The sequence below is a fragment of the Myroides sp. C1519 genome (assembly GCF_038039755.1).
GTDB classification, from domain to species: domain Bacteria; phylum Bacteroidota; class Bacteroidia; order Flavobacteriales; family Flavobacteriaceae; genus Flavobacterium; species Flavobacterium phaeum_A.
The window spans coordinates 1-57671 of record NZ_JBBPHM010000015.1; the positions used below are offsets into that span (position 1 = coordinate 1).

The following is a 57671-nucleotide window of genomic DNA, read 5'->3' on the forward strand; positions in this document are numbered from 1 at the left end:
TCAGATGCTCTAACCAACTGAGCTAAGGAGGAAGGTTATTTTCTACCTTTATTGCGATGCAAAGATATAATGTTTTTCTAATCTTGCAAACACAAATACCTTTTTTTTTATTTTTTTATTACTTCACAAATATTGCCTTATAAATATCATTCCCATTAGCAAACAGAAGTAACCCTATAAGTATAAAGAAACCAACCATTTGCGCATTTTCCAAAAACTTATCACTTGGCTTTCTACCTGATATCATTTCGTACAATAAAAATATTACGTGTCCACCATCAAGTGCAGGAATAGGTAATAAGTTCATCACTCCAAGCATAATTGACAACATAGCAGTAATGCTCCAGAAAACTTGCCAGCTCCATACTTGAGGGAAAATATCATAAATAGCCATAAAACCACCTAATCCTTTATAAGCACCTGTTTCAGGTTGAACAATTTTTTTCAATTGAGCAAAATAACTAACAACGCGATCCTTTCCATTTTGCAATCCGACAGGAATCGACTCAATCAACGAATACTTCTCTTGACTGATAGTATAAAGTCCTAATTTCTCCAAGTTATCCAAAGGCAATCCTCCAGCAAACATCACATTCAATTTACCCTCAGTATCAATATCTAAGTTAACTGCAACCTCTTTTCCATCTCTTTCAACAACAGCAGGAACAGTTTTTCCTTTATTCTCATCAAGAACCCCCATCACCATATCAACAAAAGGAGTATCAACACCATTAATACTTTTCACGACATCCTTAGCGACTAACACCTTTTCATTAGCAGAATCTTCAGCAAGTCCCGTTACCACAAAAGGAATACGAAGAGCAACAAAGCCCATTCCTTTACTTTGTGTAACCTGACCTAAAAAATCAGTAGGCAATGTAACAGTCTTATTCACACCTTCTCTCTCAATCTCGATAGAATGTCCTAATAAAACAGCCTCTGGCAAATCATTAAACTTAACAATCTCCTTACCATCCACAGCAAGTATTTTATCACCACTTTGTAATCCAGCATCCTTTAAAATAGGAGACTGTACCCATACCCCATTTTTAATATCTTTATTAGAAATAAAAAGTTCTCCATACGTATAAGCCATACCTATATATATAATGAAAGCAAGCACAAAGTTTACAAAAACACCACCTAACATTATTATTAATCTTTGCCAAGCCGGTTTAGATCGAAACTCCCAAGGCTGTGGTTCACTTTTCAGCTGTTCAGTATCCATACTTTCGTCCACCATACCAGCAATTTTTACATAACCTCCAAGAGGCAGCCATCCAATACCATAAACTGTGTCCCCAATTTTCTTTTTAAACAAGGAGAACTTTACATCGAAAAACAAGTAAAACTTCTCAACACGAGTTTTAAAAAGTTTAGCAGGAATAAAGTGACCTAACTCATGCAAAATAATTAATAGCGACAAGCTCAATAAGAATTGAGATAATTTAATAAGTATATCCATTTCGTTTTATTACAATCTTATAAATAAGGAACAAAAATAACTGATTACTTTCAGTATTTCACTTTTTTTTTGAACAAGGAGTCTATTTCCCCTATTCTTCACATGAAAAAACAAATTTCAATCTATAAAAACAACAACATATAGTCATTAAAAAGTAAATAACAGCTAATATCACATTCAAAAAAGAGAAAAATACAACCAACGAACAGAAAATAAGCTATAATAGAAAACTATTTTCTAACTTTGCTCTATCAATTAATATTTATAATATGTTACAGATAGCTTTTATTAGAGAAAATCAAGAGAAAGTGGTTAAAGGCTTAGCCAAAAGAAATCTTGATGTTGCAGATTTGCTAAACGAAGTGTTGGAATTAGATGAAAAAAGAAGAAGCACACAAGTTGAATTAGACAATGTATTAGCAGAATCTAACAAGCTATCCAAAAGCATCGGTGAGTTGATGAAAAGTGGTGAGAAAGCGAAAGCAGAAATCATTAAAGAGAAAACATCAAACTTACGTGAGCAAAGCAAACAATTAACTGAAGAATTAAACAATATTTCTGCAGACTTAACAGAGAAGTTATACACTTTACCTAACGTACCAGCAGACATTGTTCCTCCAGGAAAAGATGCAGACGATAACTTGAATGTATTCCAAGCAGGAGAAGTACCAACATTACATGAAGGCGCATTACCACACTGGGAATTAGCAAAAAAATACGATATTATCGATTTCGAATTAGGTAATAAAATTACTGGAGCAGGATTCCCTGTATATAAAGGTAAAGGAGCACGTTTACAAAGAGCGTTAATCTCTTACTTTTTAGACAAGAATACAGCAGCAGGATACAAAGAATACCAAGTACCTCATTTAATCAATGAGGCATCAGGATATGGAACAGGGCAATTGCCAGACAAAGAAGGGCAAATGTATCACTCTACAGTAGATGATTTATACTTAATCCCAACTGCAGAAGTTCCTGTAACAAACATCTTCCGTGATGTAATCTTACAAGAAAGCGAATTACCAATTCAATGTACAGCATACACACCATGTTTCCGTAGAGAAGCAGGTTCATATGGAGCACACGTTAGAGGTTTAAACCGTTTACACCAATTTGACAAAGTAGAGATTGTAAGAATTGAACGTCCAGAGAATTCATATATCGCATTAGACGGAATGGTTGAGCACGTTAAAGGAATTTTAGACGAATTAAAATTACCATACAGAATCTTAAGATTATGTGGTGGAGATATGGGATTCACTTCTTCATTAACATATGACTTTGAAGTATTCTCTACAGCACAAGACAGATGGTTAGAGATTAGTTCAGTTTCAAACTTTGAGACATTCCAAGCTAACAGATTAAAATTACGTTTTAAAGACAAAGAAGGTAAAAATCAATTAGCACATACATTAAACGGAAGCTCATTAGCTTTACCACGTGTATTAGCAGGAATACTTGAAAACTATCAAACACCAGAAGGAATTGTAATACCAGAAGCATTACGTCCTTATACAGGATTTGATATTATCGACTAAATAAAACAAATACAATAACTAAAAAAGCACCAAATCCGAAAAAAGACATTTGGTGCTTTTTTTATCTTTGCACAGCAAATCTTTACTTAATTCAAAACGAAGAGCGATGATTATATACAATGTTACGGTTAACATACACGAGAGTGCCCATGATACATGGATGAAATGGATTAACAACACTTATATACCAGGAATACTTGCAACAGGCAAATTTGACAAAGCAAGAATGGTAAAAGTCTTGATTGAAGAAGAAATGGGAGGACAAACATACTCTCTTCAATTTGAAACCCAAAGTAAAGAACTATTAGAACAGTTTTACAAAGAAGACTTTGATCGCTTTGAAAATGAGTCAAGAAAGTTATTTGGTGAGTTAATGCTTACCTTTAAAACAGAATTAGAATTAATCCGTGAATATTAACAACAAGTAGATGGATAAAGTAAGAGCAAAAAAACACTTAGGTCAACATTTTTTAACAGACGAAAGTGTAGCTAAACGCATAGCAGATACGTTAACCTTAGAAGGATATAAGAAAGTATTAGAAATCGGTCCAGGAATGGGAGTATTAACAAAATACATCTTAGACAAGCCTACAGAAACCTTTGTTGTTGAAATTGACACAGAATCAGTAGACTATTTACACCAACATTATCCGAAATTAAGAGACCACATTTTCGCACAAGACTTTTTAAAGTTCGATATAACAACTGCATTCAAACAAGAGCCTTTTGCAGTAATTGGAAACTTCCCTTACAATATATCAACTCAAATTGTATTTAGAGCCTTAGAGTTACGCGATTACGTTCCAGAATTTTCAGGTATGTTCCAAAAAGAAGTAGCTGAAAGAATCTGTGAGAAAAAAGGAAGCAAAGCCTACGGAATTTTATCTGTGTTAACCCAAGCATTCTATGAAGTAGAGTATTTATTTACTGTTTCAGAACACGTATTCAATCCACCACCAAAAGTTAAGTCAGGTGTGATGCGTATGAGACGTAAAGAAAACTACAGCTTACCATGTAACGAAAAGCTATTTTTCAACGTAGTAAAAACAGCCTTCAATCAAAGAAGAAAAACATTAAGAAACAGTCTAAAGAGTTTCAATTTACCTGAAGAGATCAGAGAACAAGAGATATTCAACCTAAGACCAGAGCAATTAGGTTACGAACAATTTATAGAAATTACACAAAAAATAGAAGCCAATGGAGTTTAAAATCAGTAAAGAATCTATCCAACAATTTGAAGATTTAATTGCTGATAATAATGAAAAGGAGCTTCTTCATATCCTAAAAGATATTCACTATGCAGATATAGCAGAAATAATGAATGAGCTTTCTACTGAGGAAGCCATTTATATTTTTGACATTTTAGACAGTGAAGTAACTGCAGAGATATTATTAGAATTAGATGAAGACGTACGTGAAAAAATATTAAAATCCCTTTCACCAAAAGAAATTGCAGAAGAATTAGACGAATTAGACACAGATGACGCTGCAGATATTATTTCAGAATTATCAGAAGATAGAAAAGAAGAAGTTCTTTCCGAGTTAGAAGATTTAGAACACGCAAAAGACATTGTAGAGTTATTACGCTACGATGAAGATACAGCAGGAGGATTAATGGCCAAAGAGTTTGTATCTGTAAATGAAAACTGGTCAGTTCTAACTTGTGTAAAAGAAATGCGTAAACAAGCAGAACATGTTTCACGCGTACACTCAATTTATGTATTAGATAATGAAGGGCGTTTAAAAGGACGTTTATCATTAAAAGATTTACTTACTACATCAACAACCACACATATTAGTGATGTCTATATTAGAAATGTAGATTCTGTAAAAGTAGACACAAAAGATGTTGAAGTAGCACGTATTATGCAAAAATATGACTTAGAAGCCATACCCGTAGTAGATGAAATGGGTCGTTTAGTAGGTCGTATTACCATAGATGATATTGTTGACGTAATCAAAGAAGAGGCAGATAAAGATTACCAATTAGCTGCAGGTATCTCACAAGACGTAGAAGCAAACGATAGTATTCTAACCCTTACACGAGCACGATTACCTTGGTTAATCTTAGCTATGATCGGAGGATTTGTAGCTGTAAATGTATCCCGAAGCTTTGAAGGAGCGATGGAGAAATTTGGTGTACTATTCTTTTTCACTCCATTAATTGCAGCAATGGCAGGAAACGTAGGAGTTCAATCCTCTGCAATTATAGTACAAGGATTAGCAAATAACAGTATTACAGGTTCAATTTGGAAACGTCTTGGAAAAGAAGTTACTTTAAGTTTACTAAATGGGTTTTTACTTGCTATACTTATGATGATTGGTAGTCACTTCTTATTAGGAGTAGATTATATAATAGGTATTACAGTTTCAATAGCCCTAATTAGTGTTATTATAATCGCAAGTTTAATCGGAACGTTTGTTCCCATTTTCTTAAACAAATACGGTATTGACCCCGCTTTAGCGACAGGTCCATTTATCACAACCAGCAATGATATCTTTGGAATTTTAATTTACTTTTCAATAGCAAAAGCTATATTAGGTTTCTAAAATCTCTAAACAATATCCACAAAATCTAATCAAATGAATACAAGAAAAGTTTTACATATTGACAGTAACCACCCGTTAATGATAGAGCAATTAGCTCAAATGGGATATGAAAATGTAGAAAACTATACTTCTACAAAAGAAGAAATAGAACAAACTATTTCCGAATATGAAGGTGTAATCATTAGAAGTAGGTTTAAAATAGACAAAACCTTTTTAGACTCTGCCACTAATTTAAAATTTATTGGTCGTGTTGGTGCAGGATTAGAAAACATTGAGTGCGACTATGCTACTACAAAAGGAATAGCACTAATTGCTGCTCCGGAAGGAAATAGAACAGCCGTTGGAGAACACGCTTTAGGTATGTTGCTAACCTTAATGAACAAACTAAACTTGGTAGACCAAGAAGTTAGAGAAGGAATTTGGATAAGAGAAGGCAATCGTGGGTATGAAATTGAAGGAAAAACAGTAGGAATTATAGGTTATGGAAATATGGGAAATGCTTTTGCAAAACGCCTACAAGGCTTTGACTGTAAAGTTATTTTCTATGACATCAAAGAAGGCTTAGAAAATCAATTTGCAAAACAAGTAACTTTAGAAGAACTACAAGAACAAGTAGATATTCTAAGTTTACACACCCCACAAACACCAGAGACAATGAATATGATTGATGAACAATTCATCAACCGTTTAAAAAAACCAATCTGGTTTGTCAATACTGCACGAGGTAAGTCTGTAAATACAGCAGCATTAGTCAATGCCCTTAAACAAGGAAAAGTATTAGGAGCCGCATTAGATGTTTTAGAATATGAAAAATCATCTTTCGAAAATATGTTTAGTGACAATACACTTCCTGAACCAATGCAGTACTTAGTACAAGCTAAAAATGTATTACTATCACCTCATATTGCAGGTTGGACTATTGAAAGCAAAGAAAAATTAGCACAAGTAATCATTGACAAAATAAAATTACTAAACAACTAATGTCACCCCTATAAAACAATATCGCTTTACGCACTATAAAATTAGGTAACACATTAAAATACAAAAAGAGGGATTATCAAATTGATAATCCCTCTTTTTGTATTTATAGTTCCGTCAGATTACTCTTCCGTTTTATTATTCTCTTCCTGAATTTTCTTTTCCAATTCAGCAGCAAACTCCTCCATTACAGGTTTAACAGTGCTCTCTGGTAAATCAGCAATTTTAATATACATTAATCCATCAATTGCATTATTAAACAAAGGGTCCACATTAAACGCAACTACCTTAGCATTTTGTTTAATATATTTTTTAATCAAAACAGGTAATCTCAATTTTCCAGGCTCAACATCTTCAATGATTTTATCAAATTTATTCAAATCCGAATCCGTTTCACTAAAGATTAAATCCTTTTCACTATCCTTTAAGTTCACTTTATACTCCATTTTAGGAGTAATATATTGTGCAATATAAGGATCAAAATAATGAGAACGCATAAACTCAATCATCAATGACTTAGAGAAATCAGAAAACTGATTACTAATACTCACCCCACCAATCAAGTACTTATGCTCAGGAAAACGTAAAGTTGTATGTACAATTCCTTTCCACAATAAAAACAGAGGCATTGGCTTTTGCTGATACTCTTTTATAATAAAAGCCCTACCCATTTCAATAGACTGAGAAAGCATTGGATACAACTCAGACTCAAAACGGAATAACTCATTCAAATAAAAACCATTAATACCATGTTTTTTATAAATCTCAGACCCCAATCCCATACGATAAGCTCCACAAATTTCATTTGCATCATTATCCCATAAGAACATATGGTGATAATAGTTATCATATTGATCTAAATCTGATTCATTATTTGTTCCTTCACCTACTTGGCGGAAAGTTATTTCTCTTAAACGACCTATTTCCTGTAGAATACACGGGATTTTCTCAGATTTACACAAGAAAACCTCATAGTTTTTACTTTGGAGAAGACGAGAATCATTTTCTCTCAGTGCTTCAATTTCTTCTAAGATCTTTTCCTTTGGTTGTGGTTCAATAATATCCTTAACCACTTTCGGAAATTTAAAATTAAAAGAAGGCACTTTAATTCTCTTTCTACTATCCTCATCCTTATAAGCATTCGATAATAAATACGTTTTAAAACGCAAGAAATTACCATAATCATTTAGATCATAATGCTCATTCTGTTCCTCAACAGAGATAGGACGTCCAATTCTAATCTTAATTACTCTATTCTTCTGAGTCAATAATTCAGAAGGCAACTTTGCAGTACGCAATGTTGGATTAATTTTCGATAAGAAATAGAATAATTTACTATTCGTTGCATGAAAGTAAATAGGCACAACAGGAACATTTGCCTTTTTAATTAATTTAATTGCCCCTTCTTCCCAAGGTTTATCAACAACAAGTCTATCATCTTGGTAAGTAGAAACCTCCCCAGCAGGGAAAATTCCTAAAGGCTTGCCATCACTAAGGTGGCGTAAAGTATCTTTTAACCCTACTACACTTGACTTTATATCCTTATTATTTTCAAAAGGATTGACAGGCATAATATAAGGTTTCAATGGTTCAATTCTATGCAATAAAAAGTTAGCAACAATCTTAAAATTAGGATCGTGCTCTTGCATTAATTTCAACAATAAAATACCATCAATACCACCCAATGGGTGATTTGATATCGTAATATAAGGCCCTTTTTTAGGCAATCTTTTTAGTTCATCTGGATCAATTTCAAATTCGATTTGAAACTCTTCTAAAATAGCATTTAAAAAATCAAGGTTTTCTAAGTGCTTATTGCGGTCGTAAATTTTATTTAACGTTGTGATTTTCAGAGCCTTCATCAAAAGCCATCCTGAAAATGTGCCTAAAACACCATATTTATCTACGTTAATTGCCTTTGCTACTTCTTTCGCCGTTACTAACCCCATTAATATTCAAAATTAAGTAATACAAATATACTAAAAACTTCAGCTAATCTGTTTTATTTTAATAAAGACAACTTATAAAAAACAATAATGACTTTATAAAACATTTAAATCTCTGATTAAAACAAAGATAACTTATTAAACAACAAGATATATTTTTTCTATTTTTGACGATTCAAACAATCAATGGAACATGAAGATTATCTCATACAATGTAAATGGAATACGAGCAGCAATAAAAAAAGGATTTATTGACTGGATTCAAGAAGAAAATGCAGATGTAATTTGTTTACAAGAAATCAAAGCTAACGAAAGTCAAATACCAACAGAAGAATTAGCGGCGGCAGGTTACCCATACCAATATTATTTTTCAGCTCAAAAAGCAGGATATAGTGGAGTTGCGGTTTTGTGTAAAGAAAAACCGAACAATGTAGCCTACGGAACAGGTATTGAGTATATGGACTCAGAAGGTCGCAATCTACGCGTAGATTTTGATACCGTATCTGTTATGTCGTTATACTTACCTTCTGCCTCAAATATTGAACGTTTAGACTTTAAATATCAATATATGGATGACTTCTTTACTTATATAAATGAATTAAGAAAAGAACTTCCAAATCTTGTCATTTGTGGTGATTACAATATATGTCACGAAGCAATTGACATTCACGATCCTGTAAGAAATGCAAAAGTATCAGGATTCTTACCTGAAGAAAGAGCTTGGATAGGTAAATTTATAGAAAACGGATTCATTGATAGTTTCCGTATGTTTAACAAAGAACCACACAACTATAGTTGGTGGACATACAGAGCAAACGCAAGAAACAACAATAAAGGTTGGCGTATTGATTATAATATGGTATCTGCCCCCCTTGAAGACCGTATTACAGCTGCTCGCATCTTACCAGATGTAAAACACTCTGACCACTGCCCTATTGTTGTAGAGCTAAAGTCATAAACAACAAATAAAAACAAACTACAATATGATATTACGTAAAATCGCCCTAAGCATATTAGCTGTAACAATGCTTTCATCTTGTGTAACAAGAAGATTATACAATGAACTTGATGCTCAATATCAAGATGCATTAAAAGATAACGAGCGTTTAAGTTCAGACCTTGACTTGTTAAACACATCAAATACAGACTTAGAACAAATCAAGAAACAATTAGCAGACCAGTTGCGTGAATTGCAACAAGAACGCAATAATCTAAATGCTGAAATTTCTGCAGCACAAAACAAGCTAAAAGATTTAGAAAACTCTTATTCTAATTTAGAAAAACACAGTGCTGAAACATTAAAAGCAGAAGCAGCAAGATTAGCAAGTGCTAAATCAGAATTAGAAGAAAAAGCAAAACGCGTTGCTGAATTAGAAAGTATCTTAGCAAATAATGACAAGCAGATGAGAGCTTTAAAAGATAATTTATCTAAAGCTTTAAATGCCTTTGAAGGACGTGGACTTACAATCGAACAAAAAAATGGTAAAGTTTACGTTTCTATGGAAAACAAGTTATTGTTTAAATCAGGTAGTTGGACAGTAAACAACGAAGGAAACGAAGCAGTAGTAGAATTAGGAAAAGTATTAGCTGACAATCCAGACATTACAGTTTTAATTGAAGGACATACCGATAACGATAAAATCTTAGGTAACTTAGGAGATGGTGTAACAACCAACTGGGATCTATCAACTAAAAGATCATTAGCTATTGTATCAATTCTTGAAAAAACAGCAGGAATAGACAAAAAGAACCTTACTGCAGCAGGAAGAAGTGAATTTGCACCTATTGCAGACAATAAAACAGCTGAAGGAAAAGCGAAAAACAGACGAATTGAAGTTATCTTAACTCCAAACTTAGATAAAATCAATGCAATGCTTAACCAAATATAAGCCTCAGCTATAAAATATCAGTAACAAAAAGGGATTAAGGAAACTTAGTCCCTTTTTTTTGTCTAATCTCAAAACATTTGCATTTTATTAGAAATAAAAACAGATAAAAACCATTAAACTTGCAATAGCGGTTTATAATGCTATATTATAATACCTTAATTACAAAAACTATTAACACGAATGAGTATACTTCACTTAGTACCCCATATAAATAACATTGTAGACCCTTCTGATTTTAATGGTCTATACAATTGGTTTTTTAATCTTTTAGACTTTCTGCAGCTATCTGAGTATGAAACTCACGTTGCTACAGCAGTGTTACTATTAGTAACCTTTACAATATGTATGCTTATTTTAGATTACATTCTAAAAAACATATTCATTGTACTCGTAAAAAGTTTCGCTATAAAAAGTAAAACGAACTTTGACGATATATTAGTAGAGAACAAAGTATTTCACAATATCACCCATTTAATTCCGATTGCACTTGCAAAGATTCTATTCCCTATCTTTTTTAAGGGCTTTCCTAATTTAACGAGTTTTACCATCTCTCTGACTAATATATTAGTGGTGGTTGCTATAACATTCTTATTCCGATCTATTATACGTAGTATTAGAGATTACTCTAAAACAAAACCTAAATTAGCAGACAAGCCTGTCGATAGTTATTCTCAAGTAGCTACCATTGTAGTATATACCTTTGCATTCATCTTTATATTTTCGACAATAACCGGAGTTAAATTAGGTACTTTCTTTGCCTCTTTAGGAGCCGCATCAGCCATTTTAATGTTGATTTTTAAAGATACTATTATGGGGTTTGTTGCCAGCATACAAGTATCTACCAATGATATGGTACGCGTGGGAGACTGGATTGAGATGGCGAAATTTGGAGCAGACGGAACAGTTTTAGAGATAAACTTAAGTACCGTAAAAGTTCAAAATTTTGATAAAACCATTACTACAATTCCAACCTATCTTTTAATCAGTGATTCATTTAAGAATTACCGAGGTATGCAAAACTCAGGAGGAAGAAGAATAAAACGTAGTATTAATATCAAAATGTCTTCAATTCGTTTTTTAGAAAAACACGAGATTGAGAATTTAAAAAAGATACAACTATTAGCACCTTATATTGAAGAACGTCAAAAAGAAATAGACGAATATAATGAGAAAACACAAGCAGACCAGTCGATGCCAGTCAATGGAAGAAAAATGACTAATATTGGACTTTTCAGAGCCTATGTATTGCGTTATGCTCAACAAAACCCAAACATTCACAAAGAGTTTTACTTAATGGTAAGGCATCTACAACCAACAGAACACGGATTACCATTAGAGTTGTATATGTTTACCAATAGTACATTATGGGTATTCTATGAAAATGTAATGGCAGACTTATTTGACCACGTATTAGCATCCGTTGATTACTTCCATTTAGAAATATTTGAACTCCCTTCATCCGATGATGTAAGGCAGTTTATCAGTAATAGTACTACTGAACAACATAAATAAACAAAAAAGAGGACTTTGTATTGTACAAAGTCCTCTTCATTTATAAACCTAATCGTTCTATAATACCTTCCACTTGTTTTTCCGTTGAATTCAATTTTTCTTTACAGAAAACAATTAATTTAGAAGCTCTTTCAACCTTTTGAGCAAGCTCATCAACAGTAACTTCATCATTCTTTAAATCTTCTAAAATCTCTTCAAGCTCTAAAGCTGCGCTTTCATAAGTAAGTTGTTCCATAATACTACCTCTTTAATACTTCCTAAAGTAATTATATATATTTTATTAAAAACCATAACCTCTAACTCATCACCTTCTTTCATTTCAGTATTATAGTTTATTGTTTTTCCGTTCAATCTAACAATCGAAAATCCCTTTTTCAAGATTGTCTCTAAATCATAAAGCTGAGGAATTTCTTCCAACGCATTAATTCTAATTTTTTCACGTCTTAAAAAACCATTCACGTGATAGCCCAATTTTTCTTGTAAAACAGCCAATGTATGCTTTTGAGTATCTAACATTTGTTCACCTAAAAAAGAAATAATCCTCCCCTTCTCTTTCAAAACCTGGTTCTGTTTTGTAAGAATTGTTTTAGGTCGAAACACAATTGCTTGCTTACTTATTTCCAAGAAAGACTCTTCTTTAGCCATTCTCTTTTTTACTTCACTAATCAACCGATTAGAAACCAAGTGAAGTTCTCCCCTTTTCAAACGAGTAATCGCAAGTGATTTAGATTTAATTTCCTTATCTGTCACATCAACAAAATGCCTATTCATAGTAACTTGTTGTCTGTACAGCTGCATAATACCATCATAGGTACGAGAAATATTCACATCAAAATGGTATGCTTTTTCTACAATAAACGCAGCCACTGCACTCGGTGCTTTAAAAAACCTATTTGCTACGAAATCTGCCACAGTACTATCTGTTTCATGACCAATTCCCGTTAAAACAGGCATATTCATCTTAGCAATCGTTTCAGCTAAAGCGTAATTATTAAACACATCTAAATCCAAAGCAGCCCCTCCGCCTCTTATAACAACAACTGCATCACACTCTAAATCATTTGCTGTTTTCAGTGCTTTAATAATCGACACATAAGCAAACTCACCTTGTACCTGACAATCTATCGCTGTAACGTGAAAGACATAGCCATACTCATTTTTAGTCAATTGATTCACAAAATCAGCATGTCCTGCTGTTCGTTCAGAGCTAATCAATGCTATTTTCTGAATAACCTTTGGTAAGTGGAATCGTGCATTTAGATCCAACAAACCATTTTCCTTCAGTTTCTTTAAATTCTCCTGCTTAATACGTTCAACCTCTCCTAAAGAAAAAGACAAATCAACATCCAATATATTAATAGAAAGTCCGTAAACCGTACTAAAAACAATCTCACAATAACACAATATTTCAGAGCCATCTTTCAGTATTTCCTTGGCATTTTCGGCTAATCTACTTTTGATATCAACAGCATTCTTTTGCCAAATAGTAGCCCTACATTTAGCCAAAACAACACCATCTTTGTTCTCTACCAAATCTAAATAGATATGTCCTCGTCTATCCTCTTTGATTTGAGATATCTCAACACGAACCCAAAAAGCATTTCCAGCAATAACGTCATCCACAATAGTCTTTACTCTATTTAAGATTGTACTAAGGCTAAAAAACTTTTTTTCTTGATTCATTTGTGCTTTTTCTTATGACTTGAAAACAAAAGTACAATCTTAAATACAATAGCCCTACGATCTATTGTTATAAAAATTAGCAAAATAACAATGATAGCACAGCAACATTTATTCTCCTATTAATCCTAATGCTTCTATATTCATTGTGTATTTTATGTATAGTCAATGTACACTTTTACATAGAAAGTATACATTGACTATACAAGGAGTATACATACACTATACAAACACTCAATTTAAAACCTCTCTAAAATCTGATAACAAAACGACTAAAAAATGTTAATACGTACATCAACAAGCGATAAATTATTTATATACTCATATCTTTTTTATATTTGTTATCTATAAAAAAGACAAGTATGACTACAGTAAAAATCATAAATAAATCTCAACACTCATTGCCAAACTATGAAACTTCACAGTCGGCAGGTATGGATTTAAGAGCAAATTTAACGGAGCCTATTACATTAAATTCTCTTGAAAGAGCAATTGTTCCGACAGGATTATTCATTGAATTACCAGAAGGATATGAAGCTCAAATCAGACCAAGAAGTGGATTAGCAGCTAAAAAAGGTATTACATTATTAAATAGCCCAGGTACGATAGATGCTGATTATAGAGGAGAAATAGGAGTTATTGTAGTAAACCTATCAAAAGAGCCATTTGTAATTGAAAACGGAGAACGTATTGCACAAATGGTTATTTCCAAATTTGAACAAATTCAATGGCAAACAGCAGAAGTTTTAAATGAAACAGAAAGAGGAGCTGGTGGTTTTGGTAGTACAGGAGTAAAATAAGTGAAGTAAATACAAAGAAATTAGAAAATGAAAATAATCGTGCCAATGGCTGGACGTGGTTCACGCTTACGTCCACACACATTAACGGTTCCTAAACCGTTAATTCCAATCGCAGGAAAACCAATTGTACATAGATTAGTAGAAGACATCGCTAAGGTATTAAATGACCAAATTGATGAAATCGCTTTTATCATCCACGAAAGTTTCGGTAAAAAAGTAGAAGAAGATTTAATTGCTATTGCAGAGAAATTAGGTGCAAAAGGAACAATCTGTTACCAAAACGAAGCTTTAGGAACAGCACACGCTATTCTTTGTGCAAAAGAAAGTATGCAAGGACCAATCGTAGTAGCTTATGCTGATACATTATTCAGAGCAGACTTTAACTTAAACAAAGAAGCAGACAGTGTAATTTGGGTAAAACAAGTAGAAGACCCAAGTGCTTTTGGAGTAGTTCAACTGAACGAAAAAAACGAAATTGTTGACTTCGTTGAAAAACCAAAAGAATTTGTTTCTGATTTAGCAATTATCGGTATTTACTACTTCAAAAGCGGAGAAGTTCTACGTAAAGAATTAGAATACTTAATTGACAACAATATCATCAAAGGTGGAGAATACCAACTAACTGATGCTTTAGAAAATATGAAGCAAAAAGGAATGTTATTCGTTCCTGGTAAAGTTGATGAGTGGATGGACTGTGGAAACAAAGATGTAACTGTAGAAACAAATACAAGAATGTTGAATTTCTTAGAAAAAGACAACGAAAACTTTGTAGCAGAAAACATTACAATTGAAAACAGTACAATCATCAGACCTTGTTATATTGGAAATAACGTTGTATTAAAAAATGCAACAGTTGGACCAAACGTTTCTTTAGGAGACAATTCAGTCGTAGAAGATTCAACTATTGAAAATAGTCTTATCCAAACAAACGCAACTATTCGCAATGCGAAATTAGACAATGCTATGATTGGTAACTATGCAAAATATGATGGTAAGCATACCAACATTAGTATAGGAGATTATTCTGTATTAGACTAAAAATATTAAATCCGTTTTAAAGTAATTTAAAACGGATTTTTTTTATCTATCTTGCTTGTCTATAAACAGATTATTCCAAGTGTAGTTATGAAAAAGATAGTATTCACATTTTTGTGCATTTCCCTACTTATTAGTTGTAAAAAAGGCAATTCTGGCTCTTTATTAGATGAAAAAGATGCAACAAACTCAAAAACTGTATTAACGATACTAAACAACCACAACAAAAATAATAACGACTTTACCACATCAGCAATTCGTTCTTCAGCGTCATTCGAATCTGACAAAGAATCACGCAAATTTGGGATGGATATACTAATCGAAAAAGACAAACAAATACTTATTAATGTGCGCTTTTTAGGTTTTCCTGTAGCAAAAGCACTTGTAACACCAGAACAAGTTCAATATTACGAGAAAATCAATGGCGTTTACTTTGAAGGAGATTTTAGTGTTTTAAGCAAATGGGTTGGTACAGAATTAGACTTCAACCGGTTTCAAAACCTTTTATTAGGTCAAGCTATTGATAGCAAAAGTTTCAATAAAAAACTCAATAGTACAATAGAAGATGGTCTTCACAAGTTAGAAGCAGCCGTAGAAGAAGATATTCAATCTGCTTTTTACTTCGAAGATAAAAGTGGTCTATTGAAAAAAGAAGAGATATCAGAAACAGCAAAAAATCGAAGCGTAACTATAAGTTATCCAAGTTATAAAAAGGTAGATAAGTTTACTACACCAACTGAAATTAATATTCTCGCAAGACAAGAAAAAACCATACATTTGAACATCCGTTATGACAATGTTACTTTTAATGAAGATTTAAACTTCAAATACAAAGTACCATCTGGTTATAAGCGAGTTGGACTAAATTAAAAAGATCAAATCACAGAAGTATTCTACAAATGACAAGAGCATATTACATCCTATTTTTCTTATTTACTGTGTTTGCTTGGGGACAAACAAAAGAGACGCAAGAACAATTAGAACGTAAAAAACAGCAAATTTTAGTTGAGATAAAAGTAGTACAAGACCTACTTCAAAAAGAAAAAACTAAGGAACGTAATATTCTTGCTGAAATAGAAGAGCAAAATAGAAAGATAAACCTGAACAGACAATTGATTCAAAATGTTCAGATGCAAATTGCTACAACTAATACTACAATTAGTAAGACACAGAGAGAAGTAGATGCTCTTCAAGCTGAATTAAAAGCATTGAAAGACGATTATGCTAAGATGGTTTTAAAGTCATATAAAACTAAATCGAGCCAAAGTCGTATTATGTTTATTTTATCATCTGACAACTTTGTACAGGCATATAAACGCGTACAATATATGAAGCAATATGCTGACTATAGAAAAGCACAGGGAGAAGAAGTAAAAGAGAAAGCAGAAGAACTAAAAGAGGCTTTAGTAAAACTTGAAGTTCAAAAAGAAAGACAACGAAAACTTTTGGCTGAACAACAAAAAAATGAAAAGAATTTACAACAAGACCTTTTAGAGCAAAAAGACTTGGTAGCAATTGTTCAAAAAGATCAAAAGAAATACAATCAAGACATTAAAAATAAACAAGAGCAAACAAAAGCAATTGACCGCAAAATTAAGCAATTAATTAAAGAGGCAATTGAAGAAGCTAACCGTATTGCTCGTGAAAAAGCTGCAAAAGCAGGTAAAACAACTACTAAATCTACTACAACAAGTAAATCTGCAACAGCATTTGAACTTACACCAGAAGAGAAAATAGTAGCAGATAACTTTAAATCAAATAAAGGTAAATTACCTTGGCCAGTAAGCAAAGGATATATTTCGTTGCCTTATGGAGACCAGCCACACCCAGTACAAACACACCTTACAATTCACAATAGTGGATTAGAGATTACGACAGAGGCTGGTTCAAAAGCAAGAGCTGTATTCCAAGGAGACGTATTACAAGTACAAGTATTACCTGGAGGAAATAAAGCTGTACTTATTCAACACGGGGATTACATTACTGTTTATCAAAACTTAAGTGATGTATCTGTGAAAAAAGGAGATAAAGTAAGCATCAAACAAAACATTGGAACAGTTAACACTAATAGTACTGGAAAAACAGTACTGAAGTTTTTACTTTCACACAATACAGACATCAACAATCCGCAAAGTTGGTTAAGTAGAAGTAATTAATAACGCTATGAGTACAACATCGTCATTTAATATTTTTAAGTGGGTAAAGGAGAATAAATCCTTATTACAACCCCCTGTTGGCAATAAAAATTTATATCCAGAGTCTTCTGACTATATTATTATGGTCGTTGGTGGACCAAATGCACGTAAAGACTTTCATTACAACGAAGCAGAGGAATTCTTCTTTCAATTAGAAGGAACAATCTATATCGATATACAAGAAAATAACGAAAAAAAACGCATTACTTTAAACGAGGGAGATATTTACTTACTCCCTCCTAAAGTACCGCATTCCCCTATCCGAACAGAGAACTCAGTAGGCTTAGTTGTAGAGAAAAAGCGAAAAGCAAAAGGTTCTAAAGATGGACTGATGTGGTATTGTGAGAACTGTAATCACAAGCTATATGAAGTTTACTTTGAGTTAACCAATATAGAAACTGATTTCTTACCACACTTTAAACACTTCTATTCTTCAGAAGAATTGCGTACTTGTGAATGTTGTCATACCGTTATGCCAACTAACCCTAAGTTTACAAAATAGAACTATTTAGGTGTTTACATTAAATACTGTGTTTTTTTTTTATATTAGCATTATATCAACCATATAAAAACTATAAACTAAAAAAATGAGTACAGTAACTAACCAAATCGACATTTCAGAAGTTCTGAAAATGTTAGGTTTAAAAGAAGTAAACGAAGGGTCTTCTACAGGTTCAACATCCTTTTCAAATGGAAAAGTTCTTGAATCTTATTCACCTGTAGACGGCAAACTAATTGGAAAAGTAAAAGCGTCAACAGCAGAGGACTACGAAAAAGTTATGCAAACTGCTCAAGCGGCGTATAAAGATTGGAAACTTGTTCCAGCTCCTAAAAGAGGAGATATTGTACGTCAAATCGGACAAGAACTACGCAATAAAAAAGAATACTTAGGAAAGCTTGTTTCCTATGAAATGGGTAAAAGCTTACAAGAAGGACTTGGAGAAGTTCAAGAAATGATTGACATCTGTGACTTTGCAGTAGGTTTATCACGTCAATTATACGGCTTAACAATGCATTCAGAGCGACCAATGCACAGAATGTATGAGCAGTGGCACCCAATCGGAATCGTTGGAATTATCTCTGCATTCAACTTCCCAGTTGCTGTATGGAGTTGGAACACGATGATTGCTTGGGTTTGTGGAGACGTTTGTATCTGGAAACCGAGTTCAAAAACGCCTCTTTGTGGTGTAGCTTGCCAAAACATTATCTCAGAAGTATTCAAGTTAAACAACATTCCAGAAGGAGTTTCAAACTTAGTTATAGGTAACGAGTGTGGAGACTTAATCAACAATGATCCTCGCATTCCATTAGTATCATTTACAGGTTCTACACGTATCGGAAGACACGTATCAAAAACTGTAGCAGAACGCTTTGGAAATACTATTCTTGAATTAGGAGGAAACAATGCGATTATTGTATCAGAACACGCAGATATAAATATGGTTTTAGTAGGAGCTGTATTTGGAGCTGTAGGAACAGCAGGACAACGTTGTACATCTACAAGACGTTTAATCATACACGAAAGCGTTTACGACAAAACACTTGACGTACTTCAAAAAGCTTATGCTCAATTAAAAATTGGTAATCCATTAGACGCTACTAACCACGTAGGTCCTCTAATTGATAAAGGAGCAGTAAAAGACTACTTGGATGCAATTGAAAAAGCAAAACAAGAAGGAGGTAAAATAATCGTTGAAGGCGGTGTATTAGAAGGTTCAGGATATGAAAGCGGTTGTTATGTAAAACCGTGTATTATTGAAGGAAAAAACAGCTTTGAAATTATACAAGCAGAAACATTTGCTCCTATTCTATATGTTATGAAATATTCAACAATAGAAGAAGCAATTGATATGCAAAACAATGTTCCACAAGGACTATCCTCATCAATCTTCACTACCAATATGAGAGAAATGGAACTATTTTTATCACACGCAGGTTCAGATTGTGGTATTGCCAATGTGAATATTGGAACCTCAGGAGCAGAAATTGGAGGAGCATTTGGAGGAGAAAAAGAAACTGGTGGAGGTCGTGAGTCAGGATCAGATGCTTGGAAAGCATATATGAGAAGACAAACAAATACGATCAACTACGGAACAGACTTACCATTAGCTCAAGGAATTAAATTTGACTTCTAAACAGAAGAAATCATACAAAAAAAGGGATGCTTACATAAGCATCCCTTTTTCTATATATTAAAATTCTAATTAGAATCTATATCCGATATTTACACCAGCATTAACTTCAATTGCACTGAAACGGTCGTTTACTTCACTACTAAAGTTACGAGCGATGTCAACAAATGGGTGAATTGTGAAAGAATCACCTAAAGCCCATTTATAACCAACTCCTACACCAAAGATAAAGCTATTCATATCTACTTTATCTAACTCAACTTGGTTAGAAACATCATTAAATCTATCTTCTTCGAAATTACCAAAACGATATTTCATAAAAGGAGACACAACATATCCACTTCCATTAGCATCAGATTTTCCTCCAAAATAGTAGTTATAGTTTACTAAAATACTGTTTGTCTTAAACTTTTGGTTTCTACTGCTTTTCTCTGCGTGGTAAGAAAAACGGTCATTAATATTGAAGTTAGCTCCAATAGATTGATTGTGATCAATAAAATGTTCGTATCCTAATTCAACAGAAGCCATAACCAACGTGTTTAACACATTCACTTTAACCTCATTAACTGCTTGAGCTTTAACCCCAAGAGTTCCTCCTATTAATAATAGCGCTAAAAATAATTTTCTCATAACTCAATAAATTTTTGGCAAATATAACAAATCAATCATTATTTATGATTCCTACCTTCCTCATTTGGATAAAAATCTGCAACTATATCACTCTGCCAATACTCTTTAGAGTCAATATCCATTACAGTTATCCTCCCCATAAAGGCAGCACCAGTATCAATATTCCAAACATTCATAAAATTTGTAGGCTTTGTAAATCCGAAATTCGTAACAGGAGTATGCCCAATAAATATCTCTTTATATTGTTTAAGTCGTTTAGGATACAAAACACTGTCAGGTTTAATTGAAGAGTCCATTGCCATCACCATCTCCCACAATGTTCTGTCCCAATACAAATACTCTCTAAAGAACTCTGCACCAACACCTCTTGGATTTGTAAAACCCGCGTGAACAAATAAACGATTATGTTCATCTAAATAATAATTTTCTAACCCTTTAAAAAAAGTAATATGTCTTTGAAGCTGTTCCTCCTCCATATTATCACTCGAGTACGATTTCATTGAAGCAAGGCCTCCGTGATATTCCCACATTGAATTTTCCTCTTTAGTCGTTAGCCAATCTAACAAAAGTGTTTCGTGATTTCCCCTTAAAAAAACACAATTATTGGTATTCTTTAAAGCCAATAAATATTCTACAACTTTCTCTGATTCACTCCACCCATCCACATAATCACCTAAAAAAATCAAAGTATCTTTTGATGAAATGTTAGCCTTATCTAAAACCTGCAGTAATGCTTTATATCCACCGTGAATATCTCCTATAACTAAAACTCTACTCATCTTGATCTGTTTCATATTTAAGTTTTCGTAAGATACGCATAACTTCCTTAAAGGCTATGAACAACTGAGGATCTGATGACTGTTTTAAATAATCTTTAACTTCAATCAACTCATCTTTTGCCCTTGTAAACCCATTAAGATAACAAAGCATCATATTAAAACAAAGCTTACTAAGAATACGCTCTTCTTTTGGTGTCAATTTTAAGTCGTTAGTAATTTTATAAATCACCCTCAAGCTATTACCATAAATATGTCCAAGAATATTTCTGTTATAAGAAGGCGGTTGGAACAACAATCTATTTCCTATTGCGTACGTACCATTTTCTTGAAAAGAAATGGAAACTTCTTCAAAGCGATAATAACTTGTTTTATCATTTAGCCCTAAGTTTAGGTATTCGGTTATGATGAATTCATTATCGTTATAGACAATCGTTACAACATCCAAATCAGAATAAAAAAGTTTTAAATGTTCATTGACAAACTCAATATCTACACGAGAAAAGAAAACTTGGCCTCTAATTACTTTTTTATTTCCAGCCCAACAAATAATAAACTGCTCCTTAAAAACATTATAACGAGGTTTCATATCTCGATGTGTATCCGTCATAAATGTAATAACACTATCCAAAATACTCTTCAGATCATTTTGAGAACTCGCTTCAATACTATTTACAATTTCCCTATTACAACCTTTTGGAATAACAACATCCGGCACAGATGTACTACCAATACGAACATAATAAGTTTCCGCTTCAATTTCACCAATATTTCTTTTAAAACTTGTAATATCTTCATTAGCCTGAACCGTAACCAAACCAACTACTTTATCCTTTGGCAAATCAGAAAAAGTAACATTATCATATGTAATAATCGGAGGATTATTTAAATACGCATTAATTAAATTTTGAATTTTACTATCATCATAGAAGTCAACACCGACAATTTCATTATCTTCATCCTCGATTCCAACTACTAAATAAGAGTTGTTATCCGGGTTAGAATTAGATAAGGCACAGATATGCTTCAAGAATTTTGCTTTTCCTGATTTAGTATGTAAATTGAGTTGCCTTTTCTTATCGTAAAAGCTATTCTCATCGTAATGAGCAAGTAGATTTTTAATGAGTAAACGCTTATTAATCACGACTTTTGGGTTTTGTTCTTAAAATTATAAAAAGAAACTCATAATTCAAGCCCAATATTCAAATTTGTAATTTAGATTTAACCATACATTAACAACCTGGTTGATAATATTTTTAGAATTTGCAGTTATTATTATAAAAGAGCATTATTTTAGATAAAAAACACAAACATACACATGGACACAACAGGATCAAACTATGATATCCGCGAGTTAAATGAACTTATAGAAAGAGAAAGCGCGTTTATCGATATTCTAACGATGGAGATGAATAAAGTAATTGTGGGACAAAAACACATGATAGATCGTCTTCTAATTGGATTATTAGGACAAGGACACATATTACTTGAGGGAGTACCTGGATTAGCGAAAACTTTAGCCATTAATACATTAGCTAAAGCTGTTCATGGATCGTTTAACCGTATCCAATTTACCCCAGATTTACTACCTGCAGATGTTATTGGTACAATGATCTATAATGTAAAGGAGAATGACTTCTCTATTCGCAAGGGGCCTATTTTTGCTAACTTTATTTTAGCGGATGAGATAAACCGTGCTCCAGCAAAAGTACAATCAGCGCTACTTGAAGCAATGCAAGAAAAGCAAGTAACAATTAGCGATGATACATTCAAATTAGACAAACCATTCTTGGTAATGGCAACACAAAACCCTGTTGAGCAAGAAGGAACATATCCTTTACCAGAAGCTCAAATGGACCGTTTTATGCTTAAAACAGTGATTGACTATCCTAAGATGGAAGACGAACGCCTTGTAATTCGTCAAAACCTTGCAGGAGAAAAACCACAAGTTAACCCTGTCATTACAATTGATCAAATTAAACGAGCTCAAGAAGCAGTTAAAAAAGTATATATGGATGAAAAAATTGAGAAATACATTCTTGATATCATCTTTGCTACTCGTTATCCTGAGCAATATAAATTAGACAAATTAAAACCATTAATTAGCTTTGGAGCATCTCCACGTGGAAGTATCAACTTAGCATTAGCTGCTAAATGTTATGCATTTATCAAGAGAAGAGGATATGTAATTCCAGAAGACGTTAGAGCTGTGGTAATTGATGTACTACGTCACCGTATTGGAGTAACATACGAGGCTGAAGCAGAAAACATTACTTCTGTTGATATTATTAATCAAATTGTTAATGAGATAGAAGTGCCATAATAGCATTCTAAATAACGAAATATTGAAAACCTATTTATAGTCTTATAAATAGGTTTTCCAATTAACTAAATTTGAAAGGTAAAGTCATGGATACCAAAGACATTTTAAAGAAGGTCAAAAAAATAGAAATAAAGACCAAGCGATTAAGCGATCACATATTTTCGGGAGAATACCATACTTCTTTTAAAGGAAGAGGAATGACTTTTTCTGAGGTTCGCCAATATCAATTTGGAGATGATATACGTGCAATTGATTGGAACGTTACAGCACGTTATAATGAACCTTACATAAAAGTTTTTGAAGAAGAAAGAGAACTTACTTTAATGCTAATGGTAGACGTTAGCGGATCTGAAAGTTTTGGTTCTTCCGATCAATTTAAAGAAGATATAATAACTGAAATAGCAGCTACTTTAGCCTTTTCAGCTACACAAAATAACGACAAAATTGGTTTAATCCTCTTTTCTGATCAAATTGAATTATTTGTTCCTCCGAAAAAAGGTAAGACACACGTTTTACGTATCATTAGAGAACTGATCAATTTTAAGCCAAAAAGTCAAAAAACAGACTTAGGGCAAGCTTTAGAATACCTTTCAAAGGTTTTAAAAAAGAAAGCTATAGTATTTGTACTTTCAGACTTTATCACACCAAATTATGAACATACACTTAAAATTTCTGCTAAAAAACACGACATAACGGGAATTAGAGTTTATGACAAAAGAGAAAAAGAACTTCCAAATGTTGGTTTAATTAATGTTTTTGATGCAGAAACACATCAAGAACAAATAATTAATACATCAGATAGTACGTTGAGAAAAGAATACACTACTTACTTTTTAAAACAAGAAGGAATTTTTAATAAAGTCTTCCAAAAATGCGGAGCCGGAACTATCAACATCGAAGTAGGTGATAGTTATGTTAAAAAATTATTAGGGTACTTCAAATCAAGATAACTTAAGAGAAATGAAATCTAATTTTCTATATACAATCGCCTTTTTGCTTTTATCAGCACTAACTTCATTGGCACAAACGCCAATTGAAACTATTGTAGATACAAACAATATCAAGATAGGAGATACTTTTTTGTACACAATAAAAGCACATACAAAACAAGGTGCACATATTACCTTTCCTGAAACAAACGAAATTGGTCGTTTTGATGTTGTAGAAACATTTCCAACAGATACAATCATTGATAACGATACACAAGAACTAATAAAAAAATATCATTTAACTATGTTTGATGAAGGAGCATTTACTGTTCCTCAGCTACCAATTATCGTAGATGCACAAGTATTTCACACAGATTCAATTCAAATGCAAGTACAAGGAGTTGAAGTAGATACTATCAAACAACCCTTATATGATATTAAAAACATTTCAACAGAAGGAGCTTCCTTTTCTACAAACTGGTATTACATTGTTTTCTTACTTGTTTCTATTCTAATAGGTTTTGCAATGTATTTGTACATCAAAAAACGACAAGAAAGAAATCAAACAGAAGACGATAAGTATAAAACACCTTTTGAAAAAGCAGTTAAGAAGTTAAAGAAACTTGAAGAGAAGAAAAACTGGAACCGAGGAGATGCAAAGCCATACTATTCAGATATGACTAACATTGCTCGTGCCTTTATAGAGGACACTTTTGGTATTTCTGCGAAAGAGCTTACAACATTTGAAATTATAACTATTTTAAAGGCTACTTTAAACGAGAAAAAGATCAAGATAAAACCAGAGATAATTAAGGATTTAAAGCGAATTCTTGAAACAGCCGATTTAGTAAAATTTGCTAAGTCTCAACCTGATGAAGGACAAATCACAGCCGATACAAGTAAAATACAACAAGTTGTAGATGATATTAACACGGCTTATCCTATTTCTGCTGCAACTCAAACAGAACGCATCCGTTTGAGAGAAGAGCGCAAATTAAAGAAACAACGTTTTCGTATTTGGGTTCCTATTTCGACTTCAATCGTTCTGATGTTACTATGTGGAATAGTATATATTGTAAACACATCATCAGAAGAAGAATATACTTGGTTTACATTTGACAACTCTAAAAAACTATTAGGTAAAGAGTGGATTACAAGTACATACGGAACTGATCCAGGAATAACAGTTAGTACTCCGAAAGTATTAATTAGAAAAAATGAACCTATAATACAAGAAACAAAACCAGAAGGAGTAGAATCTATTCAACAATTCAAATTTGAAACATTAGAAGATCCTTTACACATTGTTTTAAACAATATAATAACAACTAAGGAATATAAGTACACTGATAAAGAGCTTATAACGTATGCTATTACAGCAATGACTCAAAATAATAAAATTGATGATTTACAATATAAAGAAGAAGGTTTTGAGAATGCTAATGGAGTCATAGGAAATAAAATAATAGGAGATTTTATCTTTGAAAATCCAGATAATAATAAAGAAGAAAAAATAGCATTTGAAGGAGTATTAACACAACACGGTGCCAATAAAGATATACTATGGGTATTCTATTTAGCAGAAGATACTATAGCACCACAAATTGTTAATCGAATCTTTGACTCAATACTTTATAAACAAGAGCAGAAATAATGATGAAGAATATAACATTTGCAAATCCAGAGTTTTTTTGGCTTTTCTTACTGTTGCCAATTGCTTTGTTTGTATGGTATAAAAACAGAAAAAAACAACGTGCAACAATCAAACTAAGTTCTATAGACAGCGTTATTGGTCATAGTTCACTATTAGTTAAATTACTACCAATTTCCATTGTATTAAGAACACTTGCACTATCTGCGATTATTGTAGCCATGGCCAGACCACAAATCGTAAATGTAGATAGTAAAGTACATTCTACTCACGGTATAGACATAGTAATGGCTATGGACGTTTCAGGTAGTATGCTTGCAAAAGACCTAAAACCAAATCGATTAGAAGCACTAAAAACAGTAGCAGCAAACTTTGTTGAACAACGTGTAACAGACCGCATTGGGCTTGTTATTTACGCAGCAGAAGGTTATACCAAAACACCTGTTACCAGTGATAAAATACTTATTCTAAACGATATGAAATCAATTAAGTACAATAATGACTTAAGAGATGGTACTGCGATTGGAGTAGGATTAGCAACAGCTATAAATAGATTGAAAGATAGTCCTGCTAAAAGTAAAATCATCATTTTATTGACAGATGGTGTTAACAATACAGGAACAGTTGATCCAAAAATGGCTGCTGAAATTGCGAAAGAGTATAACATTAAAACTTATACTATTGGTATTGGTACTAATGGTTTAGCAGAATCACCAGTAGGCATAAAACCAAATGGAGAAATAGTTTACGAAAAAGTACCTGTTGAAATCGATGAACAGCTAATGAAGGAGATTGCTAAAATAACAGGAGGAAAATACTTTAGAGCAACAGATACGAAGAAGTTAACAGCTATTTACGAAGAGATTAATCAATTAGAAAAAACGAAAATAGACGAACAAAAGTTTGTTAACTCTGATGATAAGTTCCACTTATTAGCATTATTAGCATTTGTGTTATTAGCGTTAGATTTTATTTTACAAAAAACACTTTTCAGAGGATTTATTTAATAGATTATGTGGGAGTTAGACAATAAAAAATATCTTTTCTTATTAATAGTAGTCGCAATATTAGTCATTCTATTTATTGCTGATATAATATGGAAAAAAAAGAGACAAGGCTTATTTGCAACATCAAAAGCAATGAGAGTTTTGGCTCCAAATCGTTCAAAGAATAAAACAATAATTAAAGCCAGCATTTACTTAGTAGCATTAACCGCTATTGTATTTGCCTTAGTTAATCCTAAAATCGGAACAAAAGTTGTCACTGTAAAAAGACAGGGAATTGATATTGTCTTTACACTTGACGTATCTAAAAGTATGCTTGCCCAAGATATGGCTCCGGATAGAATGGCCAAAATGAAACAACTTGTTTCACAAATTATCAATAACCTTGGACCAGACAGAATAGGTATTGTTGGTTATGCAGGGAGTGCTTTTCCTATGCTGCCAATTACTACAGACCATTATGTTGCAAAAATGTACTTACAGTCGATGAACACGGATATGGTATCATCACAAGGAACCGCCTTTGAAGATGCTATTTACGTAGCAAGTAACTACTTTGACAATCCGCAAACAAGTAAGGTTATGATCCTTATTTCTGATGGAGAAGACCACGGAGAAGAAATGGATGGAGCAATTTCAATTGCAAAGCAAAAAGGTATTAAAATCATTACAATTGGTGTAGGTACAGAAAATGGAGGTCCAATTCCAATTCGTACAGCCAAAGGAGTTGAATATAAAAGAGATTGGGACAATGAAATTGTAACAACAAAGTTAAACCCTGCAACCCTTAAACACATTGCAGATGCAACTGGAGGAAAGTACTTCTATGGCTCTAACACCCAAGAGATAGTAGATTTAATCAAAAATGAATTAAATAAAATAGAAAAAACAGACTTTGAATCACAACAGATTGCAGAATTTCAAGCGCAATACCAATGGTTTTTAGGTTTAGCTTTTTTACTAATTTTTATTGACCTATTCATCTTAGAGAGAAAGACACTGTGGATGAAGAAGCTAAATCTTTTCAACGAAAAGTAATAGAATACCTTAAGAAATTAGACAATGAAGAATTTACTTTACACCGCTATATTTTGTTTGTTTACTTTATTCTCTTTTGCTCAATCAGCAGGAAGAGCCTTAAATAAAGGAAATGAAGGTTACGAACAAAAACACTACACACAGGCAGAAGCAGCTTATAGAATTGCGAAATCTAAAAACCCAAAATCTACTGCAGATTATAATATGGGTAATACACTATATAAACAAAACTATACGAAAGAAGCAATCACTGCCCTAACAAGAGCAACACAAACAGCAACTACAAAAGCTGAAAAACATAGAGCTTTTCACAACCTTGGTAATGTTTATATGAAAAATAAAAACTACCAAGAAGCAGAAAAAGCTTACAAAAGCGCTTTATTAAACAATCCTAAAGATGACGAAACACGTTACAACTATGCTGTAGCTAAAAAACTAAACGAAGAAAATCCTCAGCAAAACGACGATAATAAAGACGATCAAAATAAGGATAACAAAGACAATAAGAACGACCAGAATAAGGATAACAAAGACAATAAAGACGATCAGAACAAGGATAATAAAGACAACAAAGACGATCAAAATAAGGATAACAAAGACAATAAGGACGATCAGAATAAGGATAATAAAGACAATAAGGACGATCAAAATAAGGATAACAAAGACTATAAGGACGACCAAAATAAGGATAACAAAGACAATAAGGACGACCAAAACAAGGATAACAAAGACGATAAGAACGACCAAAACAAGGATAACAAACCACAAAATAATCCACAAGCTCCAAGTAGAGATCAAATTGATCGTATCTTAGACGCAATGAATCAAAAAGAAAAAGATATTCAACAGCGTTTGATTAACAAAGGTAAAAAAGGTGATAAAGGAGAAGGTCAAGCAGTACCTGCTGGACAAAGAAAAAAAGACTGGTAAATAACAATGAAAACACTGCGTAACTTCATATTAATAATATGCTTTATAAGCACACAAGCTATTTTTGCACAAATTACTTTTGACGCAAAAGTAAGTAGAGAAAGCGTGCCTTTAAACGAAAATGTTCGTGTTGACTTTTCAATGAATAAAGATGGAGACAACTTTACTCCTCCCCGATTTGATGGATTTACAGTAGTTGGAGGTCCGAACCAATCTGTTAGCTACGCTTGGACTAATGGTCAAAAATCATTCAACAAAACATACTCATACTTTCTACAACCAACACGTAAAGGAAAGTTAACAATACAAGGAGCCAGTATTGAGATTGATGGACAAGTTTACAAGACAAAAGCAGTAACTATTACTGTAGGAGATGCTGTTGCAAAGCAAGATCCAAGACAGCAAATTAATCAAGTGCAACAACAGTCGATAGACAATATACATTTGGTAGCGGAAGTAACAAATAGCAAACCGTATATCAACGAACCTATTACAATTACATACAAACTATATTTCAACACTTCTATTGGAGGTTATATGGGTAAACAAATCCCAACCTACGAGAAGTTTTGGGTTCACAATATCAATTTAGATGGCCGTCCTGAAGTAAAACAAGGGAAATTTAAAGGAGAGAACTATCACTATATTGTTTTAAAACAAGACGTGTTAATGGCACAAGAGGAAGGTGCCTTATCTATAGATCCTTTAATTTTAAACATTCAAGCAGAAGTACCTACTGGAAGACGAGATTTCTTTGGTTTTCCAGAATACGGATATATTGAAAAAGAGTTTTCAACAAATAAAGTAACGATCAATGCTAAAGCCTTACCTGAAGCCGGAAAGCCAGAAAACTTCTCAGGAGGTGTTGGAACATTTGACTTTAAAGTTACCCCTACTAAAACAGATTTAAAAGCAGGAGAACAACTGAAACTAACTGTTGAAGTGTCTGGAAAAGGGAACTTAAACCTGTTAACTATGCCACAGCCTAAAGCACATTCGGCTTTAGAAATTTACGATCCTGTTTATGCAGAAAAAATAAATTCAGGTATCTATGGTATGCAAGGTAAAAGAAGTAATGAATATATTATCATTCCTCAATATAAGGGAGAGTACAATATTGAACCAATGGAATTCTCTTATTTTGATTTAGGCACAAAGAAGTACAAGACAATCAATACAGATAGCCTTGTTATAAATGTATTAGAAGGTCCTACCTTACCAACTAACAAAGACGCTGTCGGTACAGATATTGTGAATACAGATGAATTATTTCAACCTTTTAAAACAAAAGCTAGTTTCGTAGAACCTTATCAAACAAAATATTGGAATACAAACCTATTCTATATACTTACGCTTATTCCGTTCATCGCCATTCCTTTCTTTATTTTTGGAATTAATAGACAAAGAGCAATTAGTGGTGATACAGAAGGACTACGATTGAAAAACAACAATCGTTTAGCAAAGAAATATCTTAGCGAAGCGAAAAAGAACCTTAACAATAAAGAGTTATTCTACGAAGCATTAGAACGTTGTTTACACAACTTCCTAAAAGCTAAATTGAACATTGAAACAAGTGAAATGAGCAATGAAAATATCGAAGAGATATTAGTAGAAAAACAAATAGATACAGATGCAATCTCTGAGTTTATGAATTTAAAAAATGCTTGTGAGTGGGCACGATACACTCCAACCAACCAAGTAAACATCACAAACGATTATGAGAAAGCAATTCAAGCAATTAGTAAATTAGAAAAACAATTCAAATAGAGAAAAATGAAGCATATTATCACTTTCGTATTATTTGTATTGAGCACCATTTCTTGGGGGCAAAAAGCTAATTGGAATGAAAAATTTGACAAAGCAAATGAGCTAATTCTAAAAGAAAAGTTCCAAGAGGCGATCGCCATCTTCCAAGATTTAGAGAAGCAAAACAATACATCTCCTGAATTACTTTTTAATTTAGGAAATGCTTTTTATCGTACAAACGATAATGTCAATGCTGTTTATTACTATGAAAAAGCGTTGAAACTAACACCTAATGATAAAAGCATTGAAACTAATTTAGGTTATGCACGCAAGAATTTAATAGATGATATTACAATTGTAAAAGAGTATGACAATCAAGATATCTTACATCAAACACTTGGAAAACTAACTCCTGATCAATGGTCAATCTTGGCAACAATCTTAGCTTTTACAATCTTAATTGCTTTTATTGTTTACTACCTCAATGAGAAGAGTTCAATTAAAAGAATAAGTTTTGTTTGGATTGTAGTTGCCTTATTAAGTTTAGGAGCATCAATTTATGCTGCTAAATTTGAAGAAGTCTATAGAGGTAAAGAAGAAACAGGTATAATCTTTTCGCAAGAAACGAACTTAAAAGAAGAAGCCAAAAACACTTCTAAAACCTTAAAAGAACTCCATTCAGGAACAAAGGTTTACATCTTAGAGCACAATGCTCTTTGGATTAAAGTTCGATTAGACAATCAAGAGATAGGGTGGATCGAAAAATCTACTATTAAAAATATTTAAACAGATTCAGAAGGCGTAGTTGTATGTAATACTTCTACGCTTTTTTCAAATAATGTCTTAATCAATTGGAAGAAACTTGGTAAGATAGAATCTGAAACAACTAAATATACTTGATAACTATAAGATGCCTCTAATGTTTCTTTCTCTACTACTTGAAAAATATCATTCATCTGATCAAAAAACGAAAGTAACATACTTCCCACCAATACAACAACTAAAACTTGAAACAAGGCTCCAAAAAAGCGATTAAACATTCCTAAGAATACAGCATCAAAAAACTTAGTTACCATATTAGCTAAGAACTTAGCAATTAAAATTGCAAAGAAAAAAGTTAGTACAAATGCTATTACAGGCAGAAAAGAAGTTTGCCACCCAAATGAATCAAAAAGGAATTCTTTAACTACGTTTGAAAATTTTAATGCACCAATAGCTCCAATAAATATTGCTAAAAAGGCTACAACAGATACAAAAAAACCATCTTTTATTCCTTTATACAAAGCAAATACAAGTGCAATTAAAGCGATAACATCTAAAAACATAGTTTACTAATTTTTTACAGTGCGAAGATATTACAAATCTGACTAATATGAATAACGATATTTCATCAGTTGCCCTTAACAAGTTTAGATCAAGTCTTTTCTTAACCTCATCACTCACTCCATCGCAAAGGATATTAATTTCCACTCTACAATGCGGATAAATACTATCTTTGTGTACTATAGCAAAATATATGGCAAGAGACGAACAATTAAAAACCAGATGGGAAACCTTGGTTACAAAAATATCAGATCGCTTTGGTGATGGAGAAACTCTCGACTTAGAAGCAATTATTTACCTAATTGGCGTACAAGAAAGAGGGAAAATCAAAAAGAAATATAAAAAAGACGACAAAATAAATTTAATGCACATTGCTATTTGTCGTTTATTAGAACCTTATGGTTATTACGAATTTGATCATTTTGATGAAGATGGGTGGCCACATTACATTGTAAAAGAACATTTACCAGCTTTAAAAGCAGGAGAACAAAGCGTTCTAATGAAAGAAGCAATCGTAAATTATTTTTTAGAAAGTGGCTTTATTAGCTAAAACTAACAAGAAATATAAAAATATTAGCAGTATTAAATTTTATGTCTAATTGAAAAGCAGTAAATTTGCACTTTACTTTACTTAAAATGATAGATAAAATAAAAGAGTATATCGGTGAAGCGGAACAGTTTACTACCGATAATAAAGAGACGCTTGAAGCATTTAGAATTAAATTCCTTTCTAAAAAAGGAATCTTAAACGATTTATTTGCTCACTTCAAAACAGTTCCAAATGACCAAAAGAAAGAGTTTGGACAAGCTATCAATGCACTGAAAAACACTATTGAAAATAAAGTAAAATCAATTCAAGAAACTTTAGATTCTAAAGATGTTCAAGGTCTTTATGGAGATTTAACTCGTCCAGGTTACCCATTAGAAATAGGTTCAAGACACCCTATCTCATTGGTAAAAAATCAAATTGTTGATATTTTCAACTCTATTGGTTTCAACATTTCAGAAGGTCCAGAAATTGAAGATGACTGGCATAACTTCGAAGCATTGAATTTCCCTGAGTATCACCCAGCGAGAGATATGCAAGATACTTTCTTCGTGCAAACAAATCCAGAGCATTTATTACGTACGCATACGTCATCAGTTCAGGTTCGTTATATGGAGAAAAACACACCTCCTTTGAGAACAATCTCTCCAGGACGTGTATTTAGAAACGAAGCTATCTCTTCACGTTCTCACTGTATCTTCCACCAAGTAGAAGGATTATACATTGATAAAGATGTATCTTTTGCAGATTTAAAACAAACTTTGTTATACTTCACAAAAGAGATGTTTGGTAAATCTAAAATTCGTTTACGTCCATCTTACTTCCCATTTACTGAGCCAAGTGCTGAAGTAGATATCTATTGGGGATTAAAAACAGAAACTGACTACCGTATTACAAAAGGTACAGGATGGTTAGAAATCATGGGATGTGGAATGGTAGATCCTAATGTATTGAAAAACTGTAACATTGATCCAAACGAATACAGCGGTTTCGCTTTTGGTATGGGTATTGAGCGTATTGCAATGTTATTATATCAAATCGGAGATATCCGTATGTTCTATGAAAACGATATCCGTTTCTTAGAGCAATTTAAAACAAGCTTCTAAATAGAAATATTTATATATAAAGCCGACTTCAGAAAATGGAGTCGGCTTTTTTAATTTATACTATACTTATACCTCTCATTACTTTACTCCCAAAAAAACACTTTCTCATAGAGGAAAACTACTATTAATCACTTAAACACTTTTATTTACTATTTACTTTAAATTTTTAAGAAATGTAACCTAAGTTACTTAAAAAGAAATGTCAAGTATTTAATTTTGAGATACTAACTAAAAATTGAAGAAAATGAAAAAGGTTCTTTTGTTGTCTTTCGCAATCATCTCATTGGTTTCTTGTGGCGACAAACAAAAAACATCCGTTGACTTAGAAACATTAAAAGTACAAGGAGACTCTATAACAGTAGTTACTCAAAAAGCTTTAATGTCAAATGTTTCTAATGCAATTAAAAAAGGAGGCACTACTTATGGAGTTGAGTTTTGTAACACAAAAGCATTAGTACTGACTGATTCTCTTTCAAAAAAATACGAAGCAACAATTCAGCGCATTACTGATAAAAACAGAAACGCAGATAATGAGTTAACCTCAGCAAATGACAAAGCTCTTTTTAGTGCATTTAAGGAGAATACTCAACTACAAGATAGTCTTATCGCAGAAAATGGTAAACACATCTATTATAAGCGTATAAACCTTGGAATGGAGACTTGCTTGAAGTGTCATGGAACACCAGACTCAAATATCGACACAGAGACCTATTTGAAGATAAAAGAACATTACCCTCTTGACAAAGCAGTAGGGTATAATCTAAAAGAACTTAGAGGAATGTGGAAAATTACATTTGATAAATAACAAAACCATATTTAATGCTATTTAAAATAATAAACTAATTTTTAGTTATAAGCTTTCTTTTATTCGCTAAACTTCTAAATACTATAAAATTGAGTCAAAGGATACAATAAAGTTTAATAAAGTCAATCGGTTTTGTATTTTTGTTTGATTCAAACAAAACTAACTATGTCAAAATTCAACCTATTAACTGTAAAAGAAGTTCATAAAGAAACTCCTAATGCAGTTTCAATTGTGTTTGATATTCCTGCTGATTTAAAAGACAACTATGACTATATCGCAGGTCAATACTTAAACATCAAACATAAACACGAAGGAAAAGAGATAAGAAGAGCATATTCTATTTGTTCATCACCTACAAGTAATGAAATTAGAGTTGCTGTTAAGAAAGTAGAACACGGTGTATTCTCTACTTATGCAAATGAAGTTTTAAAAGCAGGAGACCAATTAGAAGTAGAAACACCTGAAGGAAGATTTACTTTTGAACCAACTGCTAACGCTTCTAACAATTATGCTGCATTTGCTGCAGGAAGTGGGATTACTCCAGTAATGGCAATTCTTAAATCAGTTTTAGAGCAAGAAGTAAATAGTAAATTTGTATTAGTTTACGGAAACAAAAATATAGAAGAAACAATCTTCCACAAAGAACTACACTTGTTACAAGAACAATACCCAGAACGTTTATTTGTGCATTTTGTTTACTCAAGAGTGCGTGAAGAGAACTCTATCTTTGGCCGTATTGATAAAGCAGCTATCAACTTTGTAGTAAACAACAAACATAAAGAAAAAGAGTTTGATCGTTTCTTCTTATGTGGACCAGAAGATATGATTAATACAGTTACTACTACTTTAGTAGAACGCGGTATTGATAAAGAGAAAATATCAAATGAAATTTTCACACCAAATACAGATGGTGTTGACCCAATTGAAGCAGAAGGAGGTTCTACAAGAGTAACTGTTCTTGTAGATGATGATGAGACTACATTTGAAATGCCTAAAAGTGAAGTATTGCTAAATGCTATTTTAAAAGAAGGTATTGATGCACCATACTCTTGCCAAGGAGGTATTTGTAGCTCTTGTATGTGTAAGATTGTTAAAGGATCTGCTGTAATGAAAAAGAATAGCATCCTTACAGATGATGAAATTGCAGATGGATATATTTTATCATGTCAAGCACTTGTTACTTCTGATGAGATTTACGTTGACTATGACGATATGTAATAGATATAAAGCCTTTTCTTAATTGAAAGGGCTTTTCTTTTTTATAACACTGTTCTTCTATACTTACCTATTGGCATAAAAAAACTGCACAAGATTAAACTCTTGCACAGCTGCTAAAATAATTATGGAAATATATAAACACGAAGGACTCTTCCACCGCGTGGAAAAGTCCTTCTTTCGTCTATCACAACACTAAACTTACTAGTTTTTCATTTACTTGGTCAAAGCCAAAGCCACTATATACATAGTCAAACTCTGCTTTGATTGCCTCGTTCATCAAGTTACCTATACTTCCTTCATGCGTATGATTCACCTCTTTCGAAGGTTTATACGTTCCTTCCTCAATAGAAAGACCGATTTGTTTATACGCTTCTCTAAATGGCATTCCTTGAAGCACGCTTTCATTCACAACCTCTACACTAAATAAATAGTCATATTTAGGGTCATTTAATATCTCTTTATTGATTTCAATGTTATCTAACATTAAATTCAATATATCTAAACACTCTTTTAAAGACGTAAATGCTGGGAATAAGTTTTCCTTCAATAATTGCAAATCTCTGTGGTAACCAGAAGGCAAATTAGTAGTCATTAAGGCTATTTCATTTGGCAAGGCTTGAATCTTATTACAACGAGAACGTATTAGCTCTAATACATCTGGATTCTTCTTATGCGGCATAATACTTGAGCCTGTCGTTAAATGATCTGGAAATTTTATAAAACCGAAGTTCTGATTCATAAACAAACAACCATCCATTGCAAACTTTGCCAATGTCGCTGCAATTGCACTTAATCCTTGTGCAAGGATACGCTCTGTCTTTCCTCTACCCATTTGAGCATATACTACATTGTGGTTCATACTACCAAACCCTAATAAGTCCGTTGTCATTTGTCTGTTTAAAGGAAAAGAAGAACCATAACCCGCTGCAGAACCTAATGGGTTTTTATTTGTAACCTTCCAAGCAGCTAACATCAACTCTAAGTCATCTACTAAGCTTTCTGCATACGAACCAAACCATAATCCAAAAGAAGACGGCATTGCTATTTGTAAATGCGTATATCCAGGCATTAATACCTCTTTATGCTGATTGCTTAACTCTTGTAGTTTTTCAAAAACGATTTTTGTCTTTTCAACTACTTCTTCTATTTCATAACGGAAATACAATTTTAAGTCTACTAAAACCTGGTCATTTCTTGAACGACCAGAATGTATCTTTTTACCAGCATCACCGATTCTTCTTGTCAGTAGCAACTCTACTTGAGAGTGAATATCTTCTACATCATCTTCAATCTGAAAATCTCCTACTAATATTTCTTTATAAATCTGTTTTAACTCCTTTTGAATAATAACTAATTCATCAGAAGTCAATAATCCGATACTTTCCAACATTTGTGTATGCGCCAATGAACCTAATACGTCAAAAGCCGCCAAGTTCATATCTAATACTCTATCTTGTCCTACTGTAAATGTATCTACCGATTGATTAACAGTAGTATTCTTTTGCCATAATTTCATCTTAATACACAATTTTAGTTAACATATCTATGTACAATTCGATTCCCTCTTTTATCTCCTGTACATATACAAACTCATCTGCTGTATGTGAACGGGCAGAATCTCCAGGTCCGCATTTCAATGAAGGAATACTCAACAAAGCTTGATCACTTGTCGTAGGCGAACCATACGTTTCTCTTCCTAAAGATATACCTGCTTTCACAATCGGATGATCTTTAGCTATTGACGAAGGTTTTAAACGTGTAGAACGTGCCTTTACTTCGCAAGTAACATTTTGTTTTATAATCTCTAATACCTCTTCATTTGTATAAGCATCAGTAACACGGATATCAACTACAAAATCACAAGTAGAAGGAACTACATTGTGTTGTGTACCTGCATTTATCATTGTTACACTCATCTTAATAGGTCCAAACTCTTCCGATACTTTAGGGAATTGAAACGTGTTGAACCATTCAATATCTTTTATTGCTTTAAAAATAGCATTATCCCCCTCGTTACGAGCAGCATGACCAGAGCGTCCATGTGCTATACAATCTAACACCATCAACCCTCTTTCCGCTACTGCTAAGTGCATTTGCGTTGGTTCTCCCACAATAGCAAACTCCAACTCTCCTAACTTAGGAATAACAAACTCCAAACCATTCTGACCAGATATTTCTTCTTCCGCTGTAGCAGCCAAACAGAAGTTATATTTCAGTCCTTCCTTCTCATAGAAGTACAGAAAAGTAGCGATTAGAGAAACTAAACAACCTCCTGCATCATTACTTCCTAATCCAAATAACTTTCCATCGATTATCTCTGCCTTAAAAGGATCTCTTGTATAATCCTTATTCGGCTTTACCGTATCATGGTGAGAGTTTAATAATATCGTTGGTTTACTCGGGTCGTAATACTTGTTGAAAGCCCATACATTAAACAATTCTCTGTGTATTTCAACGCCATTTTTCTCAAGAAACTGAGCAATAAGTTCCGATGTCAAGTGTTCCTCTTTACTAAAAGAAGGAGAAGCAATCATCTGCTCCAATAAATATATAGCTTGTGTTGTTAAGTCGTTTTTCATTTCAATGTAATATCATTTTATTCAAAGCATCGTTCAATTACAGTTGAATTGTAGTTCCTGCTTGTTCGTTTAATAAGTGTTCTGCTTTCTTAATACACACTTTCTTTACATTTTGATCTATAGCAGCTAATGCATTTTCTATTTTAGGCAACATACCATCTGCTATAATTCCGGCATTTTTAAGTTGATTGAAGCTCTCTCTATTTATAGTAGAGATAACTGAGTTTTCATTGTTAATGTCTTGCAATACACCACTGCGCTCAAAGCAATAAACTAAGCTCACTTCATAGTGAGAAGCAAGAGCTACTGCTAAGTTAGATGCATTTGTATCTGCATTTGTATTTAATAGCTGACCTTCCTTATCAGCCGTAATTGCAGAGAAAACAGGACAAAGTCCAATCTCTATCAATTGTTTGATTCGAGGTGTATTTACATCCTTTGGTGTAAAATCTCCTACAAACCCATAGTCTATTGGTTTGACTGAACGTTTATGACTGGTGATTACCTGTGCATCTGCCCCAGAAAAACCCATTGCATCACATCCTCTACGTTGAAGTTGTGCTACAATCTGTTTATTTATCAATCCTGCGTAAACCATTACAGCTATAGGTAACATCGCATCATCAGTTACACGACGCCCATTGACCATTTGCGTTTCAATACCCAATTGGTTAGCCATACGAGTAGCTAATTTCCCTCCCCCATGTACCAAGACCTTAGGTCCTTGAATCTGAGCATAGGTATCTAAAAAAGCAGTTAATGCCTCTTCGTTATCTACAATATTACCTCCTATTTTTATTACTGTAAGGCTTTGCATAATCTATTGGTTTTTTAGCATTTCTTTTAAAACAGCTTGTGCCGCCCAAACTCTATTCCCTGCTTCTTGTATTACAATTGCGTGGTCACTATCTAATACTTCTGAAGAGATTACTAAATCACGACGAACAGGTAAGCAGTGCATTACTTTCGCGTTATTAGTTGGTTTTAACTTATCTAATGTCAACATCCAAGAAGAATCAGTACAAGTAATCTGCCCATAGCTTTCATAGCTTGACCAGTTTTTTACATACACGAAATCAGCATCTACTAAAGCTTCATCTTGATTTGTCGTTATAGTTGCTCCATTTGTGAATTCCTCATTTAAAGCATAACCTTCTGGATGAGTAACCACAAAATCAACCAATCCTTCTTCCTGTGCTTTGCACATCCACTCAGCAAAAGAATTAGGTACTGCTTGTGGAAGTGCTCTTACGTGAGGAGCCCAAGACAAGACTACTTTAGGTTTCTTTCCTTGTGGAATATACTGTGCTTTTGCTTGGTCAAACTGATAGTCGCTATGCTCTATAATTGTAATCAAATCTGTAAAACTCTGTAAGGGATGTCTTGTAGCGCTTTCTAAACTCACTACTGGTTTTCCACAATACTTAGAAAATTTGCTAAACAAGTCTTCACTATAATCTTCTACTGCATCTTTTAACCCAGGAAAAGAACGCAACCCAAGGATATCACAATATTCTCCCATTACTGCAGCAGCTTCTTTTATGTGTTCTGCTGTATTTCCATCCATGACAACTCCGTCTTTAGTTTCTAACGCCCAACCATCAGATGTCATATTCATCACCATAACATTCATCCCGAGGTTCATTGCTGCCTTTTGAGTACTCATTCTGGTACGCAGACTTGGGTTTAAAAACACCAAACCAATTGTTTTATGTTTCCCCAAAGCTTCATCTGCGAATGGGTTTTGCTTACTTTCTAAAGCACTTTTAGCAGCTAAAGAAAGTGACGGAATATCTTTTACGGAAAAAAACTGTTTCATTGTAATTGTAATTTTAGAATTGTTGTAATCTGTTGTTGAATTTTTCTAAGAATAAATCTGCATCTGCTTTTGTCAGATTTAACGCAGGCAACAACCGAATTACGTTAGGACTTGCAGTCCCTGTAAAGATGTGATCTTTAAACAATAGTTCTTTTCTTACATCTTTTAACTCAGGTGCAAGGTCTATACCAATCATAAGTCCTTTACCTCTTACTTCCTGAATTTTATTATTTCCCTTCAATTCACTCATTAAATAGTCTCCTATAATTTTAGCGTTTTGAAGTAAGTTATCTTGTTTAATTACATCAAGAACAGCAATTGCAGCAGCACACGCTAAGTGATTTCCTCCAAAAGTAGTTCCCAACTGTCCGTGCCATGGTTTAAACTCAGGACTAATTGCCAAAGCTCCAATAGGAAAACCATTCCCCATTCCTTTAGCCATTGTATAAATATCTGCCTCCACTCCACCATCATTCACAGCGTAGAAAGACCCTGTACGACCATATCCACATTGCACTTCATCTGCTATAAATACTGCATTATATTGCGACGTAAGACTTCTGATTTTTGCTAAGAAACTATCCGTTGCTACTTGGATTCCTCCAACTCCTTGTATTCCTTCAATGATTACAGCTGTAACTTCTGATCCATAAGTAGCAAATGCTTGTTCTAAAGCCGACTCATCATTAAAAGGCAAGAAGACAATATTGTCCGTTTCGTTAACAGGAGCAACTATTTTCGGATTATCAGTAGCTGTAACAGCTAATGATGTTCTTCCGTGAAAAGCTTTAGAGAAAGCAATTACTTTCTTTTTGCCATTGTAGAAAGATGCCAATTTCAATGCGTTTTCATTTGCTTCAGCTCCAGAATTACACAAAAACAATTGATAATCATTTAAACCTGATACTTCACCTAATAATCCAGCTAAGTGCTGTTGTTGTGGTATCTCAATTGAATTGGAATAAAAACCAATATTATCTAATTGGTTTTTGATACTTGCAACATAATGTGGGTTTGTATGTCCAATAGATATTACAGCATGTCCTCCATATAGATCTAAATACTGTTGACCTGTTTTATCGTACACATAACTCCCATTACCTTTGACAATTTCAATAGGATTTAAAGGATATACATCATATAATTTCATCATAATAATCTCTTTTTAGAAAGCCGAAGCTTTTAATTGTAACCCTGTTTTTTCATCCAATCCAAAAAGCAAGTTCATATTCTGAACTGCTTGTCCACTTGCTCCTTTTAACAGGTTGTCAATTGTACTTGTTATCAATACATCATCACCGTGTTTTGTTATTGATATCAAGCATTTATTTGTATTTACTACTTGCTTTAAGTCTATTCCCTTATCACTAATATGAGTAAAAGGATGAGGTTGATAATAGTCTTTATATAGCTGTAATAATTCTTCTATTGTATCTTTAGACTCTAACACTACACTAACAAAAATCCCTCTTGCAAAATCACCACGTTCAGGAATAAACTTAATATTTTGATTAAAGTTTGGTTGTAGTTGTGCTAAACTCTCTCCTATTTCATTCAAATGCTGATGAGTAAAAGCTTTATAGACAGAGATATTATTTGCTCTCCAACTAAAGTGTGTAGATGCTGAAGGTCGTTGTCCTGCACCAGTAGATCCCGTTAATGCATTGATGTAAAGAGCATCTCCTAACTTACCTACCTTAGCTAAAGGTAATAATGCTAACTGAATTGCTGTGGCAAAACAACCAGGATTTGCTATATAATTAGCTTCCTTAATTTTGTCTTTGTTCAATTCTGGTAATCCATAAACAAACTCTCCTGCTGTTTCATACAATCTAAAATCTTGGCTTAGGTCAATAATCTTAATGTGTTTGTCAATTGGATTCTCTTGTAAGAAAACTTTTGAATCACCATGTCCTAAACATAAAAATAGTACATCTATCTTCTGATTTAACTCATCTGTAAAAACTAAATCAGTATCACCAAATAAGTCAGCATGAGCTTCATATACAGGCTTATTCGCATTACTTTTACTATGTACAAAGGTTATTTCTACTGCTGGATGAATAAGTAACAAACGTAATAATTCACCTCCCGTATAACCAGCACCACCTACTATTCCAACTTTTACCTTCTGCATATTACTCTTGGTTTGTGTTATTTACTTTATGCCAAATCATTACTTGGTTACCAAATATCTTCGAGAACCCTTTTACATCTTCTCCAGACCAAGCATTATTCATCTCACCGTAACTACCAAATTTGTTAGACATTAAATCATGTTCAGATTCGATACCTACAACTACAAAACGATATGGATGCAACTCAACGATCACTTTACCACTTACAGTTTGTTGTGTACTAGTCAAGAAAGCCTCCATATCACGCATAATTGGATCGTGAAACTGTCCTTCGTGTAAATAGTTACCATAAAAAGAACCCAACTGTTCTTTCCAACTTAATTGCCATTTAGTCAACGTATGTTTCTCTAAAGTATGGTGAGCTTTTACAAGGATAACAGGTCCTGCTGCTTCAAAACCAACTCTTCCTTTGATTCCGATAATTGTATCACCAACGTGAATATCTCTACCAATACCAAAAGGTTGAGCTAAATCTTGTAATTGTTGAATTACCTCAGTAGGTTTCATTTTTTTACCATTTAATGCTACTGGCTCCCCTTTCTCAAACTCAATCTCCACAGTTTCTGGAGTTGACTTGCTCACAGGTGTTGGCCATGCTTCTTCAGGTAAATATAAATTAGAAGTTAGGGTTTCTTTTCCACCTACTGAAGTCCCCCATAAACCTTTATTAATTGAATATTTTGCTTTTTCAGCGTTTATTTCAACACCATTTTTTTGTAAGAACGCAATCTCCTCTTCTCTACTTAATTTTAAATCTCTAATCGGAGTAATAATCTGTACATTAGGTACTAAAATATTGAATATCATATCAAAACGCACTTGGTCATTTCCAGCGCCTGTACTACCGTGAGCAACTGCTTCTGCACCAATTTTCTTAGCATAGTTAGCAATAGCCGTAGCTTGACAAACACGTTCTGCGCTTACTGACAATGGATATGTTGCATTCTTTAAAACATTTCCAAAGATCAAATACTTAACACTATCGTTATAGTAATCTTCTGTTTCATCTATTGTTGTATGAGATGTTACACCTAATGCATAGGCCTTTTCTTCAATTGCCTTCATTTCTTCTGACGAAAAACCTCCCGTATTTACTACAACAGAGTGTACTTCATATCCCAGTTCTTCTTTCAAATAAATTACGCAAAAGCTTGTATCTAAACCTCCGCTAAATGCTAAAACTACTTTCTTATTATTCATGATTGTGTTGTTTAAAAATTAAAATAGATGTGTTTTTTTGACTGTTTTTTTCAATTGCATTTGCAATCTTTTCAAAAGAGAATATTTCTTCTGCATACGTTTCAAACGTTCCTTAGCTTTTGCTTTCTGGTCAATCTTATTTCGTATCTCTTTTTCCTTAGCTTCAGGACTATAAAGCATTGCAGTACACAAACAGTTGTTTCTTTCCTTACTTTTCAAAATTTGAAAATTGACACAACTTTCACAGCCCTTCCAAAACATTTCATCTTGTGTTAATTCTGAATATGGTACTGGTTCATACCCTAACTCAGAGTTAATTTTCATAACTGCGAAACCAGTTGTTAAACCAAATATTTTTGCTTTAGGATACTTACTTTTAGACAATTCAAAAACTCTTTTTTTGATTGCTTTAGCTAAGCCTTCTTTTCTAAAAATCGGATTAACAATCAAACCTGAATTAGCAACATAATCTCCATGACTCCACGTTTCTATATAACAAAAACCAGCCCACGTTCCATCAGCATGAAGTGCTATAACAGCCTTACCTTCAATCATTTTGTTGGCTACATACTCAGGCTTTCTTCTTGCAATACCAGTACCTCTGGCTAATGCAGATTGCGCCATTTCTTCGCAAATTTGTTCAGCATATCCTACGTGAGATTCATTCGCAGGAATAACGAAAAACTGATTTGAATTCATTTCAAAAACAGAGAATTAGTATTCAAAAAGCCTAAAAAAAGAAATAATTCTTGGATACAAGAACTCCTTTAGGGTAGTTGAACAATGTTAAAATTCGATGATATATATACAGATATGATGCCAAAAAAGCATCACATTAAAAAAGACTTGAAAAATTAAGCCCGTGACCGCGAAGACCGCGAAGTAAGAATAGCGAAAACCACAACAATTGCAGGAGCAATGCTGTTCAAAGTGTAAATACTATTTGAATTGGTTTTCATCATTTTATTTTTAGCTATTTAATTAGCTGAAACAAAGGTTTGCAATTATTTTTTAAATATGCAACTATTTTTATAAAAAAATAAATCCTTTCTTAAAACCCAATAAAACAAGGCCTTACGAAAGGATTTAAACTATCTAAATTTAGATTATATTAGTAAGTAAGTAAACCTTTTACATCATATTTCGCTAACTTATTGCGACCATGAAGAAAAGAAAGCTCCATTAAAAAATTAACTTGAACAATTTCACCACCTAATTTTTCTACTAATTTACACACAGCTTCAGCTGTTCCTCCAGTAGCTAAAACATCATCGTGAATCAATACTTTTTCACCTGGTTTTATAGCATCTGCATGCATCTCTAAAATATCGGTTCCATATTCCAAACTATATTCTTCAGAAATAGTATCAAAAGGGAGTTTTTTAGGTTTTCGTACAGGAACAAAACCAGCACCCAATTTCTCAGCTAATAAAGTTGCAAAAAAGAAACCTCTACTCTCCATACCAACAACTCTATCTATTTTTTGATCACCAATAAGTTCTAATAACTGTTTGGTAGTCTCAACCATAGCTGCATGGTCATTTAAAAGAGGAGTAATATCCTTAAATCCAATACCTTCTTTTGGAAAATCTTGAATATCTCTAATATAATCTTCTATTCTCATCTCATTCATTTTGAATTCAAAAATACTTTTAATTATCTGATTTAATTACTTTTATAATCTTCTCACAAACTTTTATAGGATCAATCGTTCTCATCACATCTTCATAACCTTCAACAACTTTATTTCCGTAAACAGACGTAGGTAAAAGAGGATACTTCTCTCTATCGGCTGTTAAACAATAATCTGAAGGTTGATTAAAAGGTGCAAAACCTGCAAAAGGATGTGTAGCTCCCCATAAAGTTATTACTTTTTTACCTAACATAGCTGCAATATGAGCATTTCCTGAGTCCATTGCAAGCATAACATCTAAATGTTGTATTAAGTTCAATTCCACGTCAAACTTTACTTTCCCTGCCATTACAATTACATTGTAATTATCTCTTTTCAATTGATTTAAAAGAGCTATTTCTTCTTCTCCTCCCCCAAATAAAAAGATAATTGACTTTTCTCTTTCTGCTAAAGTATCAACGACTTTCTGCATTAAATCCAATGGATAAACTTTAGAAGGGTATTGTGCAAAAGGAGCAATACCAATCCAATAAGTATCCTTTTCTTTTACATACTGTAATAGATCTGGAGAAAGATCTGAAATAGGAGGAAACTCTGGATTATCTAAATTAACAATAAAACCTAATTGTTTTAAAGTATTTAAATGATTTGAAAACATTGTTGGTACCTGTTTATAAACCTTGTTTTCAGCGCGAACTAATGCCTTTTTAGCTTCTCTCCCTTTGTCGAGTGCTGCAACCTTTGTTCCCTTTAATTTAAACAAATTGCGGACTATTTGAGACCTCAATACATTATGAAAATCTGCAAAGTAATCAACTTCTAATTTCGATAAATCACGATATAACCTAATTAGACCTACAAATCCTTTATGTCTCTTCTTTACATCAATAGGGAAAAAATCAACACGATCAATCCCTTTAAAAAACGGTTTGAAAAACGGTCTTGAAACCACAGTTACACGAATATCTTTATGTTGTGAAATTAAAGCTCTTACAATAGGAACAGTCATTGCAACATCCCCCATTGCAGACAACCTAAAAATTAAAATATGTTTCAAATTTGCCACGTCAATCTTAATTTGTTTATGAACAAGAAAAGCGTGAAAAATTCACGCTTTCAATATTTTATATCAAAGATATGATTATTTCTTATTTTGGTATAATACAGGGTTTAATTCCTCGTCATTATACATTTTCATTTGTTTGTATACTTTCATATACTTATCACCATTAGCGATATCGTTTAATAAATCATCGATAGCAGTAGTTAAATCTTTCTTTTGCTCTAAAAGAACATCCAATTTAACCTGACATTTATCTCTATGATCTTGTGAAGCTTCAACTCTTGTTGCTTCTTCATTCATATGATAAATTTTCAATGCTAAAATTGATAAACGGTCTATAGCCCAAGCAGGACTCTCAGAGTTAATTTTTGCATCTCCTTTAATTGTAACATCTTTATACTTTTGTAAAAAGTAACTATCAATAAACTCTACCATATCAGTACGTTCTTGATTTGAAGCATCAATTCTTCTTTTTAAAGCTAATGCTGCTACTGGATCAATCTTTGGATCACGAATAATATCCTCAAAATGCCATTGAACAGTATCTATCCAGTTTTTTAAGTATAAAAGATGTTTAATATCTTCTTTTGGATAAGGATTGCTAATTGGCTGATCTACATTGTCATATTTATGATAATCGCGTATACTCTCTTCGAATATTGGAAATGCTAACTCTGAAAACATATGAATAATTTTATTTACAAATATAGTTTTTATACTTTTATGGTACTAATTATACCCATATGAAAATTCACTATATTTCAGCAGAGAACAGTATCTTAAATCACTTCTTAGCTCAACTACGCGACGTAAACGTACAAAAAGATAGTATGCGTTTTAGAAAAAACATTGAGCGTATCGGAGAAATCATGGCTTATGAATTGAGTAAAAAGCTTCCTTATAAGGATATTGCTGTTCAAACTCCCTTAGGAATTAAACACACAACTTGTATTGAAGACAATGTCGTTTTATGTTCTATCCTTCGTGCAGGTCTTGCTCTACACACAGGATTTATGAACTTTTTCGATAACGCAGAAAACGGATTTGTATCTGCTTATCGACGTCATGGTAAACATGGAGAGGCAAGTGAAATCTTAGTAGAGTACCAAGCTGCTCCTTCATTCCAAGACAAAATTCTTATTTTAATTGATCCTATGCTTGCTACAGGTCAATCTTTAGTTGCCGTAATCAATAAATTAATGGCAGAAGAAACTCCAAAAGAATTACACATCGCTGTAGTAATTTCTGCTCCTGAAGGGATTCAATTCTTAGAAGAAAACTTACCTGATAATGTTAATTTATGGGTAGCTACTTTAGATGAAAAATTAGATGACCACAATTACATCGTTCCTGGTTTAGGAGATGCAGGAGATTTAGCTTATGGCCATAAGCTATAAGATAATCTGCGTAACATAAAAGAATAATCCGATAAAAAAGACACTATAAACAACTGCTTCTCTTCTCCAGGCTTGTGGCAAATTCTCAATGTAATTTGCTCCAAGTAATGATAGTGGAAAAAAAGTAAATAGCAAGGTCCCGTTATTTTTATCAGCAGAAATCACATAAATTGCAACGCCTATAAGAAAAGATAACAACATTTTCTTATAGGTGCTTTGCATATTATATGGCTTAGAAGAAATACTTGTAGCCTGACTTACAAAGAACAAAAGTGATATTGATACAAAAATTGCTAATGCAATATTTTGATATATATTTTCAAAATACATAAAATCAAAACTTATTTTACACTTCGACCAAAACCAATCAATATAACTAATATCATTTATTAAGAGATAAAGAGATAAAAAGACAGTAACTGTAAAAAAAGCTATTATTGGTATAAACCAATTTCTATAATCTTTTGACCCAAAAAAAGTTATTGCAAAAAACAACAATAGGAAATATAAAACACTCCAAAAGTGAAATAACCCTGCAACAAATATCCACAACGATGCGTCAAATACTTTCTCTTTCGATTGCTTTAAAGAATGTAAAGAGAATAATCTTCTAAGAGCAAGCATTATAAAGAAACTTGATACTATTACTCTACTATGTCCTAATACTGTTGGAAATAACATCAAGAATGATACAAATAACAGAGGAACATAAGCATTATCTTTTACCAATCTATTTCTTGTTACAATAAACTGTGATAAATACATCATTAACAACAGCATTCCTATCAAAACACTTCTCTTAACTACTTCAAACCTTGTCCAAATAAGATGTTCTTGATCTATAAATAAGTACAAAACACTAATAATCAAGATTAAAAGAGTAAGTATGATGTAATTAATTGGTTTTGTTTTACTAAAAATACTTGCTAACATTTATATATTTTATATTTTTGTAGATAATAAAGATAAAACTTTTCATTTGAGAGGTTTTTCTTTAAAAACGGATTGATAAAATAATTTTATTTAATTTAAAATAAAGTACGATGACTTCATTTTTTAACGGACTTGGGTTCCTATTTGAAAAAGTTCTTTTTATACCAATGGACTTTTTTGCAAAATTAGAATTAGAAAATTGGTGGGCTGCTAATATCCTTACTTGGGTATTCATTCTTATCACTTGCTATTTCTTTGTGTTTTGGTTAAAACAACTTCAGATTTTCAAATCAACTAATGAAGACGACCAAGATACTACAGCCCACTCATTTTTAAAATAGTAGGTTTTTAAAGATCAAATCCAATATCTTTACGATAATTAATCTTATCAAAATTTAGCTTGTCTATATTTTGGTAAGATTTTTTTAATGCCTCTTCGTAGCTATTTCCATAAGATGTTACAGCTAAAACTCTTCCTCCATTTGTAACTACTTCATTATTTTTCATAGTTGTCCCTGCGTGAAAAACGATAGAACCTTCTACTTTATCAAAACCAGTAATTACTTTTCCTTTCTCATAATCTTCAGGATAACCTCCAGAAACTAACATTACAGTTGTAGCTGTACGATTATCTATTTCTAATTCCACTTGATCAAGTTCTTGATTTGCCAATGAAGCAAATAATTCTACCACATCAGACTTTATCCTTGGCATAACAACTTCTGTTTCGGGATCTCCCATACGTACATTGTACTCAATTACAAAAGGTTCTTCTCCTACTTTTATTAAACCAATAAATACAAATCCTTTAAAATCGAGATCATCTTCTTGCAGTCCTCTAACAGTAGGTATAACAATACGTTGTTCAACCTTTTGCATAAACTCATCTGTTGCAAATGGAACTGGTGAAACAGCTCCCATACCACCTGTATTTAAGCCTGTATCTCCTTCTCCTATTCTTTTATAATCTTTTGCTGTTGGAAGCATTTTATAAGACTTACCATCTGTTAATACAAAACAACTAAGTTCAATACCAGATAAAAACTCTTCGATTACAACCTTAGAGCTTGCATCTCCAAACTTAGCATCAACAAGCATATTCTCTAATTCTAATTTTGCATCGTCTAAATTTTCTAAGATAACAACTCCTTTTCCTGCAGCTAAACCATCTGCTTTTAATACATAAGGTGCTTTTAATGTTTCTAAAAACTTTTTCCCCTCTTCTACAGTATCTTTTGTAAAACTTTGATATGCTGCTGTTGGTATATTGTGTTTGATCAAGAATTCTTTTGCAAAATCTTTACTACCCTCTAATTGCGCTCCCTTTTGTGAAGGTCCAACAACAGGAATATTTTTGATTTCCTGATCATTTTTGAAAAAATCAACAATGCCTTTTACCAAAGGGTCTTCTGGTCCAACAATAACAATATCAATCTGCTTTTCTAAAACTGTCTTTTTAACAGCTTCAAAATCATTTGGATTAACATCAATATTTGTAGCAATATCTCTTGTCCCCGCATTTCCTGGAGCTACAAATAGTGCTTCACATTTTTTGCTCTGTAACATTTTCCACGCTAAAGCATGTTCACGTCCTCCAGAACCAAGTAATAAAATTTTCATTTGTGTGTGTTGTTTGTAATTATGTCTCAAAAATAAATATAAATTAAGGAATAACGAAGAGTATACAATAATAAAAAAGCCACTAACAGACATATTAGTGGCTTTCTTTAATAAGCTTTCTTTTCTCCCTTAAAAACATTATATACAGTTAAGTAGATTATTTTTAAATCTAAAAAAATAGACCAATTTTCTAAATAAAATAAGTCATACTTAAATCTATTTACAATATCTCTATTTGTCTCTATTTCTCCTCTATAACCATGTGTTTGAGCCATTCCTGTAATTCCTGGTTTTACTAAATGTCGAAGCATAAAACGATTGACCCGTTTTGAATACATTTTCGTATGAACAATCATATGAGGCCTTGGACCAACAATTGACATATCTCCTACAAAAACATTTAGAAACTGTGGAAACTCATCTAAACTTGTCTTTCTTAAAAAAGCTCCTATTTTCGTAATACGACAATCTCCTTTTGTTGCTTGTCTTTTATCTGAATCTTCATTTACTTGCATTGATCTAAACTTCAAACAAGCAAATTCTTCATCATTTAAACCTGTTCTCATTTGTTTAAAGAAAACTGGTCCCTTTGATTCACTTTTAATTAAAATTGCTATCAGTGGCACAAGCCACGAAAGAATAAAAACAATTACTAAAGTTGAAAAAACTAAATCAAAAACTCTCTTGAAGAATTTATTATAGGACTTATCAAGTGGTATAATTCTCCTTGGAACGACCGCAACAACATCATAATATTCCAAAGAAAAATTATGGCTTAAAAGTTGTTTTTGAGAAGGTACATATTTAACGGTTATAAAATTATTATCTGCCAATTCTAATAATTCGTGATAATCATCTTTTTGAACAATTGAAAATTGTATATAGATTTCATCAATTTCATTTGATGAAACAAAACTCTTTATCTCCTCTAAATTTTCTTCTTCTACATTATCAAAAACCTTACTAATACGATACCCTAAATCCTCTCTTTTTACTAATACTTTCTTTAAAGAATCTATTTCTTTTCCTCTACCTACAAGTAGAATATTTCTAAAATTACCCCCTAATACCCTTCGTATATACTTTAAAATAAATAAAACTAAAAATTTAAAAGAACTGACAACTACTAATGAAGAAAAACCAAATGCTATTAACTCTTGTGGTTCTGCAAATCGCCCTACAAAGCCATTTAAGGCACTAACTAAGATAAACTGTAGTACAAATTGCTTAAATATTTTTTCTAAAACACGAACTACTCTTGTATGTCTATAGACATCATAAAAACCAGACCCCCAAGATACAGCTATCCAAGAGATAGAAAGTAATATATTATAATACCCTATCCCTTTATTGTCTAAAAATGAAAACCAATAATTAGCTAAAAAATTTATTATTAATAAATCAACTAATATCATAGCTGGACGAATAAGATATGAATAACGTCCTGTTTTTTTATTTTGCATTAATATATAAATTTAGAAAAATCTTTATGTTCTTCTTTTAATAAATCAGAATCAGAAAAATTCTTAAAATAATTATATGTTGCTAACATTCCCTGAGATCTTGAAACTTTTGGTTTCCAATCCAATAAATTTATAGCTTTTTCAATATTAGGACAACGTTGCATTGGATCATTTATTGGCAAATCTTTAAAAATAATTTTCTGTGTACTATTCGTAAGGTGAATTATTTCTTTTGCAAAGTCAAGTATTGATATTTCATCGGGATTTCCAATATTAACTGGTAAGTTATAATCAGAAAAAAGCAATCTATAAATCCCCTCTACTTGATCATCTACATAACAAAAAGACCTGGTTTGTTTACCATCACCGAAAACCGTTAAATCTTCTCCTCTTAACGCTTGTCCTATAAATGCAGGAATTACCCTTCCATCATTTAACCTCATTCGAGGTCCATAAGTATTAAAGATACGAACAATTCTTGTTTCTACCCCATGAAAAGTGTGATACGCCATCGTAATAGACTCTTGGAACCTTTTAGCTTCATCATAAACTCCTCTTGGTCCAATCGTATTAACATTACCATAATATTCTTCTGTTTGGGGATGAACTAAAGGATCCCCATATACCTCAGATGTAGATGCAATCAAAATTCTTGCACCTTTAACTCTTGCTAATCCTAATAAATTATGTGTTCCTAAAGACCCTACCTTTAAAGTTTGAATAGGTATCTTTAAATAATCAATCGGACTTGCCGGTGATGCAAAGTGCAATATATAATCTAACTCTCCAGGAACATGAACAAACTTAGTTACATCATGATTATAGAACTCAAAATGTTCCAATTGAAAAAGATGTTCTATATTTTTTAGATCCCCTGTAATTAGATTATCCATTCCAATTACATGAAAACCTTCTTCGATAAAACGATCACATAAATGTGATCCTAAAAATCCTGCTGCTCCTGTAATAAGTATACGTTTCATTATTTTTTAAACTTTTCTTTAATTACAAGTCCTATAAATTTTCCATTATCTATAAAACTTCTTTTCCACATTCTTCGGGGTTCTTGCAAAAAGCGATAAAACCACTCCATTCCAATTTTTTGCATCCACAAAGGAGCTCTCTTAACTTTACCTGATACAACATCAAAACTTCCCCCAACTCCCATAATAAATCCTAATTCACTCAATTCCTTTTTGTATGTAGAGAGAAAAATTTCTTTAAAAGGAGAGCTTATTGCAACAAACAAATATGTAGCCCCACTATCTCTAATCTGCTCTATAATTTCTTTTTCATTTCCTTTTTTAAAATAACCATTTCTATACCCTCCAATGATATCCTTGCCATATTGCATTTGAAATTTTTCTGCTACTATTTTTACAACTTCTTCTCTTGCTCCTAACAAAAACACTTTCTCTTTTCTTAAATGTGCATTCTCAACTAACTTAACAAATAAATCAATTCCAGAAACCCGTTCTTTCAGTTCTTTTCCAACAAACTTAGCCGCCCATACAACAGCCATTCCATCTGCATTAACAATATCTGCACTTTTTATACTTTCATAAAGAGCAGAGTCTTTTTGCATATTAACAAGTTTTGCCGCATTTACAACAATATGTAATAAAGGTGTTTTATTATCAATTGAATTATTAATTACCTCAAGCGTTTCACTCATTGAAAGATTATCAATCTCTATATTAAATATTTTTTGTTTATTTTTCATCAATTTTTTATATATAATCAAACTTTATACTCTTTTATTTTGAGTTTATTTTCAAAATAAAATAAATTCAAAAAGAGCGCTACAAATATTATATAGGTATTTAAATATAATATTGAATCAAAAATACAAGCAATCAGAACAATACCATTTAGTAAAAAAGATATTGTATTTTTAGCTCTAAAAGAATATTTAAATTGAACAAAAATAAAGTGCAGAAATAATAGTAACCCCAAAATACCATACTCTAAAAAGAATACTAAATATTGATTATGTGACCCATATTTAGACTTAAATGCATAAACTAAATCATTCTCTGCATAAGCTTGTAATACAATAGTATCTTCACTCCCTGAGCCAAACCCTAAAATAGGTCTTTCTAACCCCTTATTAAAAAGAGCTTTCCATCTTGAGATTCGGCTATCATTTGAATAAATTCCATCATATGACGTCCCTTTATTTTCAGTTAATTCCCAAACTAAATGAGAGGAAAATCTTTCATAGATATAAGTCTTTCTAATAGTAAAAAATAAGCCAACACTTAATATCATCAATCCAACAATCGCGAATAAAATACGTAACCTACCTTTTCTATTATTTAAATTATTTTTGATTAATCTACAGAAACAAAATAAAAGATACAAAGCAAAAACCAAAAATGGTGTTCTTGAATTCAAAAACACTAAACAAAGAAATAAAATAAGAAAGAAAATATATCTAAACTTATGTAAAATAAAATCAAGAAACTCATTAATTATAATAATGCTGAATACTAAATATAATCCTAATAGTGTAGGGTGAAATTTTAAAAGGTGAGCAAACTCGTGGTATGTGAAAAAATATCCCAATAAATCTGTTTCTATAACAAACCTTCCTTTGTATAGATAGTATTTTATAAAATTATTTCCCAATAAGATTAAACTACTTACAACACAGCCAAAAACAAAAAAACGAAAAGCTACTTTTTTTATTTTAGTCAATAAATCTATATTGACAAAGCTCAACAATAAAGGAAGTATTAAGTAAGAAGAATAGTTTTCAAAATATTTAATCCCTCTACTAAAATCTATTGTATAAAATAATCCAATAGCTAACAATAATACTATAACTGCTGTTGTATTTAAGAAAAGGCTTCTTATTTTATGTACTGATACTTCTTTATATAATTTTAATTTAATTATATACCATACCATCGAAATAATAAAAAGTATTATTCCTATGTTAGCTAATTTTGTACTAATTGGCATTAAAAAACAAAAAAAAGCCGTTGCGATTAAAACTATTTTCTTCTCTATCATTTTACTTCTACATACATAAGTGAGAAAACAAAACCTATAAAAATTCCTGCAATCCCTGAATTCAATATATGTCCTGATAAACAGGACAAAATTAGCAATAGAAAAATCATAATCATAGATAATTTTGAAAAAGGGTGGCTCACTTCATTTCTAATCTTAGCAAGGTTAACCAACATATAACCAACATATAGACTCAATAAAACTATTCCTGATATCCCATATATAAAAAAAACATCCAGAAAATCTATTTCAACGTATCTTCCTGCTAAAGTTTCATATCTTGAAGCTCCTACTCCAAATAAACAGTCTATTAAATCATAATTTTCATTGTAAATGACTAACATTTCTTTGAAATAAGTATTACGACTTGATAAAATAAATGTGTACACATCTAATTTCTTCCAATAATAAGAATACCGTTCAATTATAGAAGATTTTTGAATGAAATAAATAGCTATTGATACTAATATGGTGAAAATAGATGTAAACAGAAACAAGACTTTCCTCTGTTTTTTTTCTTTAATGGAAAAAAAATCAGAAGTTAAAAAAATCATTAAAAAGACTAATATTACACCTGCGATTCCTGTTTTAGAACTAATCAATAACCCTAAACAAAAACTAACAATCGCATATATTAAAAATCCTCTTAAACTTCTTTTTATAATTAAACTGTAATATCCTAAAAAGCCTGAAAGTACCAAAAGCAAGGCAGATATTTCATTTCCTGCTATAAAATAGCCACGTGATCCTATATTTTCAACCCTATACATTGGATATCCAAATCCTACTAATTTTGAAATAAGATTAAAAGCTAAAATAAAAAAAGATGTTTTTATCCAAAAAACAAAATAAGGTAGAACTTTATTATTAGTGGTTGTAAACACTATTCTGAAATAAAAAAAAGATATAGGAAGAATTAAAAATTTAATAGTTTTAATCATATCATAAACTATCCTATCTATTGAAATAAGTCCTTGGATAATTTTGATAATTGAGGGAACCATTAATACACAAAAAGCCCAAAAGATTACTCTAAAATATTTGGGATACGAAATGATTCTCAAGCTACATAAACAAATTATAATAATTTTATAGAATTGGCCAATAGAGAAAAAAGTAGAAATATTATTTTCAAACATAAATCCATTTAACATATCTGTTAGCAAAATAGGTACTAACAGTATAAAAACCAACTGATCTATATTTTTTACTTTAATTGTCATTCCCTATTCCTCCCACTAATTTTAATAGGTTTAACTCTCTACTTCCAACCTTTTCAACTGCTATAGATTCCATACTAAGACGAGCATTACTAATTATTTCATTAAAATATAACTCATCTTCACAGACTTCACAGATTCTTTTTGCGAGTCTTTCTAAATCATTATCTAATAATCCTGTATGATTATCAGATATAAACTCAGGAATACAAGTCTTATTAGTACTAATAACAAGTAGTTTAGCAGCCAAAGCCTCACACATACTTACCCCCTGCGTATCTAATTTTGATAACGCATTATAAATACCATAATTCCTAAATACACTATTCATTTTTTCACGAGGAATAAATTCATTAATAATTCGAACACGAGAACTTAATCTTAGATCAATAATTAATTTATTTAATTTATCTTTTAGATAACCTTGCCCATAAATGTCTAAAGTAAAAATATCTGGTAAATAAGTCATTAATCTAATGCAATCATCCACAGGGTAACTATCATTTAGCGGCCTAATACACAGTATTTTAAACCTATTCATATAAGCTTCATTTGTATTAAACATACTGGTATCAATGCCATTTGGAACAACTTTAATCCTATCTGCCTTTAGTTTATATATTTTTTCTAATTGCTCTGATAACCAAACTGAAGGAGCCATTACAATATCTCTCTGGCTACTTTGCATACTTTTCAAAAATCTCCATACAAAATATCTCTTCCACGTATTTGTGTATAAATACTTAAAGACTCCTTTAAAAGTAAATTTGAAATCAAAAAAATATTTTGGATAAATAAGCCCATCTGAGCCATGAAAATACAAAGCTGTTGGATATTTTTTCTTCCTTATTTCATTATAAATACTAAACCCTCCTGATTTTGTAGGATACTGATTTAATAAATGTAAATAGAGTACATCAAATTTATCTAAATAAGGAATAATATTTTTTGAAACATCTTCAACAACATTAACTCCTTGATATTCATAATTAAATGTTTTATTTGAAGGAACAAATACAGTTACATTAATTCCTTTAGAAACAAAATACAATGCTCTAACGTGAACAAACATATGATTATAAGGCTGATTCTCTTTGGGATATCTTGAAGTAATAATAGCTAAATTCATTCTAACTCTTAATAATTGAATTATTTTTTTTTCATTTCTGATTTTCGTATTTCAGCTATTATTATATAACAACTAAAGAAAAAATATCATTTGTATCTATCGTACATAAAACAAAATGGCAACTAAAATTCCCATTACTTCTTTAAAATTTCCAAGACTCGATTTGCATAAAAAGGAGAAATAAACAAGAAAATTCTTAATATTAAATTTAATGATTTTGAATTAAATATTGAACGTCTATACTCTCTATGTAGCCTTCTAAATTTACATACTTCTTTATTGATATTTTTATTATTTACTCCATATCCTTTTATTATTCTAGCAGCTCCAATAAAACTATAGAAAAAAGTTTTTTCTACTTGAAAGATTCTTTTATTATCTATATAAAAAACTTCCAAATCATTAACAAGTCCTAATACGTCTATTACATTTTGAACCTTAGGAGGAGAGGTCATTGTTGAATTTTCTCGAATTATATAATTATAAAAAAATGATGTATCATTTGCAACTTTTCCAGCTTTTAAATAAGATTCTATTACAAAAGAAACATCCTCATATTTTCTACTTTTAAAAAAAAGTTCGTTTTGAATAAGAAACTCTCTTCTGTATATCTTATTCCAAACAACAACTTCTAAAACATCAACTGAATTTAAATACTCCTTACCGTTTAAATATACATTATTGTCTTGTATTCCCTTTTTTTTCTTATT

Annotated in this window: 56 protein-coding genes (1 of these 56 running past the window's edge); 28 read left to right on the forward strand and 28 right to left on the reverse strand. The window is 32.2% G+C overall.

Annotated elements, in window-relative coordinates:
- Positions 1-118: 118 nt before the first annotated feature.
- Positions 119-1465 carry an RIP metalloprotease RseP gene (gene rseP, locus AABL81_RS09450; protein WP_341340891.1) on the reverse strand — a complete coding sequence of 449 codons (1347 nt, stop codon included), beginning with the start codon at positions 1463-1465 and terminating at the stop codon, positions 119-121.
- A gap of 269 nt (positions 1466-1734) precedes the next feature.
- Here rseP and serS point away from each other — a divergent pair, with 269 nt between their 5' ends.
- The 5 genes from serS (at position 1735) to AABL81_RS09475 (ending at position 6537) form a co-directional block, all read left to right on the forward strand.
- Positions 1735-3006 carry a serine--tRNA ligase gene (serS, locus tag AABL81_RS09455; RefSeq protein ID WP_158209838.1) on the forward strand — a complete coding sequence of 424 codons (1272 nt, stop codon included), beginning with the start codon at positions 1735-1737 and terminating at the stop codon, positions 3004-3006.
- A 106-nt stretch (positions 3007-3112) separates the two neighbouring features.
- Positions 3113-3424 (forward strand): DUF4286 family protein, encoded by a 312-nt coding sequence (locus tag AABL81_RS09460; protein ID WP_158209837.1) that lies wholly within the window; start codon positions 3113-3115, stop codon positions 3422-3424.
- Positions 3425-3434: 10 nt separating this feature from the next.
- Complete coding sequence (gene rsmA / locus AABL81_RS09465; RefSeq protein WP_158209836.1) at positions 3435-4214, forward strand: 16S rRNA (adenine(1518)-N(6)/adenine(1519)-N(6))-dimethyltransferase RsmA; 780 nt, start codon at positions 3435-3437, stop codon at positions 4212-4214.
- On the forward strand, positions 4204-5556 hold the full coding sequence (gene mgtE, locus AABL81_RS09470; protein WP_158209835.1) for a magnesium transporter: 1353 nt from the start codon (positions 4204-4206) through the stop codon (positions 5554-5556). Before rsmA ends, mgtE begins: the two co-directional genes overlap by 11 nt.
- Positions 5557-5589: 33 nt before the next feature.
- On the forward strand, positions 5590-6537 hold the full coding sequence (locus AABL81_RS09475; RefSeq protein WP_158209834.1) for a 2-hydroxyacid dehydrogenase: 948 nt from the start codon (positions 5590-5592) through the stop codon (positions 6535-6537).
- 119 nt (positions 6538-6656) lie between these two features.
- Here AABL81_RS09475 and AABL81_RS09480 read toward each other — a convergent pair whose 3' ends face one another.
- Positions 6657-8483 (reverse strand): GNAT family N-acyltransferase, encoded by a 1827-nt coding sequence (locus tag AABL81_RS09480; RefSeq protein ID WP_158209833.1) that lies wholly within the window; start codon positions 8481-8483, stop codon positions 6657-6659.
- 190 nt (positions 8484-8673) lie between these two features.
- Between AABL81_RS09480 and AABL81_RS09485 the strand changes: the two genes are divergently transcribed.
- The 3 genes from AABL81_RS09485 to AABL81_RS09495 all read left to right on the forward strand — a co-directional run bounded on the left by AABL81_RS09485 (position 8674) and on the right by AABL81_RS09495 (position 11881).
- A complete protein-coding gene (locus AABL81_RS09485; protein WP_158209832.1) occupies positions 8674-9438 on the forward strand; it encodes an exodeoxyribonuclease III in 765 nt (254 codons plus the stop codon).
- A gap of 25 nt (positions 9439-9463) precedes the next feature.
- Positions 9464-10369 carry an OmpA/MotB family protein gene (locus AABL81_RS09490; protein ID WP_158209831.1) on the forward strand — a complete coding sequence of 302 codons (906 nt, stop codon included), beginning with the start codon at positions 9464-9466 and terminating at the stop codon, positions 10367-10369.
- Between the two features lie 180 nt (positions 10370-10549).
- Positions 10550-11881 (forward strand): mechanosensitive ion channel family protein, encoded by a 1332-nt coding sequence (locus tag AABL81_RS09495; RefSeq protein ID WP_341340892.1) that lies wholly within the window; start codon positions 10550-10552, stop codon positions 11879-11881.
- A gap of 40 nt (positions 11882-11921) precedes the next feature.
- Here AABL81_RS09495 and xseB read toward each other — a convergent pair whose 3' ends face one another.
- Together xseB and xseA are read right to left on the reverse strand one after the other, a co-directional pair.
- Entirely contained in the window at positions 11922-12116 is a 195-nt protein-coding gene (gene xseB, locus AABL81_RS09500) for an exodeoxyribonuclease VII small subunit (RefSeq protein WP_090404810.1), read from the reverse strand.
- Complete coding sequence (xseA, locus tag AABL81_RS09505) at positions 12083-13564, reverse strand: exodeoxyribonuclease VII large subunit (protein WP_341340893.1); 1482 nt, start codon at positions 13562-13564, stop codon at positions 12083-12085. The genes xseB and xseA overlap by 34 nt, the downstream gene beginning before the upstream one ends.
- Positions 13565-13923: 359 nt before the next feature.
- Here xseA and dut point away from each other — a divergent pair, with 359 nt between their 5' ends.
- The 6 genes from dut (at position 13924) to amaB (ending at position 19726) form a co-directional block, all read left to right on the forward strand.
- Positions 13924-14361 carry a dUTP diphosphatase gene (gene dut, locus AABL81_RS09510; protein ID WP_341340894.1) on the forward strand — a complete coding sequence of 146 codons (438 nt, stop codon included), beginning with the start codon at positions 13924-13926 and terminating at the stop codon, positions 14359-14361.
- A 27-nt stretch (positions 14362-14388) separates the two neighbouring features.
- Entirely contained in the window at positions 14389-15399 is a 1011-nt protein-coding gene (locus AABL81_RS09515; RefSeq protein WP_341340895.1) for a sugar phosphate nucleotidyltransferase, read from the forward strand.
- Between the two features lie 87 nt (positions 15400-15486).
- Positions 15487-16266: a DUF4292 domain-containing protein gene (locus tag AABL81_RS09520; RefSeq protein ID WP_158209826.1), complete on the forward strand. Its 780-nt coding sequence runs from the start codon at positions 15487-15489 to the stop codon at positions 16264-16266.
- A gap of 29 nt (positions 16267-16295) precedes the next feature.
- A complete protein-coding gene (locus AABL81_RS09525; protein ID WP_158209825.1) occupies positions 16296-17552 on the forward strand; it encodes a murein hydrolase activator EnvC family protein in 1257 nt (418 codons plus the stop codon).
- Between the two features lie 7 nt (positions 17553-17559).
- A complete protein-coding gene (locus AABL81_RS09530; RefSeq protein WP_158209824.1) occupies positions 17560-18093 on the forward strand; it encodes a 3-hydroxyanthranilate 3,4-dioxygenase in 534 nt (177 codons plus the stop codon).
- 85 nt (positions 18094-18178) lie between these two features.
- The gene (amaB, locus tag AABL81_RS09535) at positions 18179-19726 is read left to right on the forward strand and encodes an L-piperidine-6-carboxylate dehydrogenase (protein WP_158209823.1); all 1548 of its coding nucleotides are present in this window, start codon (positions 18179-18181) and stop codon (positions 19724-19726) included.
- Between the two features lie 69 nt (positions 19727-19795).
- Here amaB and AABL81_RS09540 read toward each other — a convergent pair whose 3' ends face one another.
- The 3 genes from AABL81_RS09540 to AABL81_RS09550 are packed head-to-tail and all read right to left on the reverse strand — an operon-like array spanning position 19796 to position 22273.
- On the reverse strand, positions 19796-20353 hold the full coding sequence (locus tag AABL81_RS09540; RefSeq protein WP_158209822.1) for a DUF3575 domain-containing protein: 558 nt from the start codon (positions 20351-20353) through the stop codon (positions 19796-19798).
- A gap of 38 nt (positions 20354-20391) precedes the next feature.
- A complete protein-coding gene (locus AABL81_RS09545; RefSeq protein ID WP_158211326.1) occupies positions 20392-21132 on the reverse strand; it encodes a metallophosphoesterase family protein in 741 nt (246 codons plus the stop codon).
- Complete coding sequence (locus AABL81_RS09550; RefSeq protein WP_158209821.1) at positions 21125-22273, reverse strand: DUF5929 domain-containing protein; 1149 nt, start codon at positions 22271-22273, stop codon at positions 21125-21127. The genes AABL81_RS09545 and AABL81_RS09550 overlap by 8 nt, the downstream gene beginning before the upstream one ends.
- 174 nt (positions 22274-22447) lie before the next feature.
- Here AABL81_RS09550 and AABL81_RS09555 point away from each other — a divergent pair, with 174 nt between their 5' ends.
- From AABL81_RS09555 to AABL81_RS09590, 8 genes are all read left to right on the forward strand, one after another.
- On the forward strand, positions 22448-23452 hold the full coding sequence (locus AABL81_RS09555; RefSeq protein WP_158209820.1) for an AAA family ATPase: 1005 nt from the start codon (positions 22448-22450) through the stop codon (positions 23450-23452).
- 86 nt (positions 23453-23538) lie between these two features.
- Positions 23539-24402, forward strand: a complete 864-nt coding sequence (locus tag AABL81_RS09560; RefSeq protein ID WP_158209819.1) for a DUF58 domain-containing protein — start codon at positions 23539-23541, stop codon at positions 24400-24402.
- Positions 24403-24412: 10 nt separating this feature from the next.
- Entirely contained in the window at positions 24413-26035 is a 1623-nt protein-coding gene (locus tag AABL81_RS09565) for a hypothetical protein (protein ID WP_341340896.1), read from the forward strand.
- Complete coding sequence (locus AABL81_RS09570) at positions 26035-27039, forward strand: vWA domain-containing protein (protein ID WP_158209817.1); 1005 nt, start codon at positions 26035-26037, stop codon at positions 27037-27039. Before AABL81_RS09565 ends, AABL81_RS09570 begins: the two co-directional genes overlap by 1 nt.
- Before the next feature lie 6 nt (positions 27040-27045).
- The gene (locus tag AABL81_RS09575; protein ID WP_341340897.1) at positions 27046-28074 is read left to right on the forward strand and encodes a VWA domain-containing protein; all 1029 of its coding nucleotides are present in this window, start codon (positions 27046-27048) and stop codon (positions 28072-28074) included.
- A 24-nt stretch (positions 28075-28098) separates the two neighbouring features.
- Positions 28099-29004 carry a tetratricopeptide repeat protein gene (locus tag AABL81_RS09580; RefSeq protein WP_341340898.1) on the forward strand — a complete coding sequence of 302 codons (906 nt, stop codon included), beginning with the start codon at positions 28099-28101 and terminating at the stop codon, positions 29002-29004.
- A gap of 6 nt (positions 29005-29010) precedes the next feature.
- Entirely contained in the window at positions 29011-30771 is a 1761-nt protein-coding gene (locus AABL81_RS09585; protein WP_341340899.1) for a BatD family protein, read from the forward strand.
- 6 nt (positions 30772-30777) lie between these two features.
- Complete coding sequence (locus tag AABL81_RS09590) at positions 30778-31536, forward strand: tetratricopeptide repeat protein (protein WP_341340900.1); 759 nt, start codon at positions 30778-30780, stop codon at positions 31534-31536.
- Here AABL81_RS09590 and AABL81_RS09595 read toward each other — a convergent pair.
- The gene (locus tag AABL81_RS09595) at positions 31533-32075 is read right to left on the reverse strand and encodes a CvpA family protein (RefSeq protein WP_341340901.1); all 543 of its coding nucleotides are present in this window, start codon (positions 32073-32075) and stop codon (positions 31533-31535) included. The two genes, AABL81_RS09590 and AABL81_RS09595, sit on opposite strands and share 4 nt — an antisense overlap.
- A 191-nt stretch (positions 32076-32266) precedes the next feature.
- Between AABL81_RS09595 and AABL81_RS09600 the strand changes: the two genes are divergently transcribed.
- From AABL81_RS09600 to AABL81_RS09615, 4 genes are all read left to right on the forward strand, one after another.
- Entirely contained in the window at positions 32267-32623 is a 357-nt protein-coding gene (locus AABL81_RS09600; RefSeq protein WP_341340902.1) for a hypothetical protein, read from the forward strand.
- A gap of 86 nt (positions 32624-32709) precedes the next feature.
- Positions 32710-33726 carry a phenylalanine--tRNA ligase subunit alpha gene (gene pheS, locus AABL81_RS09605; RefSeq protein WP_090404750.1) on the forward strand — a complete coding sequence of 339 codons (1017 nt, stop codon included), beginning with the start codon at positions 32710-32712 and terminating at the stop codon, positions 33724-33726.
- A 244-nt stretch (positions 33727-33970) separates the two neighbouring features.
- Positions 33971-34531, forward strand: a complete 561-nt coding sequence (locus AABL81_RS09610; RefSeq protein WP_158209810.1) for a c-type heme family protein — start codon at positions 33971-33973, stop codon at positions 34529-34531.
- A gap of 165 nt (positions 34532-34696) precedes the next feature.
- Entirely contained in the window at positions 34697-35749 is a 1053-nt protein-coding gene (locus tag AABL81_RS09615) for a ferredoxin--NADP reductase (RefSeq protein ID WP_158209809.1), read from the forward strand.
- A gap of 184 nt (positions 35750-35933) precedes the next feature.
- On the opposite strand, the gene argH is transcribed toward AABL81_RS09615, so the two are convergent.
- From argH to AABL81_RS09670, 11 genes are all read right to left on the reverse strand, one after another.
- Entirely contained in the window at positions 35934-37265 is a 1332-nt protein-coding gene (argH, locus tag AABL81_RS09620) for an argininosuccinate lyase (protein ID WP_341340903.1), read from the reverse strand.
- A gap of 1 nt (position 37266) precedes the next feature.
- Positions 37267-38328 carry a M20 family metallo-hydrolase gene (locus tag AABL81_RS09625; protein ID WP_341340904.1) on the reverse strand — a complete coding sequence of 354 codons (1062 nt, stop codon included), beginning with the start codon at positions 38326-38328 and terminating at the stop codon, positions 37267-37269.
- Positions 38329-38365: 37 nt separating this feature from the next.
- On the reverse strand, positions 38366-39145 hold the full coding sequence (gene argB / locus AABL81_RS09630; RefSeq protein ID WP_341340905.1) for an acetylglutamate kinase: 780 nt from the start codon (positions 39143-39145) through the stop codon (positions 38366-38368).
- Between the two features lie 3 nt (positions 39146-39148).
- Complete coding sequence (locus tag AABL81_RS09635; RefSeq protein ID WP_341340906.1) at positions 39149-40147, reverse strand: acetylornithine carbamoyltransferase; 999 nt, start codon at positions 40145-40147, stop codon at positions 39149-39151.
- A 13-nt stretch (positions 40148-40160) separates the two neighbouring features.
- A complete protein-coding gene (locus AABL81_RS09640; RefSeq protein ID WP_341340907.1) occupies positions 40161-41300 on the reverse strand; it encodes an aspartate aminotransferase family protein in 1140 nt (379 codons plus the stop codon).
- A 12-nt stretch (positions 41301-41312) separates the two neighbouring features.
- On the reverse strand, positions 41313-42284 hold the full coding sequence (gene argC, locus AABL81_RS09645) for an N-acetyl-gamma-glutamyl-phosphate reductase (protein WP_341340908.1): 972 nt from the start codon (positions 42282-42284) through the stop codon (positions 41313-41315).
- Between the two features lies 1 nt (position 42285).
- Positions 42286-43485 (reverse strand): argininosuccinate synthase, encoded by a 1200-nt coding sequence (argG, locus tag AABL81_RS09650; RefSeq protein WP_341340909.1) that lies wholly within the window; start codon positions 43483-43485, stop codon positions 42286-42288.
- Positions 43486-43503: 18 nt separating this feature from the next.
- Positions 43504-44184 (reverse strand): GNAT family N-acetyltransferase, encoded by a 681-nt coding sequence (locus AABL81_RS09655; RefSeq protein WP_341340910.1) that lies wholly within the window; start codon positions 44182-44184, stop codon positions 43504-43506.
- A 412-nt stretch (positions 44185-44596) separates the two neighbouring features.
- Entirely contained in the window at positions 44597-45109 is a 513-nt protein-coding gene (locus AABL81_RS09660) for an adenine phosphoribosyltransferase (protein ID WP_341340911.1), read from the reverse strand.
- A 28-nt stretch (positions 45110-45137) separates the two neighbouring features.
- Positions 45138-46184 carry a glycosyltransferase family 9 protein gene (locus AABL81_RS09665; RefSeq protein ID WP_341340912.1) on the reverse strand — a complete coding sequence of 349 codons (1047 nt, stop codon included), beginning with the start codon at positions 46182-46184 and terminating at the stop codon, positions 45138-45140.
- A gap of 75 nt (positions 46185-46259) precedes the next feature.
- The gene (locus AABL81_RS09670; protein ID WP_090404712.1) at positions 46260-46865 is read right to left on the reverse strand and encodes a DUF4254 domain-containing protein; all 606 of its coding nucleotides are present in this window, start codon (positions 46863-46865) and stop codon (positions 46260-46262) included.
- 59 nt (positions 46866-46924) lie between these two features.
- Here AABL81_RS09670 and upp point away from each other — a divergent pair, with 59 nt between their 5' ends.
- The gene (gene upp, locus AABL81_RS09675) at positions 46925-47578 is read left to right on the forward strand and encodes a uracil phosphoribosyltransferase (RefSeq protein ID WP_090404709.1); all 654 of its coding nucleotides are present in this window, start codon (positions 46925-46927) and stop codon (positions 47576-47578) included.
- On the opposite strand, the gene AABL81_RS09680 is transcribed toward upp, so the two are convergent.
- Positions 47573-48511, reverse strand: a complete 939-nt coding sequence (locus tag AABL81_RS09680; RefSeq protein ID WP_158209798.1) for a DUF6427 family protein — start codon at positions 48509-48511, stop codon at positions 47573-47575. The genes upp and AABL81_RS09680 overlap by 6 nt on opposite strands.
- A gap of 110 nt (positions 48512-48621) precedes the next feature.
- On the opposite strand from AABL81_RS09680, the gene AABL81_RS09685 reads away from it, so the two are divergent.
- The gene (locus tag AABL81_RS09685) at positions 48622-48852 is read left to right on the forward strand and encodes a DUF6341 family protein (RefSeq protein WP_158209797.1); all 231 of its coding nucleotides are present in this window, start codon (positions 48622-48624) and stop codon (positions 48850-48852) included.
- 7 nt (positions 48853-48859) lie between these two features.
- On the opposite strand, the gene purD is transcribed toward AABL81_RS09685, so the two are convergent.
- The 8 genes from purD to AABL81_RS09725 form a co-directional block, all read right to left on the reverse strand.
- Positions 48860-50131: a phosphoribosylamine--glycine ligase gene (gene purD, locus AABL81_RS09690; RefSeq protein ID WP_158209796.1), complete on the reverse strand. Its 1272-nt coding sequence runs from the start codon at positions 50129-50131 to the stop codon at positions 48860-48862.
- A gap of 107 nt (positions 50132-50238) precedes the next feature.
- Complete coding sequence (locus tag AABL81_RS09695) at positions 50239-51594, reverse strand: exopolysaccharide biosynthesis polyprenyl glycosylphosphotransferase (RefSeq protein ID WP_341340913.1); 1356 nt, start codon at positions 51592-51594, stop codon at positions 50239-50241.
- On the reverse strand, positions 51594-52577 hold the full coding sequence (locus tag AABL81_RS09700; RefSeq protein ID WP_158209794.1) for a UDP-glucuronic acid decarboxylase family protein: 984 nt from the start codon (positions 52575-52577) through the stop codon (positions 51594-51596). The genes AABL81_RS09695 and AABL81_RS09700 overlap by 1 nt, the downstream gene beginning before the upstream one ends.
- Positions 52577-53317 carry a WecB/TagA/CpsF family glycosyltransferase gene (locus tag AABL81_RS09705; protein ID WP_158209793.1) on the reverse strand — a complete coding sequence of 247 codons (741 nt, stop codon included), beginning with the start codon at positions 53315-53317 and terminating at the stop codon, positions 52577-52579. The genes AABL81_RS09700 and AABL81_RS09705 overlap by 1 nt, the downstream gene beginning before the upstream one ends.
- Before the next feature lie 17 nt (positions 53318-53334).
- A complete protein-coding gene (locus AABL81_RS09710; RefSeq protein ID WP_341340914.1) occupies positions 53335-54612 on the reverse strand; it encodes an O-antigen ligase family protein in 1278 nt (425 codons plus the stop codon).
- Entirely contained in the window at positions 54609-55835 is a 1227-nt protein-coding gene (locus tag AABL81_RS09715; RefSeq protein WP_341340915.1) for an O-antigen ligase family protein, read from the reverse strand. Before AABL81_RS09715 ends, AABL81_RS09710 begins: the two co-directional genes overlap by 4 nt.
- Positions 55825-56961, reverse strand: a complete 1137-nt coding sequence (locus tag AABL81_RS09720; protein WP_158209790.1) for a glycosyltransferase family 4 protein — start codon at positions 56959-56961, stop codon at positions 55825-55827. Before AABL81_RS09720 ends, AABL81_RS09715 begins: the two co-directional genes overlap by 11 nt.
- 134 nt (positions 56962-57095) lie before the next feature.
- Positions 57096-57671: the 3' portion of a glycosyltransferase family 2 protein gene (locus AABL81_RS09725; protein ID WP_158209789.1), read on the reverse strand. It continues 381 nt past the right edge of the window; only the last 576 of its 957 coding nucleotides appear in the window; its start codon lies off the right edge, out of view — the gene reads right to left on this strand; the stop codon is at positions 57096-57098.

Coding starts and splice junctions, on each gene's coding strand:
- rseP (WP_341340891.1), bottom strand. CDS start 1,465: ATGGATATACTTATTAAATTATCTCAATTCTTATTGAGCTTGTCGCTA.
- serS (WP_158209838.1), top strand. CDS start 1,735: ATGTTACAGATAGCTTTTATTAGAGAAAATCAAGAGAAAGTGGTTAAA.
- AABL81_RS09460 (WP_158209837.1), top strand. CDS start 3,113: ATGATTATATACAATGTTACGGTTAACATACACGAGAGTGCCCATGAT.
- rsmA (WP_158209836.1), top strand. CDS start 3,435: ATGGATAAAGTAAGAGCAAAAAAACACTTAGGTCAACATTTTTTAACA.
- mgtE (WP_158209835.1), top strand. CDS start 4,204: ATGGAGTTTAAAATCAGTAAAGAATCTATCCAACAATTTGAAGATTTA.
- AABL81_RS09475 (WP_158209834.1), top strand. CDS start 5,590: ATGAATACAAGAAAAGTTTTACATATTGACAGTAACCACCCGTTAATG.
- AABL81_RS09480 (WP_158209833.1), bottom strand. CDS start 8,483: ATGGGGTTAGTAACGGCGAAAGAAGTAGCAAAGGCAATTAACGTAGAT.
- AABL81_RS09485 (WP_158209832.1), top strand. CDS start 8,674: ATGAAGATTATCTCATACAATGTAAATGGAATACGAGCAGCAATAAAA.
- AABL81_RS09490 (WP_158209831.1), top strand. CDS start 9,464: ATGATATTACGTAAAATCGCCCTAAGCATATTAGCTGTAACAATGCTT.
- AABL81_RS09495 (WP_341340892.1), top strand. CDS start 10,550: ATGAGTATACTTCACTTAGTACCCCATATAAATAACATTGTAGACCCT.
- xseB (WP_090404810.1), bottom strand. CDS start 12,116: ATGGAACAACTTACTTATGAAAGCGCAGCTTTAGAGCTTGAAGAGATT.
- xseA (WP_341340893.1), bottom strand. CDS start 13,564: ATGAATCAAGAAAAAAAGTTTTTTAGCCTTAGTACAATCTTAAATAGA.
- dut (WP_341340894.1), top strand. CDS start 13,924: ATGACTACAGTAAAAATCATAAATAAATCTCAACACTCATTGCCAAAC.
- AABL81_RS09515 (WP_341340895.1), top strand. CDS start 14,389: ATGAAAATAATCGTGCCAATGGCTGGACGTGGTTCACGCTTACGTCCA.
- AABL81_RS09520 (WP_158209826.1), top strand. CDS start 15,487: ATGAAAAAGATAGTATTCACATTTTTGTGCATTTCCCTACTTATTAGT.
- AABL81_RS09525 (WP_158209825.1), top strand. CDS start 16,296: ATGACAAGAGCATATTACATCCTATTTTTCTTATTTACTGTGTTTGCT.
- AABL81_RS09530 (WP_158209824.1), top strand. CDS start 17,560: ATGAGTACAACATCGTCATTTAATATTTTTAAGTGGGTAAAGGAGAAT.
- amaB (WP_158209823.1), top strand. CDS start 18,179: ATGAGTACAGTAACTAACCAAATCGACATTTCAGAAGTTCTGAAAATG.
- AABL81_RS09540 (WP_158209822.1), bottom strand. CDS start 20,353: ATGAGAAAATTATTTTTAGCGCTATTATTAATAGGAGGAACTCTTGGG.
- AABL81_RS09545 (WP_158211326.1), bottom strand. CDS start 21,132: ATGAGTAGAGTTTTAGTTATAGGAGATATTCACGGTGGATATAAAGCA.
- AABL81_RS09555 (WP_158209820.1), top strand. CDS start 22,448: ATGGACACAACAGGATCAAACTATGATATCCGCGAGTTAAATGAACTT.
- AABL81_RS09560 (WP_158209819.1), top strand. CDS start 23,539: ATGGATACCAAAGACATTTTAAAGAAGGTCAAAAAAATAGAAATAAAG.
- AABL81_RS09565 (WP_341340896.1), top strand. CDS start 24,413: ATGAAATCTAATTTTCTATATACAATCGCCTTTTTGCTTTTATCAGCA.
- AABL81_RS09570 (WP_158209817.1), top strand. CDS start 26,035: ATGATGAAGAATATAACATTTGCAAATCCAGAGTTTTTTTGGCTTTTC.
- AABL81_RS09575 (WP_341340897.1), top strand. CDS start 27,046: ATGTGGGAGTTAGACAATAAAAAATATCTTTTCTTATTAATAGTAGTC.
- AABL81_RS09580 (WP_341340898.1), top strand. CDS start 28,099: ATGAAGAATTTACTTTACACCGCTATATTTTGTTTGTTTACTTTATTC.
- AABL81_RS09585 (WP_341340899.1), top strand. CDS start 29,011: ATGAAAACACTGCGTAACTTCATATTAATAATATGCTTTATAAGCACA.
- AABL81_RS09590 (WP_341340900.1), top strand. CDS start 30,778: ATGAAGCATATTATCACTTTCGTATTATTTGTATTGAGCACCATTTCT.
- AABL81_RS09595 (WP_341340901.1), bottom strand. CDS start 32,075: ATGTTTTTAGATGTTATCGCTTTAATTGCACTTGTATTTGCTTTGTAT.
- AABL81_RS09600 (WP_341340902.1), top strand. CDS start 32,267: ATGGCAAGAGACGAACAATTAAAAACCAGATGGGAAACCTTGGTTACA.
- pheS (WP_090404750.1), top strand. CDS start 32,710: ATGATAGATAAAATAAAAGAGTATATCGGTGAAGCGGAACAGTTTACT.
- AABL81_RS09610 (WP_158209810.1), top strand. CDS start 33,971: ATGAAAAAGGTTCTTTTGTTGTCTTTCGCAATCATCTCATTGGTTTCT.
- AABL81_RS09615 (WP_158209809.1), top strand. CDS start 34,697: ATGTCAAAATTCAACCTATTAACTGTAAAAGAAGTTCATAAAGAAACT.
- argH (WP_341340903.1), bottom strand. CDS start 37,265: ATGAAATTATGGCAAAAGAATACTACTGTTAATCAATCGGTAGATACA.
- AABL81_RS09625 (WP_341340904.1), bottom strand. CDS start 38,328: ATGAAAAACGACTTAACAACACAAGCTATATATTTATTGGAGCAGATG.
- argB (WP_341340905.1), bottom strand. CDS start 39,145: ATGCAAAGCCTTACAGTAATAAAAATAGGAGGTAATATTGTAGATAAC.
- AABL81_RS09635 (WP_341340906.1), bottom strand. CDS start 40,147: ATGAAACAGTTTTTTTCCGTAAAAGATATTCCGTCACTTTCTTTAGCT.
- AABL81_RS09640 (WP_341340907.1), bottom strand. CDS start 41,300: ATGATGAAATTATATGATGTATATCCTTTAAATCCTATTGAAATTGTC.
- argC (WP_341340908.1), bottom strand. CDS start 42,284: ATGCAGAAGGTAAAAGTTGGAATAGTAGGTGGTGCTGGTTATACGGGA.
- argG (WP_341340909.1), bottom strand. CDS start 43,485: ATGAATAATAAGAAAGTAGTTTTAGCATTTAGCGGAGGTTTAGATACA.
- AABL81_RS09655 (WP_341340910.1), bottom strand. CDS start 44,184: ATGAATTCAAATCAGTTTTTCGTTATTCCTGCGAATGAATCTCACGTA.
- AABL81_RS09660 (WP_341340911.1), bottom strand. CDS start 45,109: ATGAGAATAGAAGATTATATTAGAGATATTCAAGATTTTCCAAAAGAA.
- AABL81_RS09670 (WP_090404712.1), bottom strand. CDS start 46,865: ATGTTTTCAGAGTTAGCATTTCCAATATTCGAAGAGAGTATACGCGAT.
- upp (WP_090404709.1), top strand. CDS start 46,925: ATGAAAATTCACTATATTTCAGCAGAGAACAGTATCTTAAATCACTTC.
- AABL81_RS09680 (WP_158209798.1), bottom strand. CDS start 48,511: ATGTTAGCAAGTATTTTTAGTAAAACAAAACCAATTAATTACATCATA.
- AABL81_RS09685 (WP_158209797.1), top strand. CDS start 48,622: ATGACTTCATTTTTTAACGGACTTGGGTTCCTATTTGAAAAAGTTCTT.
- purD (WP_158209796.1), bottom strand. CDS start 50,131: ATGAAAATTTTATTACTTGGTTCTGGAGGACGTGAACATGCTTTAGCG.
- AABL81_RS09695 (WP_341340913.1), bottom strand. CDS start 51,594: ATGCAAAATAAAAAAACAGGACGTTATTCATATCTTATTCGTCCAGCT.
- AABL81_RS09700 (WP_158209794.1), bottom strand. CDS start 52,577: ATGAAACGTATACTTATTACAGGAGCAGCAGGATTTTTAGGATCACAT.
- AABL81_RS09705 (WP_158209793.1), bottom strand. CDS start 53,317: ATGAAAAATAAACAAAAAATATTTAATATAGAGATTGATAATCTTTCA.
- AABL81_RS09710 (WP_341340914.1), bottom strand. CDS start 54,612: ATGATAGAGAAGAAAATAGTTTTAATCGCAACGGCTTTTTTTTGTTTT.
- AABL81_RS09715 (WP_341340915.1), bottom strand. CDS start 55,835: ATGACAATTAAAGTAAAAAATATAGATCAGTTGGTTTTTATACTGTTA.
- AABL81_RS09720 (WP_158209790.1), bottom strand. CDS start 56,961: ATGAATTTAGCTATTATTACTTCAAGATATCCCAAAGAGAATCAGCCT.